Here is a 56,937-nt window from a genome sequence, read left to right as displayed (position 1 = left end):
CAGCTCGACTCCTCGAACCGCTCCGGGAGCATCGGCAGAATCCAGTGGTGGTTGTTGAACCAGCCATGGTCGTCGTGCCAGGCCCGCGCTTCCTTCGGCGAGTCGGGGGTGTGCGAGGCCCACTTGAAACTCGTTGCGCTCCCCTGCCCCTGGTGGCAGATCGTGCAGCCGAACGGCTGCATCGGATGGGGGCTGGTCGAGCCGACGAACAGGTCGAGACGCGGATGGCTCGCATACGGCTGCGGCACGCCGCGGCGCACGGTCAGCGTCACGGGTTTGCCCCAGACCGGTGACTCGAGAAGCGCCGCGGCGACCATCCCGTCGCCGAGCATCCGGCCACCGGCGATCGCTTCGATGACGTCGCCGGTCTGCAGCCCGGCCATGGCCGCGGGGGACTCGCGGCGGACGAAATTCACGGTCGCGTCATCGGCTTCAAACAGCCCGCGGTCAGCGAGGCCGAAACCGTAGACGGCCTCGAGCCGGGCTGCGGCATCCCCGCCTCCGCCGGCCGAGTCGGCCGACGACGGAGTCGCCAGCGTGAGCGCGACAGTTTCGGCGTGCGGGTAGGCGGGATCGTGCGACGAACCAGGCGCCGACTTCTCGATCCCCTTGTGGCAGGTCGTGCAGCGGTCGAACCGGGCCACATCGCGGAAATTGTTGTTGAGAGTCAGCTGCGGCAGCCAGATCTGGTCGACGCGCAACGGCCCGTTGAAGGCGTCGAGCACCGGCATCTCGAGAAGCGTCTTGCCGTAGTTGGGCGCCCGTTCCTTGACGGTCTTCGAAAGCTGCTCCAGCTGCGAACGGTGATCGGCCAACGCCTTCGCGGCGGCATCCTCGTCGCGGGTCATCTCGCGGACGAGCGCCTCGAGCTCCTTGCGGTGCGTGTTGGAAGCCTGGCTGGCGAGCGTCGCCGCGCCCACCTCCTCGCGCTTCTTGTCCGCCCGGGCCAGCAAAGAATCGAGCCGTGCTTGCTCGGCGCCGTCGGCGACGGCGAGCTCGTAGTCGGCGCGGTTCTTGTCGAGCTCCGCCTTTCGCAGCTTCAGCTGGCCTGCGGCCTGGTCCTCACGGAAACGGGCCCGCTTGGCGATATCGCGCATCCGAGTGAGCAAGTCGCCACGCAGCGCGAGGCGCTGCCCGGCATCGCTCTGCCGCGCCAGCCCGTCGACGTCGAGTTGGACCCGGTCGGCAGCCTCGCGGTCTTCGTCGACCTCGCGGGCGCGGGCGACGAACCGCTCGACGAGGGTCTGGTCGATCGGGGCCTGGCGCGCCTCGGCAAGGACAGACGCCAGTTTTTCCGACTCGTCGGCATACTCCTGCGATCCCTGCTCGACCACCCGCGCCTGGGCCGACCATGTCTCCAGCGCGCGGAATTCGCGCTGGTACTTCTTCCATGGCCGGTTGTGGTCGGCGACCAGCATCGCCACGGTCGAAGCCAGCAGTCCGAGGGCGGTGAGCCCGAAGACCACGTGCAGAACCTTCAAGTCGCGCCAGGTCTGTTCTGTGGCAGGCATGGTTTGAGGCGCAGGTGCCCAAGGGGTGATTGACGGTCAGCCGGGCGCCAAGCCCGGCGCTGTATCGCCTTTCGGTCGGTCGTAAACCGGGCGCGAAGCAAAAGCCCGGCGCTAAAAATTCAGCGAGAACTCCGGAATGCAAACCAGGTATTTCAGGTTCAACGTCCAGCGGAGAATCATCTTCAGGGGCAACGACAACATCAGCAGCATCAAGTTGGACATCACCATGTAGCGGATGAAACCCATCTGGGCGAAGAACCCGCGGAACACCGTGACAGCCAGCAGCGGCGGGAGGATCACCAGATAGGCCCCCAGCAGGAGCAGTCCCGGAGCCTCGCGGAGGAGGATGTAGCCGATCTGAGCGAGCGTCCCGGAGCCCTGCGGCGCCCGCGGCAGAGGCCGGTCGAGCAGGTTGACCCAGAACATCTGCGGCAGGTCGACGTTATTGAGGACCTCGACCTTGTACGGGCTCCAATACTCGAAGGGCCCGAAGAAGTTCCAATTCGGCCCGCGGAGGAACGTCCCGAGGATGATCAACGTGATCCACAGCTCGAGAAACCCGAACTGGAACGTCAGGTAGCTGAACTTCCGCTCGGCGATCGAGTAGTAGCCGTTGCCTTTCTTGTTGAAGTCGAGATACGGCATCGCCATCAGCCCGAAGATCACCAGGCTCGGCAGCACGACCCCCGCGTACCATGGGTCGAAATAGACGAGCATCTCCTGGAGGCCGAGGAAGTACCACGGCGCCTTCGAGGGATTGGGCGTCTTGACGCTCGAGGCCGGCTCTTCCAGAGGCGCGGGGAGGAAGATCGCCCACACCAACAGGAACGCCGACACGGCGACCATGCAGATCAGTTCGGTGTAGACCAGATCGGGCCACACGAGAACCTTTTCGTCGTCGAGTTTCTCCAACGGCGGCAGGCCCTGGGCGATGCGATCGTCATTGACCACGGCCTGCTTGGTCGCCACCCAGGTGAAGAACGCGAGCAGGAACACCAGCCCGACGATCGGAACGTTGTCGGGCTTCATGACGATCGAGGCGAAGTTCGCGTCGGCCATCGACAGGCCCATCAGCAGCAGCATGCCGTTGAGGATCGTCCATGCCACCATCGGCTTGACGAAGAACCTCCGGAACACGAACAGCACCGTCAGCAGCGCGGTCGTGCCGAGCGTGTAGAGCACCGGCCCGGAAAGCTGGTTGACCAGCGACGTGACCGCACTCGGCAGCTTCGGGACGAGGCGTTCCTCCCCCGACAGCGCGAGGCCGGCGAGGATCATCATCGCCGCCGAGAACACCGTCCACGCCAGCGCCAACGCCGGTTGCTTCGACCGCCGCCACAGCAGGTACGCCGCCACGGCGTTCATCAACGCCAGGCTGGTGTAGTACGACCCGAGGAAGCCGGCGACGTCTTTGAGAAATTGGCCGTTTGAATGCATGACTGTCGGGGTTCACAGCGGTCCGCTGATCCCGCCGTCCTTTCGTACGCGCCAAAAGTGGATCGCCAGCAGCAGCGCCACCGCCAGCGGGATCGCGATGCAGTGCAGGACGTAGAACCGGTTGAGCGTCTCCTCGCCGACGAATCGGGCGCCGAGGAGGCCGAACCGGGCATCGGAGCCGTCGGTGATCATGTCGATCCCGCCGACGGTCAGGAGTTGCTGCCCGGGGCCCTCGTAGCCGAGGAACGGCGTCGCACGGGCCATGTTGGACCCGACGGTGATCGCCCAGATCGCCAGCTGATCCCAGGGGAGCAGGTAACCGGTGAACGACAACAGGAGCGTGAGCAACAGCAGGATCACCCCGATCACCCAGTTGAACTCACGCGGCGGCTTGTAGCTGCCGGTGAGGAATACCCGGTACATGTGGAGCCAGGTGGTGATCACCATCGCGTGCGCCCCCCAGCGATGGAGCTCGCGGAGGATGCCGAGGCTGGTCACGTCGCGGAGGGCGAGGATGTCGTTGTAGGCCCATTCGAGCGTGGGCCGGTAATAGAACATCAGCAGCACGCCGGTGACCGTCTCGACGAGGAACAGGAAGAACGTCACCCCACCCATGCACCATGTGAACGACAGGGCGATCCCCTGCTTCTTGATCGACACCGGGTGGAGGTGGAGGAAAAAGTTGGTGAGCATGACCACGATCCGATTCCGCCGGTCGAGCGGCATCGGGTGGCGGAAGATGCTCTTCCAAATCTGGGAGTTGCGGATCGTCTCGCCGATGGCCATGGATCGGGTGGTCTCGCTGATCGGGTTGAACTGTCACGTGCTGCGGGAATCGGATGTCCGCAGGTCGGGTCACTGCCGCCGGTCGCCGCCACCGGCCCGCCGGTCGTTCCGTGCGGAACGACCGGAAGCGCTCACACCGGAACGTACGACGAAGGGTCGTTCCACTGACCGAGCTCCTCTTGGAAAGCCTTGCTCTTGTCGACCTCCAACTGACCGTCGTCGGCGATCTTGATCGCGTAGCGTTCGAGCGGTCGCGGCGCCGGGCCCTCGAAGTTGACACCGTCCTTGTAGAACCCGCTCCCGTGGCACGGGCACTTGAACTTCTGCTCGGCCTCGAGCCAGTTGGGCGTGCACCCGAGATGGGTGCAGACCGTCTTCAACGCGTAGATCTGCTGCTGGCCACCGACGTCGCTGTTGACGACCCACACGCCGTACTGCGCGACGAACTTCGTCTCCACCTTGCCGGCGGGGAAGCCTTCCTTGAAGCCGACCTTGAAGCTGCTCGGCGGCTCGGCGAGCACGTTGGGGAACAGGAACCGGGCCAGACCGAGCGAAAACAGCCCTCCGGTCACCGCCAGTGAGGTGAACCCGAGGGCCATGAACGAGCCGACCGCCAACGAGAGGAAGCCACGGCGTCCCGTCTCCTCCTCGACCTTGGCCGCCTTCGGCGGACGCGACGGCATCGGCGGCGCGGTCTTCAGCGCGGCCGTGCGTGAGGGCGCGTCGTGGCCGGTCTTGGCAGCTTCCGGCTTCGGACCGTCGCGCCGCGGGCCGGCGGCATCGGCGCGTGCCTGACGACCCGCTTCCGAGAGCGCTGCCTTGACTCCGGCAGGAGCGTCGGCCTTCGATACAGGGCCGGGCTTTGACCCGGCACGGGCTGCGGCGAGGATGCTGGCGGTGTCCCGTGCGGCGGGCTTGGCGGTGACGCTGGGCCCGGTTTTTCCGCCGGCCGGCTTTGCCGCGGGCTTGGCCGCCGCAGCGGGCTTGGGCGCCGGCTTGGCTGCCGGTGCTGCAGCCGCTTCGCCTGGTACCGCTTGGCCTGGTACCGCTTGGCCTGGTACCGCTTGGCCTGGTACCGCTTGGCCTGGTACCGCTTGGCCTGGTGCGCCCTGCTTCGCCCGAGCCATCGCCAGAATGTCGGCGACACTGGGCCGCCCCCCTGCAGCAGCCTTGGCGGCTGGCTTCGGGGCAGGTTTCGCTTTTAACGCTGCGGCTTCGCCTTCCGTCGATAGATCAGCCGTCTCGGCCGCCGGAGAAACCGGTGGCTGTGGCTCCGTCGGGCCGGGACCACCCGGCGTGTCGCCCCCCTTCCCGGCGCGGGCGGCTGCAAGGATCTCCGCCACCGTCATTTTCTTGCGCTCAGCCATCGGGCCCTTCCATTTCCGCCGACGAGTGACGGTCCGCCGCTATCCTCGGCGTCGCATTGGCCTCATCCCCGACCATGCGTCGCGACGACGCTACGCTGACGCGGAGCGACGGCAGTTGCACAAACCCCGACACCTCACCCCAGCCATCGTCGAAAATCGAGAAATCGTCGAGGAAGACATGGGTTCGTGATTTTTTTCACGAACTTATTCACTGTATCGGTCGGGTGGTTTCTGTCAATGTTTTCCCCGGGGATCCTGGCTGTCCGTGGACAAAGCCCTCCGTGGCCTTTGTCCACTCAGGCGACCGCGGGAAACGCCGGGGGTTTCCCGGGTCGCCATCGGCCGCGTCCGGCGGCCGACGACTTTTTTCATGAGCTGCTCGTGCGTGGATGACGCCGGATTGGCACCCACCGGCCCAATCGTCGGGCCGGGAGCCTGTCGCTTGAACCGGTTGCCGGGCCTTCCTCACAATCCCGGCGGTCGCATGAAAGCCAGGCCGCAAGCGCCATCCCGAGCCGATCGACCGCCCGCCACCCCACGGCCGAACCCCTGACGAGGCGATTTTTCGTGGTCCCAGCCCCTCGTCGCGTGCTCATCGTCGGGGCTGGAGCGCGCGAACACGCGCTGGCCTGGAAGCTCGCGACCGAAGGCGTGGAGATCTTCGCGGCCCCCGGCAATGCCGGCACCGGCCAGATCGGCACCAACCTCGACGCCGCCGCCACCGACATCCCGCGGTTGGTCGAACTGGCCCGGGAGCACGCCGTCGACCTGACCGTCGTCGGGCCGGAGGCACCGCTGGTGGCTGGCATCACCGACACCTTCACCGCGGCCAGCCTGCCGATCTTTGGACCGAGCCGCGCGGCGGCGCGGATCGAGGGGAGCAAGCTGTTCTGCAAACAGATCCTCCGCCGCGGCGACGTCCCCACCGGATTGTTCGAAGCTTTCACCGGGCCGGCCCGGGCACGCGAGTGGATCGAGGCCCGCGAGGACATGCCCGTGGTCGTCAAGGCGGACGGCCTGGCCGCGGGGAAGGGAGTGTTCGTGTGCGCCGATCGGGGAGCCGCGCTGGCGGCGATCGACGCGCTCGCGGCCGATCCCGTGCTGTCCCGCGGCGGGATCCTCATCGAGGAGCGGTTCGACGGTGTCGAGGTCAGCGTGATGGCGATCACCGACGGTCGGACGATCGTCACGCTCCCCCCCGTCCAGGACCACAAGGCCGCCTTCGACGGCGACACCGGCCCCAACACCGGCGGGATGGGCGCCTACGCGCCGACTCCGTTCGTCGACGCGGCGCTGCTGGCCGACATCGAGGCGCGGATCCTCGTGCCCACCGTCCATGCCCTGCGGCGCGGGAAGGTGCCGTTCCAGGGGGTGCTGTTCGCCGGGTTGATGCTCACCCCCCAGGGCCCGAAGCTGCTCGAGTTCAACGCCCGGTTCGGCGACCCGGAGTGCCAGACGCTCCTCTGCCTGCTCGAGTCCGGGCTCGGTCCGCTCCTCGCCGCCACGGCTGCACGTCGGCTCGAGGAGGTGGAAACCCCGGTCTGGAAGCGGGCGGCGGCGGTCACGGTGGTGATCGCTTCGGAGGGCTATCCCGCAGCGGTGCAGCGGGGGCTGCCGATCCGCGGCCTCGAGGCCGCCGCAGCGCTGCCGAGCGTGCAGGTGTTCCACGGGGCCACCCGCAGCGACGGCGGCCGCGTGGTCGCCGACGGCGGACGCGCCATCGCGGTGACCGCGACCGGCGATACACTCGCCCGCGCCAAGCTGCAGGCCTACACCGCCGTCCGCGAGATCCGCTGGCAGGGGGCGTGGTGCCGCAAGGACATCGCCGAGAAGGGCCTGCTCGAGGAGCACCGCCGGGCCGCAGCGGCCGACGGGGAAGGCGCATGAAGGTCCGGGCCGGAATCGTCGGACTGGGGAGCCAGTGGGAATCGCGCCACCTGCCGGCGCTCCGGTCCCTCGCCGACCGGTTCGAGGTCCGTGCGGTCTGCGAACAGGTGGCCCATCGCGCCCGACGGGTGGCGGGAGAGTTGGGAGCCGTCGCGGTCGACGGCTTCCGTGTCCTCGCCGCCCGCACCGACATCGACGCCGTCCTGTTTCTCGGCGACCAGTGGTATGGCACCGCCCCCGTCGAGGCGGCCTGCGCAGCGGGGAAGGCGGTGTACGCGGCGATCGGCCTTCCCGTCGATCCGGCGGAAGCGGAGGCGCTGCGCGGGCGGATCGAGCGGTCGGGCGTTGCCTTCATGGCCGAGCTGCCACGGCGTCACGCGCCGGCGACGGTGCGGCTCAAGGAACTGATCGCCACCCGCCTCGGGCCGCCGCGGATGCTGTTCTGCCACCGGCGCGTGCCGTTGTCGGCGATCGCACAGGCCGGTCGCCGTGAGCCGGCGGACGACATCCGCGACCTGATGGAGCTGGTCGACTGGTGCCGGTACGTCGCCGGCCAGGCCCCGACGAGCGTCGTCGCCGTGCGTCACGCCGAGCGGCCGGGTGGCGAGCTCGACGACTACCGGATGATGAGCCTCGACTTCACGCCGTCGGGTTCACCGGGAGACGGGACGATCGCCCAGATCAGCTGCGGCTACTACATGCCGCGCTGCTGGGAGGAGGCGGTCGGATTCCGGCCGCCACCGGCGCTCCAGGTCGTCTGCGAGCAGGGGATCGCGTTCATCGACCTGCCGGCGAGCCTGGTGTGGTTCGACGTCGCCGGCCGGCACCAGGAAGCGCTCGATTCCGACCGGCCGGTCGGAGAGCAGATGCTGCTCCAATTCCACCGTACGGTGACGAGCTTGGTGCGGCGCGTCAGCGGCCTCGACGACGCCCTGGAGGCGATGCGGATCGTGGCCGCGGCGGAAACCAGCGCCCGCGAGGGGCGCCGCGTGTCGATCGGCGAGCCGTTGTGAGAGCCGCGAGGTTCTCACGCACGATGCGGCCGTCGATGCCTCCCGGACCGTGTCAATTGGCGCTGAAGTCGAGTTGTTTGCCGACCGCGAGCCCGAGCGGGTTTCTCAGGAACCGCTCCCGGCAGGCGTCGCACAGATCGAAGCGAAACGCCCGCCGCCCCCCGTCGTCGATGTCGACGTCGCCGGAGTCGGCCGCCAACTCGAGCAACGATTGCACTGCCCCGAGATGATCGAGATCGTGGTCAGTTTCGGCCTGCGCCGTCGGCCCACACGGGTCATCGGCGGCGGGAAACACCTCGATTCGCACCACGTGATGGATGTCGGCTTGCGGGTGGATCGGTCGTCTGCACGCGTCGCAGGAATAGTGGACCATGACGATTCCCTGGCGGTTGAAGATCCCTGGGAGATTCGCTGGATCGGCAACGCGAACGAACCGCTTCGCCGACGGGAGCGGAGCCGGGTGACGGTCCCGACGTCGAAAACACAAAGTCTGCCCGTGAGTCATGGGGAAGGCAAGCCTCAGGGGGCTCCGCGCTTGTGGCAGCGATCACGACGTCAGACTACACTCCTCCTCGGAGGGACCCGTGCGATGCCGCTCAGGTTGGTTCCTGCCTTTTCCGGGGCCATGTCGGTCGTCCGTCGGAAATCATGTCGGCATCACGGAGAGGCGGCCGGCGAGCCGAGGTTGCCGGCGCGATCGGAATCGTGAAAGGAGTCGCGGCTGACCGTTGCGCGCGTGGCGCACGTGTCGCGGCGATCGGGGTGGTGCCATGAACGCGAGCGCCGCGGCCGGTGGATCGGCACGGACGATCCCGGGGATGCTGCACAGCCCACTGGGCCTCAGCGTCCTCGTGCTCAACCGGTCGTTCGTCGCCGTTCACGTCACCAACGTCCGCCGCGCGGTGACGCTGCTGTTCCGACGCCTGGCGGAAGTCGTCCACATCGAGGAGGGGCAGTTCGCTGCTCACTCGCTCGAATCATGGCGCGAACTGTCGGCGATGCAGGCAGCATTGCGGACGGCCGACCAGGATTGGATCCAGGCAGTGGGCTACGAGCTCCAGGCCCCGCGGGTGATCCGCCTGGTGTCGTGCGACCGCGGACCCCGGCCCGGCATCCGCTTCAACCGCCGCAACGTGTTCGCCCGCGATGGGAACCAGTGCCAGTACTGCGGTCGGTCGTTCCCCACCAGCGAACTGTCGCTCGATCATGTCGTGCCCCGCAGCCGGGGCGGCATCACCAGCTGGGAGAACATCGTTTGCGCGTGCGTCGCATGCAACGTGCACAAAGGGGGCCGGACTCCCCACGAGGCGCGGATGCAACTCGTCCGGCAACCCGTCAAGCCGAAGCGCAGCCCGCTGTTGTCACTGAAGCTCGGAAACCCCAAGTACGCCAGTTGGAAGAGCTTCGTCGACAGCGCCTACTGGCTTGTCGACCTGCGGTAGCCGGCTTGTCGACCTGCGGTAGCCGGCTTGTCGACCTGCGGTAGCCGGCTTGTCGACCTGCGGTGGAAAACGTGCCGACGCCTGCTCCCGGTGGATCGTTTGTGTTCAACCATTCCGAGCCGATACCGTCAGCAGAGCGGTTCTTTCTTCTCCGTGATCACCGGGGACTGCGGCGCGAGTTCGGCGTTGAGCGGCTTGAAATCCTTCCACTCAGCCGGAAGGTTGTCCTCGTGGAAAATCGCCTCCACGGGGCACTCCGGTACGCATGCCTCGCAGTCGATGCACTCGTCGGGGTGGATGTAGACCATCTTCTCCCCCTCGTAGAAGCACTCGACCGGGCAGACCACCACGCAATCGGTGTACTTGCAGGCGAAACAGGGCTCGGCGACGACGTGGGTCATGTCCGCGACACTCCGGGCGAGAAAGGCAAAATTCGTTGAATGCGCGGAATCGTAGGTGGGGACTCCCCGCATGTCAACGATTCCAGCCATCGGCTTTTTCGCCCCGTTTCCGTGAGTCGGCTACCGCGCCGTCCGGCGACGAGCGGCGTCTGGGGATCACGGCGAAGTCCCGCTGACTGCTGATCTCGGCTGCAAGCCGCGGAGGCGCACCACCGGTGGGCGGGCTGCACGGTGGCGGAACGCATTGCTACGATTCAATCGGGTTGGCGCACGTACCGGAGCGGTCGGCCAGGGGCGACCGCGGGAGGCCCCATGGATGGAGCAGGCAAGCGCGCGGTTCGGCCGCACGGGGTACCCCGAGGGGAGGCAGTTCCTCCGACCGACGCCGATCTCGTCGCCGCCTGCATCGCCGGCGCCCCCGGAGCCTGGGATGCGTTCGTCGACCGGTTCGGAGGGCTGTTGTTCCACGTCGCCGACCGGACCGCCCGGCAGCGCGGGACGACGCTCGGCGCGGCAGATCGTGACGACGCCGTCGCCGCGGTGCTCCTCGAATTGCTCCGCGGTGACGCCGCCGCACTGCGGGCGTTCGCCGGGCGTTCGAGCCTCGCCACCTACCTCACGGTGATCACCCGGCGGGTGACCATCCGCCATCTGCTGGCCGCCGCCGCCGGCGGCCAGCCCGCCGGTTCCGATCCGTCCCACGATCCGCGCCCCGCCGTCCGCGACCGGGACGAGGTCGAAGCGCTCCTCGGCAGTCTCGACGAGGACGAGGCCCGGCTCGTCCGTCTCCACCATCTCGAAGGGCGCAGCTACGGCGAGATCAGTCGCGCCACCGGGTTGCCGCTCGGCTCGATCGGCCCGGCGCTGTCGAAGGCCCGCGACAAGATGCGTGCCGCCGCCCAACGGTGAGCGACCTCCCCCGCCCCCGTCAGTCGGCCCCGAGCAGGTAGCGCTCGACGAACGCCACCGTCGCCCAGAACTGGAAATCAGCGTTGGCCTTCTTGCGGAATCCGTGCCCCTCGTCGCCGGCGACGAGGTACCACAGCGGCGTGCCGTTGCCACGGACCTGGGCCACGATCTGGTCGGCCTCGCTGAGCGGCACGCGCGGATCGTTGGCGCCCTGGACGACGAACAGCGGGCGTTTGATCCGGCCGGCGTTGGCCAACGGCGCGATCCGCTCGAAGAACGCCGCCATCTCGGGATCACGCTCGTCGCCGTACTCGACGCGCCGCAGGTCGCGCCGGTAGCTCTCGGTGTTTTTGAGGAACGTCCCGAAGTGGGAGATGCCGACGATGTCGAGGCTGCAGCGGATCCGCGCCGCTTCCTCGACGGACACGGCGAGCGTCATGAAGCCACCGTAACTCCCCCCCATCACCATCACCCGGCCGGCGTCGAGGTCGGGCCGGCCGGCGATCCAGTCGAGCAGCGCGGAGATGTCGCGGACGCTCGCCATCCGCTCCCGGCCGTTGTCGAGCTTGAGGAACGTCTTCCCGAAACCGCTCGAGCCACGGACGTTGGGATACACCAGCGCGACCCCGAGCTCGTCGAGGAGAAAGTTGTTGCGGCCGAGGAACACCGGCCGCGACTGCCCCTCCGGCCCCCCGTGGATCACGATCACGACCGGCCGCGGCCCGGCGAACCGCGCCGGCGGCCGGTAGAGGAAGCCGCTGATCTCGCGCCCGTCGAACGATGGCCAGCGGACCGCCTCCGCCTCGGGCAGGGCGGTGGCGACCATCCCGCCGGTCTCGCTCTCGGTCCAGCGGCTCACGGTCCCGGCGACGACGTCCACCGACCAGGCATCGGCCGGGCTCCGCGCCGACTCGACGGTAACGGCGAACTCGCCGCCGGCCGGGCGCCACGTCCCGAGGCGGATCACCCCCGGCGGCAGGCCGTCGATCGACCGGTGTCGGCCGGAGGCCGCATCCCAGAGCCGGAGCCGGCCGGCTCCCGCCTCGTTGACGACGAACGCGACCGCGGCACCGTCGGGCGACGGTTCGAACTCCTCGACGTCCCAGGGAATGTCGTCGACCAGCGTGCGCTGCGCGCCGTCGGCACGGTCGATGCGGACGAGGCGGAGGAACTCGCCGTCGCGGTCCGACGTCGTCAGCACTCCCGTCCCGTCGGCGGTGAACCGGGCCCGTCCATGGGCCACGTCGCCGGCATCGGGCGTGAGCCGGAGGCGCGTGCCGGTGGCGAGGTCGAGGAGGTGGAGATGGGAGCGGTTGATGGACAGGTATTCGCGGAGCAGCAGCGCGCCGTCGTCGGGCGCCCAATCCTCCACCGACCACCCGCCCCCGGGAAGTTCGGCCACGAGCCTATCGCTCGTGCGGTCGCCCGGGTCCATCACCCAGACGTCGCGGTCGGCGCCGTTGCGGCGCGTCGAGGCGTAGGCGAAGCGCTCCCCCGAGCGGCTCCAGACGACGCCGCCGTTCTGCGATCGACCGCCGTCGGTGAGCAGCTCGACGGCACCGGTGGCGAGGTCGAGCCGCTCCAACTGCGTGAACTCGTTACCGCCGGTGTCGCGGGTGAAGACGACGAACCGCCCGCCGCGCGGATCGTAGGTCGCGGCCGCCACCGGCTCGGTGCCGAAGGTGAGCTGCGTCCGCGCCGCACCGGGGGCGTTGACGCGGTGGACCTGCGCCGTGTCGGCGAAGCGCGTCGTGACGAGCATCCGCCGCTCGGTCGGATGCCAATCCTGGAACGCCGCCGTCCGGAACTCGGTGAACCGTCGGGCCCGCGCCGAAATGCGCCGCGGGAGCGGCGGCAGCCCCTCGACGCGGATCGCCTCGGGGGGCGTGATGGTCGGCTCGTCGGCCACGGCCAGCGGCGCGGCGAGCGTGAGGCAGACGAGGGCAGCACGGGCGGCGGGATGGAGCGGACGCACGGGAGCACCTCGGCACGGCTCGGGGCGGCGGAGGCCGGCAGGCGCACGCCACCGGCCCCGAGAGCGTGGCATGCCGACGCCCCGGCGGGAAGGGTGGGGCGGTCAGCGGCCCGGTGGCGGGGCGATGACGACGCCGGGATCGGAGAGATCGACCGGCTGGTACCCGGAGTAGGCGGGCATCTGCCACAGTTGCCCGGGATCGGCGACCGGCAGGTTGGTGGTCACGCTCGACAGCTCGAGCTGGAAGTCGAGCTGCGAAGTCGGCCACGAAACCTCGACCAGATGGGGCAGCGCCGCCCCCGAGGCGGGATCGACCCGGTGCCGGGAGGTGCGGACGCTGGCCAGCCGCTCCCCCTTGGCCGTGAACAGGTGCTGCTCGACGACCAGACCGGTGGTGCCGTCGACGATCGTCGACTTGAGCCGCTCGCCATCGGCTCCGGCGATCCGGGTCCGGACCTCGAGGCGGCCGTCGGCGAGCGCCACCGGCCCCTCGTGGCGGTCCTCGGGGCGGAACGTGACCAGCCCCAACAGCTCCGGCATCCACTCCGCCTCGAGGGGCACGAGGGTCCGGGCCGCCGATCGCTCGAACGCGTCGTGCCGGCAGAACAGCATCACCGGCGGCTCGTGGCGACGGATCCACAGCCAGAACAGGTCGTCGTTGCTGCCGAGATCGAGCTCGCCGCCGGTGACGGCGGTCTGGGCGCGGAGCCGGAAGCGGCGCGGCGGTTCGCAGGCGACCTGCGCCGAGAGCCGCGGCACCCCGGGCACCGAAAGCACCGCTTGCGGGACCATCAGGCTGCGGACGCGCTGGGTGTTGTCGTGGACGGTGGCCATCACCTGCTCGAGCGAGGGCTGCGGGGGCAGCATCCGCGGCAGCGGCATCGTGCCGACCTGATACCCGCGGATCACCTGCGGGCAGGAGGCGCCGGTCGAGGCGACGGCCGCGACCACGAGAAGCAGGGCGGCGACCCGAGACGGCGACGGCCGGCGATCGATGATGGTCACGCGGCGGCCTCCGTCGGCCAGAGCAGGGCGGCCAGCCGCGCCTCGAGCTCGTGGTCGCCGAGCCGGTCGGCGGGTACGGCGACGACACGGTAGGTCGTGTCGCGGCGCCGGCAGGCGAACTCGGCGACGCCGCGCTCCGCAGCCGCCGGCGCGTCGACGCAGCGGAGCACGCGGCGCCGCACCAGCGCCAGCGCCAGGAGGTAACGGAGGGGAGCGTCGTCGTCGCGCGATTCGAGCCCTTCGAGGAGGTCGAGGAGGACGTCGACGGGAGCCACCGGGTCGCGCGTTGGCGCCGGGGAATGGACGCCGCGCCACCACGCCAGGCAGTTCGGCGGGGGCCCGGTCCAGGCGTCGGCTGCGGTGTCGACGCGCTTCAGCGCCGCGCCGTCGCGGACCAGTGCCGAGTAGACGCCCTCACCGGCCACGAACGGCCGGCCGGTCTGCGCGCAGGCGCCGTGGGGGCGTTCGATGCGGATGTCCATGCGCGCCGATCCTGCCGGAGGGGGTGGAGGATATACGCCGCGCGGCGCACCCGGCACAAGTCACGTCGACCGGCTCGCACCGGTCAATCCGGGCAGCCTGGGCAGGATCGGTCAGTGGCCCGGTCGGCGAGGAGGATGTCGGCCACCTCGGCGAGGCCGCCGTCGTCGCTCGAGGCGACGACACGGTCCGCCACCGCGCGGACCGCCTCGGGGGCGGTGCCCATCGCGATCCCGAGGCCGGCACTGCGGATCATCGGCAGGTCGTTGACGTCGTCGCCGACGGCGCAGACCGCCGCCGGTTCGATCCCGAGGTCGGAGGCGATCCGCAGCGTCCCACTCCACTTCGTCACCGCTGCCGGCGCGAACTCGCACATCCAGTCGCGGTACCGTGGGCTGCGGATCACGTGCAGGGAAAGCTGGCCGGGGCAGGCGGCGGAAAGATCGGCCTCGAGCGCGAGCATGGCGTCGTGGGCGCCCATCGCGAAGCCGGCGAAGGCATCGGCCGGTGGCGTGGCGACCAGGTCGCCCTGTTCGCGCCCCAGGTGGCGATTGCGCACGAGATAGGAGTCGATCCCGGTGGGATCGCGGGCATCGGCGGGGGGCAGACGCCGGCAGAGGAAGTCGTGGCCGGCGGCGTAGCTGTCGGTGTAGACGACCGGTTCGAGCCCACGGCCGGCGACCCGCGCGAGCACCCGCTCGAGGACGCCGCGGCCGAACCGGGCGGCGAACAGCGTGGCATGGTCGGCCGGTCGCTTGACGAGCCCCCCGGACGCCGTCACCAGCGGCAGGTCGATCCCCAGTCCGGTCGCCACCGGGAGGACGTCGCGGTACCGGCGCCCCGTGGCGATCGCGACGGCGATCCCGGCGGCCCGGATCCGGCCGACCGCGTCCCGGGCAGCGGCGGGCACCTCGTGGTTGCTGTCGGTGAGCGTGCCGTCGACGTCAAGGACGAGGAGGCGGATCGGGCGCGGCGGGACCGGAGCTTTGGACACGGGCGACGAGGGTCCGGCGGGGATCATGATCGGGTATCGTACTGGACGATGGCTCCGCCCCCCTCCTTCACCGCCGTCGCCCGCGAAGGCGACATTCCCGTCGGCGAGGGCCGCTGCTACGAGGTCGCGGGCCGCCTCGTGGCGGTGTTCTTCGACGGCGCCGCCTACTCGGCGATCGACGACCTGTGCCCCCACATGGGTGCGTCGCTGTCGTCGGGGCCATGCCGCGACGGCGTTGTCACCTGCCCGTGGCATGCCTGGCGGTTCCGCCTCGACGACGGCGCCTGGTGCGACGATCCGCGTCTCCGTGCCGACGTGTTCCCGGTGCGCGTGGTCGACGGCGCCATCGAGGTCGCTGTCGTGCCGCGCGACGGGCCGGCCGCCGACGCGACGTGAAGCGGTGCGTCTGGCGCCGCGGCCGCCGGTCAGTCGCGCACCACCTCCACGAGCACCCGTTCGCCGGGGACGAGGACTCGCGGCTCGGCTGACGTCTCGGCGGCGACGCGCCGTGCCCAGGCGGCGGTGTCCTGGGTGATCGGCGGCCAGGTGCCGTGGTGGCTGGGGAGGACGATCCGCGGCGCGAGCAGCCGCACCGCCTCGATCGAATCCGCCGGCCCCATCGTGAACACGTCGCCGATCGGGAGGATGGCGACGTCGAGCCCCCCTTTCACGGCCGCCCCGATCCGGGCCATGTCGGAAAACAGCGCCGTGTCGCCGGCGAGGTAGACGCTCACCCCCGCCACCTCGAGCACCCATCCGGAGGGACTGCCGCCGTAGCTGCCGTCGGGGAGGCTCGACGAGTGCCAGGCGAGCTCCATCTTCGCCGTGCCTCCCGGCACCGCCGCGCGGCCGCCGAGATTCATCGGCTGGACCGCCGTCACCCCCTGCTTGCCGAGCCACTGGGCGATCTCCCAGTTGCACACCACCGTGGCCCCGGTCCGCTTGGCGATCGGTACCAGGTCGGCGACGTGGTCGAAGTGGCCGTGGGTGACGAGGATCGCCTGGCAGTCGATTGCGGCCGCGGCGACGCTCGCCGTCGGGCACTCGTCGAGAAACGGATCGACGAGGATCACACCGGCCCCGGTGTCGATCAACCAGGTGGCGTGTCCCGTCCAGGTCAGCGTGATGGACATCCGGGCCTCCGGGGTTGGCAGTCCAGGACTCGAGCCGCCGGGACTATAGCCGCCTGGCCGCCCCTCCGCACCGCTCGCCGCGGGAGCCGTCCGCTCCCGTCAACCGGCGCTCGACGGCCGTGGTCAGGATCAGCAGCGCCACGAGCTGGCCGAGCGAGTGCTCGTCGACCCGCGGCAGGCGTACGACGACGCTTCGACCGGGCGCTGCCGGCGGCGGCACCGCCACGGCCGGGCGTGGGGGGGCGCCGGCCACCGGAGTACGGCGCGGCCTTCCCCCGCGCACGAGGATCCGGACGGCGGCGCCCGACGGATCGCCATGGGTGACCAGGGCCGCAGGCACGCCGGCGGTGTGCAGCAGGTGGCCGTACCACTCGGCGAGCGGCCCGAGGGCCGACGCGTCGACGCCGATGCTCCGGGGCGATGCCGGTCCAGCCAGCGCCCGCACGAGCATCGCCACCGGGCTCGTGGCCGTTTCGCCACGGCACAGGGCGACGAGCGCCACCGCCCCGACGAGGAGCCGGACGACGTCGATTCCCGCCAGCGCGCCGGCGAGCAGCCCGGCCGGCGCCAGCGGCGCCCCAGCGCCGGCCGCCGCTCCGCCATCGGCGCCGTCGGCGACCCAGGTCACCCGGTGCTCGACGGCCGGGCCGAGGACTGCGACCGCATCGCGCAGCGCCGCGTCCCCCCCCCGGCCGATCACCACCAGCGCCGCGCGGTCGAGGAGGTCGCGACCGCCACCCGCCGGCGTGGCGGGGCCGCCGAGGAGGTCGACGAGTCCCGCGAGCGCGTCGGGGTCGGGCGCCGGATCGGCCGGGAGGAACGCGAGGCGGGGCCGCCCGCCGCGCTCGCCGCGGCCGAGATGGTCGTGCCAGGGATGGGCGCAGGCCGCGAGCACCAGCCGCAGACCCGCCAGATCGACCGCCGGTCCGATGACGACGATCCGGTCGGCGGCGGCGGCGACCTCGCGCGCCGCGCCGAGCAGCGCGAACAGCCGGCTGTCGCGGCGCGTCGCCGTCGAGCGCGTGATCCCGTAGTCGGCCAGGAGCGTGTCGACCGCCAGCAGCGCCCGCGTCGCTGGGTCGTCGGGCGCATCCACGACCGCGGCGAGCGCGGCGGCGATCCGCTCGGCATGCCCGGCCTCCGCCGCCGCGGCGGGCGACACCCCCTCGATCTCGAGCGGCTCCTCGGGAGGTCGGGGACGGAGCACGCTCATGGAACTGAACCCGTGGACCGGTGGCGACGGCGCCACTATGCCACTGCCGCCCCGCGCCGGCGAGCCGGACGCGGCCCGGGTGCAGATCGGGAGGGCCGCGCCGCTGCTCCGCGCGCTGGGCTTGATCCGCCGCCGCCGATCTCCGGAAACTGCGGTGCCGTCCGCGATCGACCGTTTCCCCCTCCGCCCCCGGGAGTCGCCCCGTGATCGAGCAACAGCTGCTGCGCGAGTTGGCCGAGAAGAACACCACCAAGATCGTGCTGCTGGTCGCCGACGGTCTCGGTGGCCTGCCGCTCGAGCCGGGCGGCCGGACGGAGCTCGAGACCGCCGCCACGCCCAACCTCGATCGGCTCGCGGCGCGGGGCACGAGCGGTTCGAGCGTCCCGGTCCTGCCCGGCATCACCCCCGGCTCCGGGCCCGGCCACCTCGGCCTGTTCGGCTACGACCCGCTCGAGTACCGGATCGGGCGCGGCGCGCTCGAGGCGACGGGCATCGGCTTCGAACTCGGCCCCGCCGACGTCGCCGTCCGCGGCAACTTCTGCACGCTCGACGCGGCCGGGCGGATCACCGATCGCCGCGCCGGCCGGATCCCGTCGGCGGAGAGTTTCGCCGTCGTCGACAAGCTCCAGGCAGTGCGGATCGACGGTGTCGAGACGTTCGTCAAGCCGGTCAAGGAACACCGCTTCGTCGTCGTGTTCCGCGGTCCGGGGCTCGATGGCGGTGTCGCCGACACCGATCCGCAGGCCGTCGGCGTCGAGCCGCTGGCACCGGCGGCGGCCACCCCGGCGGCGGAGCGGACGGCGCGGGTGGCCGCGGAGTTCGTCCGCCAGGCGCGGGCCCTGCTGGCGGGCGAACCGAAGGCCAATGGACTGGTGCTCCGCGGGTTCGCCGGCCGGCCGGCACTGCCGTCGTTTCTCGAGCTGTACGGCCTCCGCGCCGCGGCGATTGCCGTCTACCCGATGTACAAGGGGCTGGCGCGGCTGGCGGGGATGACGCTCGTCGGCGAGGCGACGACGCTCGACGAGCAGCTCGACGCCCTGGCCGGCTGCTGGAACGACCACGACTTCTTCTTCCTCCATTACAAGTACACCGACTCGACCGGCGAGGATGGCGCGTTTGCCGAGAAGGTGCGGCGGATCGAGGATCTCGACGCCGCGATCCCGCGGATCGAATCGCTGCGTCCCGACGTCCTCGTCGTCACCGGCGATCATTCCACCCCGAGCCGGCTGCGGAGCCATTCCTGGCACCCGGTGCCGACGCTCCTGGCGGCCGACACCTGCCGTCCCGACGGGTTGACGAAGTTCGCCGAGCGGGAATGCCTCCGCGGCGGCCTCGGCCAGTTCCCCGCCAAGCATCTGATGCTGTTGGCGATGGCCCACGCCGGCCGTCTCGGCAAGTTCGGGGCATGAGGCGGCGCGGTCGGGTATAAGTCGGTGGGTGGCCGGCTCGGCCCTCCACCCAACGGCACGGCAGCTCCCCATGGCGCGACTCGACGACGAGGACCTGTTCCAGAGCTCGACGATGACCTTCGGCGAGCACCTGGAGGAGCTCCGGGGGTGCCTCGTCCGCGCCAGCCTCGGCCTCGCCGCGGCGGTGGCCCTCGGGTTTTTCGTCGCCCAACCGGTCGTCCATCTCGTCGAGCAACCGCTCAAGCGGGCCCTCGGCAAGTACTACACCACCCAGTCGCTGCGGACCTTCGATCGCTGGCAGCCGCGAGCGCCCGGCAACGCTCCCCTCCCCTACTCCCGCGAGGAGATCGTCGAGGCAGTCGAGCGGCTCGGCCTGTCGTTCGACCTCCGTGAGGTCCACCCCGACCGGCTCGCCGCGGCGCTCGGCACTCCCCCGCGGCCGCCGACCGGGGAGGAAGCCGCCGCGCCGGGGTTTCGTGCCGACGCGCTGGTGCCGATGCTCCTCTGGCAGCCGCTGGCCCGCGACCCGCGCGTGAGCATCACGACGCTCAGCGCCCAGGAGGCGTTCGGGATCTACATCAAGGCGGCGCTGCTGGTGGGCATCGTGTTGGCCAGCCCGTGGATCTTCTACCAGCTGTGGTCGTTCGTCGCCGCGGGCCTGTACCCGCACGAGAAGCGGCTCATCCATCTGTTCCTGCCTGTCAGCACGGGGTTGTTCCTCGCCGGGGTGTCGCTGGCGTTCTTCTTCGTGTTCGACTTCGTCCTCGACTACCTCCTGCAGTTCAACGCCTGGCTCGGGCTCGATCCGGATCCGCGGATCAGCGAGTGGATGAGCTTCGTGCTCATCCTTCCGATCGGCTTCGGGATCGGGTTCCAACTCCCGCTGGTGATGTTCTTCCTGGAACGGATCGGGATCGTCGACGTCGCCGCGTACGTCGCCCAGTGGCGACTGGCAGTGGTGGTGATCTTCGTCGTCTCGGCGATCCTCACCCCGGCCGACCCATACAGCCTGCTGTTCCTCGCCATCCCGCTGTGCCTGCTGTACTTCGGCGGCGTCCTCCTCTGCCGGGCGTTTCCCCGGGGAGACGGCGGCGAGCCGGTCAGCGACTGACGAACGCGAGCCAGTAGAACACGCTGCCGGTGACCGCCGTGAGCACCAGATCGACCGTCGCCAAGCGGGCGAACCGGCGGTGGCGCGGCCCGTGGGTCCCCGGAGATGGCGGCACGGGAAACCTGCGCAGCGCCTCGACGACCACCCACACGAGCAACCCGAGCGTCGAGACGGCGAACACGAGATGAACGGCCAGCGCCGCGAGCACCCCGCCCGGCCAGTGGGGGCTCGGCCGGGCGCGCGGCTTCCAGTCGCTCACCAGGCGAATGTCAATCTCGAACACGACGATCGCCGCGACCAGCACGCCGAAGATCGCCAACTGCATCCGCTTGTGGGCGGCATACCGTCCGCCCCGGACAAGCTGCACGCTCCAGGCCAGCAACGGCAGGATCGCCAGCAGGCCGACGAGGACGACATCCATCCCCAGCGAGGCCCGGGTGCCGAGGAACCCATCGATCCCGGGAAACGGCAGGGCAGCCGGCGGGGGAGGTGGCACGCGGGAGATTCCGGGAGGCGGTTCCGAGCGAGAGTGTAGCAGCCGCGGCAGACGGGCCCGGCGCCCGATTGGTTGGTACGATCCGCCGTCGACGAACGGGCCGAGTGGCGAAACTGGCAGACGCACGGGACTTAAAATCCCGTGGAGAGTGATCTCCGTGCGGGTTCGATCCCCGCCTCGGCCAATCCCCGGGTCGCCGTCGGCCGCATCCGGCTGCCGATCACTTTGTCCGCGGGCTGACGGGAACGCGGGTGGCCCCGGGGAACGCGGTTCGCCTTGATCCCCTGGCGCCGGACCGCTATTTCCCACCCCCCGCCTGGCGCGCTCGCGCGGGCGGATACCGGACGCTCCCATGCCACCCGACCCGCGCTCCCGCATCCTCCGTGCACGCCCCGCCGCCGCCCCGCCGGCAACCCGTTGGCACGAGGCCGCGGTCGTCTGGCTGCCATGGCTGGCAGCACCGCTGTTTTTCGCTCTCCCGATCGGCGGCTGTGGGGTCGGCGAGCGGCTGCGCCGCGCCGCGGCACGGCCGATGCCCACCGCTCCAGCGGCCGGCGCGGGCGTGACGCTCGTGACCTTCGATCGCCCGTGAGCCGACCGCGCCGTCGGCCCCGACGGCGCGGCAGTGGCATCACGGACCGGATGGGACTACCGTGGCGGAGCATCGTCCGTCCCTCCCGGAGCGCGCTTGATGTCACTCCGCTCACGGATCGCCCTGATCGCCGGCCTGCTCCTGTTGGCGTCGATCGTCGTCACCAGCCTGTTGCAGACCTGGGCCGCGCGCCGGGCCGTCCTCGACGAAGTCCGCAGCGGTGGCGACCGTCTCGCCGAGGTGCTCGCCCGGTCCGCGGCGCTCGCCGCCGACGTGCCGCGAGCCGTCGAAGCGGAGATCGGCGAACAGATGCTCACCGAGTCCCGGCTGCTGGCCGAAGTGGTGGCGCTGGGGGTCAAGGCCGGGCTCGCCCCCGGCGAGATCACCGCCCGGCTCCGCGGCATCGCCGCGCAGGGAAACGTCGAGTTTCTCGCCACCGACGAGCACGGCACCGTGATCATCGACACCGACGACAAGGGGGAAGGCTGGACCTTTTCCCCGGACCCGACGGTGCAACCTCAGGCCCACGTCTTCCACCGGCTGCTCGACGGGGGGATCCCGGGGCTGGTGCAGGAATCGCGGCAGCGCGAGATCGACGACAAGATCTTCAAATACGCCGGTGTCGGCGGCGTCGACGGCCCACGGATCATCCAGGTCGGTATCGAGGCGACGTTCTTCGACCGCATCGACCGCAACCTCGGCCTGCGGCGCTTGGTCCACGACCTCGTCGCCGGCGACGTCGTCGAGGTGCGGATCCTCGACGAGCGCCAGATGCCGCTCGTTTCCCGGCGCGTCGACACCGGGGGCATCGTCACCGACGCCGACCGCCCTGTCGACGCCGCCGACTCGGCGCTGATCGCCGCCGGCGCGGCGGCCGGTCGCCCGGAGGGGCGCTTCGACGACGACGGGTTTGTCGTGGCAGCACCCGTCCGCCGCAACGACGGTGCGACCGCGGGGGCGGTCCTGGTGCGGATCGCCACCCGTGCCAGCCGCGAATCGCTCGCCTGGCAGGCGGTCGCGGCGCTGGCCAGCGGCCTGCTCGTCGGGCTGCCGGGCGTGCTCGGCGGCCTGTGGCTGGCGCGGTCGATCGCCGAACCGGTGCGGCGCTCGATGATGGCCGCCGAATCGATCGCCGCCGGCGATCTCACGCTGCCGGTGCCGGAGGGGGGCGACGACGAGGTCGGGCGGTTGCTGGCGGCCTTCGGCGAGATGTCGGACTCGCTCCGCGGCCTCGTCGGCCGGATCCAGGACGCCGGACTGCGGCTGTCGTCGACCGAATCGGACGCCGCGATCGCCCTGGCGCGCCAGGAGCGCTCGATCCACGGCTTCCGTGGATCCGCGGCCGACATCTCGGCGGCGGTCACCGAAATCGCGACCACGGGGGAGCAGCTCCTCAGCACGACCAGCGCCGTCACCGACGTCGCCCGCGAAGCGGCGCGAGTGGCCGACCTGGGGCGCGACGGACTGCTCGGGATGTCGACCTCGATGCAGCACCTCGACGAGGCGATGAACGCCTTCACCCGGAAGCTGGCGACGATCAGCCAGCGGGCCGCGGGCATCACCACCGTCGTCACGACGATCGCCAAGGTCGCCGATCAGACCAATCTCCTCAGCGTCAACGCGACGATCGAAGCCGAGAAGGCCGGCGAAGCGGGGCGCGGGTTCCGGATCGTGGCCCAGGAGATCCGCCGGCTCGCCGACCAGACGGCGCTGGCCACGAAGGACATCGAGCGGATGGTCCGCGACATGCAGGCGGCCGTCGCCAGCGGCACGATGGAAATGGACCGCTTCCGCAACGAGGTCAGCGCCCGGATCACCGAGGTCTCGCAGGTCAGCGAGCAACTCGGGCAGATCATCGAGCCGGTGAAGTCGGTGACCCAGTCGCTCGACACCGTTCACGACGGCATGCGGACGCAGGCCCAGGGAGTTCGCCAGATCCGCGACGCGATGGAAAAACTGCGCGTCGGGGCGGAGGACTCGGCGGCGTCCACCGAGGTCTTCGCCCGATCGCTCGGCGAATTACGGCGGTCGATCGGGGAGATAAACGCCGAGGCATCGCGGTTCCTGATCCGCAAGGCCGACGTGGCCTCGGTTCCGGCGATCGCCGTCGGGAAACCGGGTGGCGTGGCCTCCTGACGAGGCTTCACGGGACCCCGCGCCGGCTCAGCGCCGGCTCGATTCATCCGACCGCGCCGCCTGACGGGCGGCGAGAAAGCGCCGCAATCCCATCACCACTCGCGAGGGGGACTGGGAACCCGACTGGCTGAACAGCGGGGTCTGGCCGTCATCCGTGACGATCACCTCGACCGCCTCGGGGGGGAGTTCGACGCCGCCGAGAAGGTTTTCCATCGACTGGGCCGCTTCCGTCGCCCCACCCGCTTCGGACGTGACGCTGGCGACGACGAAGTGGTTGCTCGCGAGGGCCTCGAACTCGGGGTCGTTGATCAGCGACGCGGTGCTCGTGCGGGCGGCCGAATCACCGGCCCGCGAGACGACCAGGAGAATCGGCCGTTTCGCCCCCCGCGCCCGGACGACCGCCTCGTCGAGCGACTTGCAGACGCCGCTGGAGTCGGTGTGGGCGGCGAAGTGAGCGACCCAATCGGTTGCCGGCTGGCTGGTGTAGCCCACCTGGGACGTGATCTTTTCGCCATCCGGGGCGAGCAGGACGACGCTCGGGAAGGTGTTGACGCCATAACGCTTGCAGAGGAGCGAGCGTTCCCGACGGACGGCCTGGGAAATGCCGGCTTGCGGCAGATCGATCGAGAGCAGGACCACCCGCCCCTCGGCCCAGGCCCGGAACGTCTCGCTGCGGAGGACTTTTTCCTCGAGCGTCGTGCAGTGGGGGCACCAGTCGCTGCCAGTGAACACCGTCAGGACGGGCTTGCCGGTCCGGTCGGCGACCGCCATGGCGTCTTCATACCGGGTGAACCAGCCTTCGGCAGCCTGGATGACCGCCAGGGGGGAGAGGGCGGCGAAGAGCGCCACCGGAAAAATCCGTCGGCGGCCGGCTGGCAAGACGTCGATCCGGGCAGACGCGTACATCGGGCGATCCTCCTTGACCCCGCTTCCCGTTTTTCATCGGGCGAACGCGGTACGATCCACGAGTTCCAACCGGCAAAACCGACAGGGCAGGCTAGACACTCGGCGCCGGCATGTAAATCTTCCCAAAACCCCCAGACATCCCATCCATCCAGGGCTCTCCATCCGGTTGGTTTTTTTTCGACTTACGACTGATCGAACCGTTGGATTCCAGCGGTTTTTCCTTGGCCGGTCTCGCCGTGGGGCGGTGGAAGACAACGCCGCGCCTTTCCGGCGACCACCCTTCCGCACTTCATTCTGCCCGCCGTTGAATGCAGACTCGCGCCCGGTCGATCGACGTCGACCGACACGGAGGACCCGATGACTTCGCGCCCCCCAAGCACGCCTGCACCGATGCGCTGTGGCCGGCATGCGTTCTCCGCCCGCTTGGCCGTCGCCTTGTGGCTCGGCGTGCTCGTCGTCGCTCCCACGGTCGCCATCGCGGCCCCCCCCTGGAAAACGATCGACGTTCCGGCCGCACTCAGGCAGCCCCCGGTGGGGTCCGACGGCTGGATGACACTCCGCTGCGTGGTCCACGTGCCGGAGCAGTGGCGGGGCCGGTCGGTTCGGCTGTTTTTCGAGCCGTTCGACGCGGCTCTCGAATACCGCATCAATGGCCGGTTCGCCGGCCGCAGCGGCAGTTTTCCCCCCGATTACCGCAGCGGCCTGGGCACTGCCGACGAAATCGACTTGACCGCCGACCTGCTCCGCCCGGGTGACAACAACCTGGTCGAGGTGGTCGTCTGCTCCAGGGGGGGCCGCACGGGGTTCAACGTCGCGATTCCCGCCCTGTTGGCCGGCGACGAGGGAATCGGGCTGGGGGGGCCCTGGCAGTACGCCGCCACCGCAGAACCCACCGGAACCATTCCCGACCCTGCAGAACTGTCCGCCTTTGCCACCGTCACCCCGGCCTCCGACCTCAGGGCCCGGCTCCGGCGGCTCGATGACGACGGCCCCCTCCCCAGCCGCGACCAGGCGGGACGGTTTCGCGTGGCGGATGGCCTGCGGGTCGACCCGATCCTCGCCGATCCGCTCATCAGCCAGCCGCTGTCGCTCAAGTGGGATTCCCGCGGCCGGCTCTGGGTCTGCCAGTACATCCAATATCCGGAGCCGGCCGGCCTGACGATGGTCAGCCGCGATGCCTTCCTCCGTTCGGTGTACGACCGGGTCCCGGCCCCCCCACCCCACCATCATCCCGGTCGCGACCGGATCACCGTTCACGAAGACACCGACGGTGACGGGATCCCCGACCACCATCGGGTGTTCGTCGACGGCCTCAGCCTGGCGACGAGCTGCGAGTTCGACCCCGCCGGGGTGTGGGTCCTCAACCCGCCGTACCTGCTCTTCTACCCCGATGCCGACCACGACGACCGCCCCGACGGCGCTCCGGTCGTCCATCTCGAGGGTTTCGGCATCGAGGACAGCCACTCGGTCACCAACAACCTCCGCCGCGGTCCCGACGGTTGGCTGTATGCCGCCCAGGGAAGCACGGTCACCGCCCGGGTTCGCCGTCCCGGCAGCGACGCCCCCCCGGTGGTCTCGACCGGACAGTGCATCTGGCGCTACCACCCCCCCACGGGGCACTACGAGATCTTCGCCGAGGGCGGGGGCAATGCGTTCGGCGTCGAGTTCGACGCCGACGGCCGGCTCCTCTCCGGCCACAATGGCGGCGACACCCGGGGGTTCCACTACATCCAGGGGGGCTACTCACGGAAGGGGTTCGAGAAACACGGCGAGCTCTCCAACCCCTTCGCCTTCGGATTCTTCGAGCCGATCGCCCACCACTCGGCCCCGCGCTTCACCCACGCGTTGGTCGTCGTCGACTCGCCCGCGCTCGGCCCCACCTACGCCGGCGGGCTGTTGGGCGTGGCCCCGCTCCAAGGGCAAGTCGTCCACGCCGCGATCCGCCCCGACCGCTCGTCGCTCGCCACGCAGGACATCGGCATCCCGCTGTCCTGCGGCGATCCTTGGTTCCGTCCGGTCGACATCCAGCTCGGCCCCGACGGCGCCGTCTACGTCGCCGACTTCTACGAGCAGCGGATCGACCACGCCAGCCACTACCAGGGGCGGATCGACCGCGAGCGCGGCCGCGTCTGGCGTGTGGCGGCCCGTGACGATGCCCCCCACGCCCTTCCCGACCTCGCGTCCCTCGCCGACGACGTCCTCGTCGAGCGGCTCGGCGACCCGGTCCGTTGGATCCGCCGCGCCGCGCTCGAGGAATTGGTGGCCCGCGGCGCCGCGGGGCAACGCCCCGAAATCGTCCGTCGGCTCGCGGCCGCTGTCCCTCCATCAACCGGACTCCTCGAACACCTCTGTGCAGCCTGGAGGCTCGCTCCCCCGACCGACGCCGAACGGGCTGCCTGGCTCGGCCACGCCGCCCCCGTGGTGCGCCAGTGGACGATCCGTCTCACCGGCGACGCCGGGAGAGTGTCGCCGGCGACACTCGCCGGGCTGTGCGATCTGGCGACGCGCGAGACCGACGCCGCCGTCCGCAGCCAATTGGCCGCCACCGCCCGCCGGTTGCCGGTGGGCGACTCGCTGCGCGTCGTGCTGGCGATTCTCGCCGCCGACAGTGCCGTCGATGCCGACGACATCCACGTGCCGCTGTCGGTCTGGTGGGCCGTCGAGCGCCTGATCTCCCTCGACCGCGACGCGACGCTCGCCGCACTCGACCACGGCCCCGCGGCGCGGCCACTGTGGGAAACCAGGCTCGGCCGCGGAGTGCTCCAGCAGCGCGTCGCGCGCCGGCTCGCCGCCGGCGCGCGAGGCGACCGGGTGGCGCTGGCCCCGCTGCTCGACGCCGCCTCCGACGGAGACGCCAGGACCCGGCTGCTGGCGGGGATCGACGAGGCCTTCGCGGGGCGCCCCCCCGCCGCCCTCCCCGACGAATTGCTGGCCGCGATCCGCCGCGCCGGTGGCGGCTCTCGCGCCCTGCGGCTGCGCCTCGGCGACGCCGCGACGGTCGCCGAGGCCGTGGCGCGGATCGGCGACGACACCGCACCCGCCACCGAGCGCGCGGCCGACGTCGCGATGCTCGCCGAGACCCGCCCGGCGGCGGCCCGCGCGGCCCTGCTCGATCTGGCCACCGGCAGCGCCGAGCCCGCGCTGCGGGCGACGGCGATCGCGGCCCTCGAGGGATGGGACGATCCCGGGATCGCCGGGCAGCTGCTCGACATCCTGCCCGCGGCGCCGCCGGAGGTGGCGGCAGCCGTGCTCGCGACGCTGGCGTCACGCGCCGGCTGGGCGAACCGGCTCCTCGACACGGTCGAATCGGGGGCGATCGACCGCGCTGCCTTCCCCAAGGCAGCGCTCGACCGCCTCAGGCTCCACCGCGGCGGCGTCGACGCGCGCGCCGCCCGCCTGTTCGGTGCGCCGGGCGACACCGCGCGGATCACCGCGGCGACCACTACCGAGGTCGACCGGCTCGGCGCGATCCTCGCCGCCGGCTCGGGAAGCCCCGTGGAGGGGCGCGACCTGTTCGCCAAGAGCTGCGGCACGTGCCACCGGCTGTTCGGCACGGGGGGCCAGATCGGCCCCGATCTCACCTCCCACGACCGCGGCGATCCACGGGCCTTGCTCGTGCACGTCGTCCAGCCGAGCGCGACGATCCGCGAGGGCTACGAGACGACCGTGATCGTCACCGGCGACGGCCGTGTGCTGTCGGGGTTCGTCGTCGAGGAGGATCCGGGGATCGTCGTCCTCCGCCTCGCCGACGGCCGCACCGAGAGCCTGCCGCGTGAGGTAATCGAGGACCTGCAACGCAGCCCCGAGTCGATCATGCCGACGGGGTTGCTCGCCGACTATTCCCCGCAGCAGGTTCGCGACCTGTTCGCCTACCTCCGCGCCACCCAGCCGGTGCCCGGGCGCTGAGCGCTTCCCGACCGGGCGACCTCACTTCCCGCGCGGCAGCCTGCCACCGGGATCGAGGTGGCGGTCGAGGAATTCGTAGGTCCCCGCACCGTTGATCGCGTGCGGGCCGTCGAACCACTCGATCGCGCAGTCGTCGGCATTCCCGAGCTTCACCCAGAGGCGCCGCGTCTTCGCGTATTCCCACGCCACCCATTCGTCGGGCGCCACACCGTCGTCGTGGCCGCGCTCGACCATGAACGGCCGCGGCCAGATCAGCCACGACAGCTCCGCGTAGTTGGCCAGATGCCCCATGTTCCACTCGAAGATCTCGTACTCGCCGGTGAACACGTAGCTGTAGGGCGCGTGGTCGACCGCGATCTTCCGCACCCATTCGTCGTAGTCGGCCGAGCAGATCGAGAGCCGGTAGCGGGGCTCGAACGGAGGCACGCGCATCGCCGTCTTGCCGCCGTAGGAGAGCCCGTAGAAACCGATCCGCGCCGGATCGACCTCGGGAAGCGTTCCGAGGAAGTCGAGGATCCTCCCGTGCTGCGGAATGATGAACGAGAACAGCGTCAGGCCGAGCGGATTGGACTTGCGCTGCAGCGTGCGGAACCGGTCGCCGCCGCGGTACGGGTTCTGCGGGGCGAACGTCACGTAGCCGCGCCGGGCGAGCTCGGCGGCAAACCCCTTGTAGACCGCATGGGCGTTGCCCGCGCCGGTGATCGTGTCCATCGGTACCCCCTCGAGGCCGTGCTGGCAGACCACCGCCGGCCGGCGCTCGCCCGCCGGGATGCCCTTGGGCACGAGGAGGATCCCCCCGGCGATCACGTCGGGAAAAACGTCGACCGTCACCTCCCAGCCGGTGAACGCCGGGTCGTCGAGCACCTGTCGCGAGCGCACACCGAGCGGCATCGAGGGATCGGCGAGCCGCCCGATCAGCTCGGCACGGATCCGCTCGCGCTGCGGCCCGAGTGCCGCCTCGGCCGCGGCACGGTCCTTCCGCTGCGCCGCGGCGATCACCTCCTGCCAGTCGCGGGCCCGGGCCGCGGCTGACCATTCGAGGAGCCGCTGGGTGTGGCGCGAGATCTCGTCGAGCTGGCGGCGTTGGCGCTGCCGGGCGGCAGCCGCCACCGCGCCGGCGTCGAGCAACGCCGCGGGAGTTGCCAGCGCCGATCCCCCGGCGTCGATCCCCACGCCGGCGAGAAACGCCCGCAGCCCGGCGGGATCACCGGCCGGTCCCGGAGCCACCGGATCACCGACGACGGTGAGGCGACGCTCCGCACCTTGGCGCGCGGCGTAAGCACGCGCCTGGCCGGCCTCGTCGGCGAAATCGCCTGACGGGACCGGCGCGATCGTTCCCGGTGCCGCGCCGCCGCCGCGGCCCGGCGTGGGGGGCACCGGGCCGGCGAACGCGTCGGCGACGGCAGCCTCGATGACCAGCGCCCGCGGCAGCACGAGCGCCGCGGCCTCGGCGTCGGAAGCGGTGGTGAGCAGGCGCCACACGTTGCGATCGATCGGCTCCCGCCAGGTCGTCTCGCGCGGGCCGAACGCCCCGCAGACGAGCGCCGCGTCGATCCGCTCGTCGCACGCCGCCGCCAGCAGCGCGAGCCGTCCCCCCTCCCCCACGCCGCAGACACCGACCGGCGCCGGCTTCCCCGGCGCTGCGGCCGCCTCGATCCGGTCGACGGCGGCGAGGATCTTTTGGATCTCGTAGCCGAGCGGGTGGCGGCCGAGCTCGAACGCGGGGCGATAAGCGTATTCACGATGCGGTTGGTTCGTGAAACGCACGCGCTGGTTCCCGGAGAACTCCGCCGTGCGGTCGAGGATCGCCGGAATGAACACACCGCACCCGGCGGCGACGAGGGCCCTCGGCAACCGGCTCGCCGCACCGGCGGACCCGTCGTCGGCGACGAGCCCGGCGAACGCCTCGGGGGTCCAATCGCAGTCAGGCACCGCGACGACCCAGGCCCGTGGCGGCGCGCCTCCGGGCACGAGGGCGATCCCTTCGGCCTGCACCCCCTCGAGCGCCGGGAACGACACGGCGAGCGCCGTCCACTCGCCGGTCGCGGCGAGTTCGACCCGCGGGCCCGGGGCGTCGTGGAGGAACACCCCCGTGTCGTGCACGCGCTGGTCGACGACGCCGAGGATCGCCCGCAGCCGGGCGCGGGCATCGGCGCGGAAGGCGTCGCGCCCTGCGGCATCGGCGAGCGCCCGCTCCCATGCGGCCCGTCTGGCCCCCTTCTCTGCCACGGTGCGATCGAGGAGAAACCGGTCGATCCCGGCGACCATCACCTCGTCGAGCGGTCCGGGGAGATCGAGCGGCGTGGTGCCGGGCAATGGCGCGCCACGGGCGACACCTGATCCACCACCCACGATCCCCACCAGCAGCGCCAACCACGCCACCGGACGAAACCGCCTCCGACCGATCATGGCATGGCCTCCGGCACCGTGTGGGTCAACCGCGGGCAGCATCGTACTGCCGCGGCTGACCACGCGCTGTCCGTCGCGCCGTGGCCGCCGCCACTGGCGGCGGCCACGGTCGCCCGGAGGTGCGACCGCCGCAGGCCAGGGACACTTCCCGTGTCCCTGGCCTGCGTAAGCCCGCGGGGGCCATGGATGGCGGGCGCGAAAGTCAAAACTGCCAGATCGCGTCACAGCCGCCGTAGAGCTGGCCGTACTCGTTGAAGTTGCGTCCGAAGGGAAGCGGGCCCTTGCCGTGGTCAGGCGAGTACCAGTCGTAGCGCAGCTCCGGCCGCATGATGAAGTTGCGGTTCGGCTTCCAGTTGAGCCCGAAGGTGGCCTGCCAGAAGTTGCCCTGGAATCCGCCGTTCCAGTTGCCCGGACCCTGCGGCACCCCGAACAGGGCGTTGCGGAGCCCCGACACGACACGGTAGCCGTTGTTGTCGCGGAACCACTCGAGCCTGGTGCCGGCCACGAGGGTGTCGCTGATGTTGTAGAACAGGTACTGGTTGATGCCGTACCACTGCGCCAGATTGGCCTGCTGCCCGAGCACCGACGGCACGCCGACGGCGCTGAACTGCCAGCCGTTGTCGTTCTGGAACACGTACGTCACCTTGTCCGACAATTCGTTGACGTAGACCGTGCTGAGGATCGAGCGATTGCCGATCGGCGCGGGTGAGAGCAGCGATGCGGGCTCGTTGCCGCTCGATGTGGTAATCGTCAGCGTCTGGGTCTCGTCGGGATCCTTGAACGACACGCCGCCGAGGAACGCCGCGTTGCTGTTGGCGCCCGGATAGCCCGGGTTGGCGATCCCGACGATGTTGATCGGGTCGCTGTAATTGTCCCAGCCGTTGGTGATACCGGCATAGACCGTCGTCTGGTCGTTGGGCGTCCAGGTGTCGAGGATGCCGGTGTGGGTGAACGGCTCGCCGTACTGCATCGTGTAGGCGTGCGTGTAGAAGAAGTTGCCGATCGCCGGGACGACCTCGTACCCGATGATCGTGTAGAAGTGCCCGAACTTGACGGCGTTGTTGCCGTAGCCGAGCTCACCGTACATCTGCGGCAGGGCGAGGCCGTAATAGCGGTTGCCCCACGACGGCGAGGCCGCGATCGGCTGGTTGAGCAGGTTGGCGTCGAGGCCACGGGCGGTGGTGTAGATGTAGTCGGTGCCGTACAGCAGATCGACGCGCCCACCCCAGTCGAAGCCGCCGTCTTCGAGATCGAGGAGCTTCTCGTTGACGAGGTACAGCTGGTTGACCTGGCCCTGCCAATTGCGGTCGTTGAACGTGATCGGCCCGTTCCAGGGGGCGCCCCAGTTGTTGGCGCCGATCCCGGCGTCGATCCAGCCGTATGTCTTCAGGCCACGGCTCGCGAGCGGCTCGAACTCGAGGTACCGGTTGGGCCCCTCCTCGCCCGCTTCCTGGGCGGCCTCCTGCGGCGGCAGGCCGCGGAGCTCGTAGGCCTCCTCCTGGGGCACGTTGGGGACGACCGGCACGACCCCCTGGCCGGGTGCCACGCCGGCGGCCAGGCCGGCCGAGAGGATGCCCGCCGCGACCAGACGCGGCAGACGGAACACTTGGCATCGCATGGGTAGACAGGCTCCATCCCTGAAGAAGTGAATCCAGGCTCCGCGTCCACTGCGGAACCACGGCAGGACGGCCGTCGGGCCGACCTGCTCGGGCCGTCGCCGAGAACCGGGCCGCCTGGCCCCGGTCCGCCGCCTGTGGCGACTCCCCACTGCAATCGATCGGACGATCACCGGAGGAAAGACCGGCAATCACGGATGCCACGGCAGGGTTTCCCTGACCGGAAGGCGGCGCGCGAACCTGTGCCGGTCACGCCGAGTCAGGCGCGATCAGCGAGCGTCCCTTCGAGCAGCGCCGTCACGAACCGCTCCGGGTCGAACGGTTCGAGGTCGTCGGCCCCCTCCCCCAAACCCACCAGTTTCACAGGGAGCCCGAACTGCTCCGTGACCGGCACGATCACTCCGCCGCGGGCCGACCCGTCGAGCTTGGAGAGGACGATCCCGGTGCAGCCCGCCGCCTCCCGGAACCCCTTGGCCTGCGAGAGTGCGTTCTGCCCGGCGGTGGCGTCGATCACCAGGAGCACCTCGTGCGGCGCGTCAGGGACGAGCTTGGTGACGACGCGGCGGATCTTGGTCAGCTCCTGCATCAGGTGCGACTGCGTCTGGAGCCGGCCGGCAGTGTCGATGATGCAGACATCCGCCGCGCTCTCCAGGGTGCGCGCCACCGCCCGGTGGGCAACGCTCGCCGGATCGCTGCCCGCCGGGCCGCGGACGATTTCGGCGCCGAGCCGCCCGGCCCAGGTCGCGAGCTGCTCGACGGCAGCCGCCCGGAACGTGTCCCCCGCACCGAGCACGACCTTCCGGCCGTCGCGCGTGAAGAGCCGCGTGAGCTTGGCGATCGACGTCGTCTTGCCCGAGCCGTTGACGCCGGTGACGAGGATCACCGTCGGGCCGGTGGCCGCCGTGGCCAGCGGCGCCGCGGTGGCGTGGAGGCGCCCGAGGAGCTGGCGACGGATCGAGTCGACGACCGCGTCGGGATCGACGACCCGCGCCTTCTGCCGCTCACGGACGTCGGCGACGATCGCCGCCGCGGCCGCCGGCCCCATGTCGGTCTTGACCAGCGCCCCGCGCAGCTCCTCGAGAAACTCGTCGTCGACGAGCCGCCCCTCGCGCTTGAAGAGGTCGCGGACGTCGGTGGCGAGGATCTGTTTCGTCTTCGCCAACCCGGCCCGGAGCCGGTCGAGGATCCCTCCCCGCGGCGCGGGCTCTCCCTCCGGCTGCTCCTTGCCACGACCGAACCCGAATATCGCCATCGACGGACTCCGACGGAAGGACCCGGATCACGCCACGGGCAAGGCGGCCGGCGGCGTGCACGGCTCAGGCGGGTGCCGGCGCGCCACTGCGGTCGGCGAGCACGCGCCCCAGGACCCCGGCCACGAACCGGGGCGAATCGACCGACCCGTAACGCCGGGCCAGTTCGATCGCCTCGTCGACCGCCACCGGCCCGGGGATGTCGCTGTGGAGCATTTCATGGACGGCGATGCGGAGGATCGCGCGATCGGTGGCCGCCATCCGCGCCACGCGCCAGCGCTCGGCAGCGGCCTCGAGCGTTCGGTCGATCTCGTCGCGCCGCGCGGTGACGCCGTCGACGAGCCGCTGCGCGAAATCCACCAGCCCGGGGGCGCGGAGCCTGCCACGGAGGAAGCCGGCCACCAGCTCCGGCTCCTGCTCGGGATTGAGGTCGCGCAGGTACAGCGCCTGGAGGGCGACTTCGCGGGCCCGGCGGCGGTTCGGCGACGCCATCTCAGCCCTCCCGGGAATCGAACCGGGCCAGGAGCGCGACCATCTCCACCGCCGCGACGGCCGCCTCGGTGCCCTTGTTGCCCCCGCCATTCCCCGCGCCGGCGCGGGCGAACGCCTGATCGAGGTCGTTGCAGGTCAGGACGCCGAACACGATCGGCACCCCCCGCGCCCGTGCCGCCTCTTCGATGCCACGGGCCACGGCGGATGCGATGTGCTGGTCGTGAGAGGTCTCGCCACGGATGATCGCACCCAGGCAGATGACCGCGGCGAAGCGGCCGGTGGCGGCGAGCCGATCGGCGGCCAGCGGCAGCTCGAACGCCCCCGGCACCCAGGCGACGGTGAGGCGGTCGGGGGCGAGCCCCGCCTTCCCCAACGTGGAGACGGCGCCAGCGAGGAGCCCGTGGGTGACGGCGTCGTTGTAACGCGACACGACGACGGCGATCCGCGCGCCGGCAGGGAGCCGATCGCCTCCCTCGAGGCACGCCGCGCCGGCCGGCAGCACGGGCCGTTCCACCGCCGTCGCCGGCTCCCGACGGGTGGTCATGGGGTCACCTCCGTCGTCGATGCGCGATACGTCACGACTTCAGCCCCTGGAGAAACTCGGCGTTGGACTTCGTCTTCGCCAGCCGGTTGACGAGCAGCTCCATCGCGTCGGTCGGGTTCATCTCGCCGAGAACGCGGCGGAGCACACAGATCCGCCGGTATTCGTCCGGGGCCAGCAACATCTCCTCGCGCCGCGTGCCCGAGCGGGCAATGTCGATCGCCGGCCAGATCCGTTTGTCGACCAGACGACGGTCGAGGACGATCTCCTGGTTGCCAGTGCCCTTGAACTCCTCGAAGATCACCTCGTCCATTCGGCTGCCGGTGTCGACCAGCGCCGTGGCGATGATCGTCAGCGAGCCCCCCTCCTCGACCTTGCGGGCGCTGCCGAAAAACCGCTTCGGCCGCTGGAGGGCGTTGGCGTCGACGCCGCCGGAGAGGATCTTTCCGGAGTTGGGGACCTCCGAGTTCCACGCCCGCGCGAGGCGCGTGATCGAGTCGAGGAAGATCACCACATCGCGACCGTACTCCACGAGGCGTTTGGCCTTCTCGATCACCATCTCCGCGACCTGGATATGGCGGGCGGCGTTCTCGTCGAACGTCGAACTGATCACCTCGCAGGACGGCCCCTCCACCTGCCGCTCCATGTCGGTGACCTCCTCGGGGCGTTCGTCGATGAGGAGCATGAACACGGACGCGTCGGGATAGTTGGCGAGGACCGCCTTGGCCATCTTCTGGAGGAGGATCGTCTTCCCCGCGCGCGGCGGGCTGACGATCAGGCCGCGCTGCCCGAATCCGATCGGCACGATCAGATCGACGACTCGGGTCGCCACCTCGTCGGTGGTCGTCTCCATCACGATCCGACGGTCGGGATGGAGGGGGGTGAGGTCGTCGAAAAACACGCGGGTCGCGAGCTTCGCCGGGTCCTCGCCGTTGATCGCCTCGACCCGGAGGAGGGCGAAGTAGCGCTCGCTCTCCTTCGGCGGCCGGATCTGGCCGGCGACGCTGAGCCCGTTGCGGAGGCCGAACCGGCGGATCTGGCTCGGCGACACGTAAATATCGTCGGGGCAGGAGAGGTAGTGGTAGTCGGGGCTGCGGAGGAAGCCGAAGCCGTCGGGCAGGATCTCGAGCGTCCCCTCTCCGAACATCAGCCCGTTGAGCTTGACGCGCTCCTTCAGGATCCGGAACACGAGCTCGTGCTTGGGGACCCCGGCGACGTCGCCGACCTGCTCGCGCCGGGCCAGGTCGACGAGCTCGGCCATGCTCATCCGCTGCAGCGCGCCGATGTGCGTATCGCCCTTCTTCAGCGCCTCGTAATGCGCCGTGACCGACACCTCGCCGTCGGCGGCCTCCGCCGCACGGACCTCGGCGGCGATCTCCTCGGCCAACGACATCGGCTCGTCGTCGTGCCCGGCGGGCACGTGGTCGGGGTCGGTGGTGGCCACGGGGCACCTCGGAACGGGGCGGCGGGACCCTGATCCCGGAGCGGACGGCGTCCGCAGCCGAAAGGGGAGAGAGGGGATGGAACGCCGGCGTGGGGTGCCGGTGAGGAACGGGGACGAGGAGGGGGGCCGCGCACGCCGGGGAGCGGCGCTGCACCGGGATCACGGCGACGGAGCCGTATCCGGCGACGGGCCATCTCGGCACGGGGGACGTGCAGCCGTGCGGTGCAAGTCCCCCCAGATGCGCTCGACTTGATCCGCAGTATAAGGCAGTTCGCCGGAGGTATCCACGACCCGCGTCCGTTCCAACGGCCAGGGCGCTTCGCCGGCTCGGCGCGCCGACCGCTCCCCGGCCGCATCGCGGGCGGTGATCTGGGAGGAGGTCAGGCCCCTGTCGATCAGCCGCCGCCGGCGGACCGCGCTGTCGCACTCCACGACCACCACCAGATCGCACCGTGCCTCCAGCCCCGAGCCGGCCAGCAGCGGCACGTCGAGGACCACCACCGGGGGCGATCCGGCGTCGCCGCCGCCGAGGGCCGCGGCGAGCGCCGCCGCCATCCGCTTCCGCACCCGCGGATGAACCAGCGCCTCGAGGTCCGCCAGAGCCCGGGCGTGGTCCGGTCCGGGGCCGAACACGCACCGCGCGAGGGCCGCCCGGTGCACGCTGCCGTCGGCGTTGATCACGGCGGGGCCGAACCTCGTCGCCAGCGCTCGCCGGACCTCCGGTTCGTCGAGGACGGCGTGGGCGTGGACGTCGGCGTCGATCACCACGGCACCGTGCCGGGCGAAGATCGCGGCCACGGTCGACTTGCCGGCACCGATCCGGCCCGTCAGGCCCACCACCGCCATCGCCCCCTCCTTCCCCGTCAGCCCTTCTCGCACTCCGCCCAGGTCGAGCCGGAGTGCACCGACACTGCCAGCGGGACCGAGAGCGTCATCGCGCCGCGCATCTCCTCGGCGAGGAGCGCCGACACGCCTGCCACCTCGGCGCCGGGTGTCTCGACGAGCAACTCGTCGTGGATCTGGAGGACGAGCCGCGCCTCGAGCCGCTCCGTCTCGAGCCGGCGGACGACGCGGAGCATCGCCACCTTGATGAGGTCGGCGGCCGAGCCCTGGACGACGGTGTTGACCGCCGTCCGCTCGGGAAGCGTCAGGCTCGGCGCGCCGCTGGCCGTCCGCCGTCGGCTCCGCTCCCGGACGCCGGCGATGGCGCGGTGGCGGCCGAGGATCGTCGCCACCCGCCCCTCGGCGCGGCAGCGGTCGAGGACGTCGTCGATGAACGTCGCCGCGCCGGCGAACGTGCAGAAGTAGGCAGCGATGAACGTCGCGGCGTCGGCCTGGGAAATCCCCAACGACTTGGCGAGGCCGAACGGGCTTTGGCCGTAGAGGATCCCGAAATTCACCGCCTTGGCCGCACGGCGCTGCTCGGCGGTCACCGCGCCGGGGGCGACGCCGAACACCGCGGCGGCGGTCCGTGCGTGGATGTCGTCGCCCGACGCGAAGGCCTCACGCATCGCCGCGTCGGCGGAGAGGTGGGCGAGGATCCGCAGCTCGATCTGCGAATAGTCGGCGGCCACGAACCGCCGCCCCGGCACACGGGGGAGGAAAGCGGCGCGGATCTGCTGACCCTCGACGGTCCGAACCGGGATGTTCTGCAGGTTGGGGTCGCTCGATGACAACCGCCCGGTGGCGGCGATCGTCTGGTTGAACGACGTGTGCACGCAGCCGGTCGCCGGGTCGACCAGGTGCGGCAGGGCGTCGACGTAGGTGCTTTTCAGCTTGGCGAAGCGGCGGTGCTCGAGGAGCAATCGGGGCAGCGGATGGAGCGGGGCCAGTTCCTCGAGGACCTCGGCATCGGTGCTGGCTCCGGTCTTGGTGCGCTTCACCACCGGGAGGTGAAGCTCGTCGAACAGGACCGCGCGGACCTGGAGCGGCGAGGCGATCGCGAACGACCGGCCGGCGGCGGCATGGATCTGTCGCTCCAGGTCGGCGAGCGTGGCGGTGTAGCGTTGCGAGAGCTTGTCGAGCGCCGCGGTGTCGATCCGCACGCCGTGGAGCTCCATCGCCGCGAGGACCGCCGCCAGCGGGAGCTCGACGTCGTCGTGGAGCCGACGCACCTCCGCCTCGTCGAGCCGCGCCGCCAACCGTGGGGCGAGCGTCCGCACCGCCCGGCAGGCCGCCAGCGCCGCCTCCGCAGTGGTCGGCTGCTCGGCACCGGCCGCCACCCCCGCCTCGGCGTCCGGCTCGGCGCCCGGTTCCTCGACGCCGGCGGACACCCGCGCGAGCCACTCGAGCGGGAAGTCACGGCGCCCTGCGTGGAGCAGGTAGCCGGCGAGCATCGTGTCGAAGCGGACCCCCGCCAGCCGCAGCCCGACCGCGTCGAGGGCCACCGTCAGCCGCTTCGCATCGTGGGCCTGCTTGGCGACGGCGGGATCGGCGAGCAGGTCGGCCAGGGCCCCGCGCCCGGGCCCCGTGCCGGCCAGCAGCGGCCCGTCGATCCAGGCGACAACGCCCGCCGCGCCCGCGACGGCGACCGCCAGTCCCAGCGGTGCCGCCATCCGGCCAGCCCCTAGAGGCAGCGCCGCGGCCAGCGCCAGGTCGCCCCCGCGCCGCAACCGCGGCACGAGCGCGGCCAGCGCCGCATCGCCGCCGGGGATCTCGGCCGCGACGGCGTCATCGCCGGCATCGCCGTCGGCGGCGAACAGCTCCCCCTGCCGGTCGCGCCGGAGGGCGGCCGAACCCGCCCGCGGCGCAGGGCGCTGCTCGCGCGGCGTCTGGGCCCGGAGGCTGGCGAGCAACCGGCGGAAGCCGAGCGACTCGAAGAACTCGCCGAGCCGGGCCGAGTCGGGTGGGTGCGCGCGGGCGTCGTCCCAGGGGATCTCCACGGGCACGTCGGCATGGAGGCGGATCAGCTCGCGCGCGGCCCGGGCCGTGTCGCCGTGGGTCCGCAGGCTCTCCTGCTTCTTCGCTCCCTTGACCTCGCCGTGCCGCGCCAGGAGCGTGTCGAGATCGCCGAACGTGGAGAGCAGTTCGGTCGCCGCCTTCGGACCGATCAGCGGGACGCCGGGAACGTTGTCGGCGGTGTCGCCGACAAGCGACAGCCAGTCGACCACCTGATCGGGACGCACGCCCCACTCCGCCTGCAACTCCGCGGGCCCCATCAACGTGTCGGTGCGGAGGTTGAGGAGGCGGACCCGGTCGGAGAGCAGCTGCCGCGCGTCCTTGTCCGACGTGGCGAGGACGACGCTGCCGCCGCGCGCGGTGACCCGGGCGGCGAGGGTGGCGAGGATGTCGTCGGCCTCGAAGCCGGGAACCTCGAGGCAGGGAATACCCATCGTCGCGCACAGCTGCCGGACCAACGCGATCTGGGGAACGAGATCGGCCGGCATCTCGGCGCGTGTCCCCTTGTAGTCGGCATGCTTCTCGTGGCGAAACGTCGGCCCGGGGGCGTCGAGTGCGCAGAGCAAATAGTCGGGCTGTCGCTTGCGGAGGATCCCGAGCAGGTCCTCGGCGAAGCCGTGGACGGCGTTGACCGGCATCCCGGAGGGGCTGGTCATCTCCGGCACCGCGTGGAACCGCTGGTAGACGCGCGACAGCGTGTCGACCACCCACACCGTGCGGCCGGTCAGATCGGGGTCGGTGGTGGCGGCGGTGACGGCCATGCCCGCGATGATAGCCGCCGTGCGCCCCTCTGCGCCGGCGCGGCGGGTGTGGTACAACCCCGCGCCACACTAGGAGCCATGCCTCATGCCACCGACCGTCTGCCGCTACGGCATCATGGGAACCGCGGGGATCGCCCGGAAGAACTGGCTGGCGATCCGCAACGCCGGCAACTCGCGCCTCGTCGCCGTCGCCAGTCGCGACCGCGACCGCTCCCGGGCATTCATCGCCGGCTGCCAGGCCGACGTGCCGCTCGACCCCGCCCCCCGCGCCCTGGGGTCCTACGAGGAGCTGCTCGCCTGCGAGGACGTCGACGCGATCTACATCCCGCTCCCGACCGGACTGCGCTGGCAGTGGGCGGTCGAGGCCGCGAAGGCGGGCAAGCACGTCGTCTGCGAGAAGCCGTGTGCGGCGAGCGTCGCGGAGCTCGAGAGCATCATCGCCGCCTGTGCCGCCGCCGACGTCCAATTCATGGACGGGGTGATGTGGATGCACAGCAAGCGCCTCGAGCCGCTGCGCGCGATCCTCGACGATCCGACGACCGTCGGCGAGATCCGCCGGATCGTCAGCCAATTCACCTTCAACGCCCCGGACGATTTCGCGGCGGCCAACATCCGCATGGACGCCGAACTGGAGCCGCTCGGCTGCCTTGGCGACCTCGGCTGGTACACGATCGGGATGATCCTCTGGGTGATGCACCACCGTCTCCCCACCCGGGTCACCGGGCGGATGCTCCGGTCGGGGAGCGCGGCCCGTGGCGGGGCGCCGGTGCCGGTGGAGTTCTCCGGCGAACTGCTGTTCGACGACAACGCCGGGGTGTCGGCGTCGTTTTTCACGTCGTTCCGGATGGCCAACCAGCAGCTCGTGTCGGTCGGCGGGTCGCGGGGAAGCGTCCGGCTCGACGACTTCGTCCTTCCGCACGTCGGCAACGAGCTGGAGTTCACCGTCTCGCAGCCGGCGTTCGTGAACGACGTCTGCCGCTTCGACATGGAGCGCCACGACCGCCGGGTCGCGGTCGCCGAGTACGCCAGCTCCCACCCCGCGGCGCAGGAGACGAACCTGTTCCGCACCTTCTCGAGCCTCGTCCTCGGCGGCATCCCCGACCCCCGCTGGCCGGCGATGTCACTGGCGATCCAGCGGGTGATGATGGCCTGCGTCGAATCGGCGGAGCGCGGCGGCGCGGAGGTCAGGCTCGCCGACTGAAAAGTTACGCCCGGACTCAGTCGGGCGTCGCCGGGGGCTCGTACTCGAAGTCCTTCCACTTCATCGCCCGGCGGAAGGGCTCGATGCGGAGGACGACCTCGCCGTTGTGGAACAGCCGCACGGTGCCGTTGGTCTCGCTGACCGCGACCGCCACCGAGCGCGTGCGCCGCGTGATCGCCGCCGCCGCCCAGTGGCGGGCGCCGAGCCCCTTGGCGACCGAGACGTTCTCCGCGGACGCGTCGATGTAGCGCGCCGCCGCCTCGACCGTGCCGTCGGGGCCGACGACGAAGGCGCCGTCGAGCTGGGCGATCTCCTTGAGCCCCTCACGGACGCGCGGATCGGAGAGGTTGCGCTCCCCGCGCGCGTAGCCGCGGACGGGATCGAAGCCGGTGGCATGGCTGGTCTGGAGCACCTTGCGCGTGTCGCCGACCACGAACAGCGTGCCGACCGGCTTCCCCTCGCGCCCCTCGCGGCCGATCTCGACGGCCAGGTCGACGACGAGCTTGAGCGTCTCCAGGGGCACCTTGGTCTCGAGGTTCCGCAGGTCACGGCTGGTGAGCTGGCCGAGGTGCTCCTCGAGCTTGAGGACGCTCACCGAATCGATCGTGCCCGCCTCGAAGCCGCTGTAGATCGCCACCACCTGGGCCTGCGGCGGGATCAACTCGGCGGCGACACATTCGAGCAACGCCTGCGCGAGCCGCTCCTGGACGGGCAGGCCGGCGACGTCGAGGAGGACCTTCGCCAGCCCCCCCTCGGCCGCACCGGCGAGATGGGCTTCGTTGTCCGCGGCGACGAGGATCGCCGTCCCGGAGGCGATGTCGCGCATCTCCTGCCAGTCGAGCCGCTCCTCGGCGAGCACGAGAACCGCGTCGGATCCCGACGAGGCGCAGAGGCGCACCGCCTGCTCGAGGAACTGCTCCCATTGGGGAGTGCGGGCTGCGGGCACCATGGCGCGGCCTTCCCGCGGCTGCCGCTCCATGCGGAACCGCTGGGGAAGCCTACGGAGCATGCCGCCGCCGTTCAAGCGACGCTCAGCGGACGCTCAGCGGACGGTCGGCCGGCGGGCGGGGTCGGCCGCGGTGGCAGCCGGCTCGGTCGCCTTCATCGCGCCGTGGTAGGCGGCGATGCCCCCGGGCAGGACCGTGCCCCACGCCCGCTCCTGGTAGATCGTCAGCGCGTGGAGGGCGTGGCCGAGCGGTCCGATCTTCCAGTCCCGGGACGGTTCGCGCAGGAGGGCGGTGGCGAGAAACTCGGTGGCGGCCACGATCCGCGGTTCGTAGAGCCGCTCCTGGTCGACCGAACCGACGAGCCACTCGAGGATGTGGCCGGTCGTCTGCACCTTGCGATCGATGTCGTCCTCGCGGTCGGCCGGGTACTTGAACCACTCGGTGCTGAACGACCCGTCGCGGTTCTGCAGTTTGCCGAGCGTGAAGTCCTGGTAGTCGCGGACGAACCGGTCGGCGCGGCGGTAGTGGCCGTCGAGCGTGCCGGCGGCGCGCAGCCGTCGCTGGCAGGCGTACGACAGGCCGAACAGCCGGTGCGTGCCACCGCAGGGGGCGCCGCGGATCGGCTGCTCGATCTCCTCGGCGACGAGCCGTTCGAGCGACCACTCGCTGCCGTCGCGCGCCACCCATGTCGCATCGCTGGGGAGGTAGTGGGCCAGCCCGATGAGCGTGAAGGTGAGCTCCGTGCCCGACCGACACGCCTGCTGCTCCTCGGCGACCAGGTCGGCGACGGTGAACGAGCGCGTCTGGAGGTTGATCGGCGAATTGAGGGCGACGCGACACTGGGCGAGGATCGCGAGGTACTGCGCGGCGTGCCCCTGGACGCCGATGCCGCGCATCGCCACGAGGCGCTCACCGTCGGTGCCGAGCATCACCTGGCCGCGGCATCTGCCCCCCATGTTCATCCAGCCGATGGCGTTGACCAGATCGCCCCCGGGGCCACCGACCCGGACCTTCGTCGGGATCCCGAAGGCGATGAAGCCGTGCATCACCTCCCATGGCGTGTGGACCGCGGTGTTGAGCGGGCGGCGTTGGTAGGTGGCGAGCGTCTCGGCGATCCGGCCACGGAGCCGTGCCATCCGCTGCGTGGCCGGAGGCGCGGCGGCGGTGCCGGCGGGGTTGAAGCGCGGGGCGGCGGCGGACGACGAGCCCGGGGGAGTTGGAGGCCGCGCCGCGGGCGCGAAGGGCTTGGCGACGACCGTCGGACGGGCAGCGGCGGCGTCGGGATCGACGGCGGCGATCGCCACCCGCAGCGCCGACTCCTGGAGACCCGTCAGCAGCGTCCGCGCCTCGTCCCAGGTGGTCGGCAGCGGCGGTACCGGAGGGGGCGGCGGGGGCTGCGACGGGCGCGAGGCGGCAGGGCTGACATCGGCCGGGAGGGGCGGCGGGGTCGGAGCGGGAATGAAGCGCTGCGGGGGCGTGTCTTCCGGCTTTCGGGCAAACGCCTCGAACAGCCGGCGGCCGGCTCCGCGACTGCCGGGGGGCGCGGCCCAGGCGCTGGTGATCACCACCAGGGCCATTGCCAGCGCCACGAACAGCCAGTGTCGGCGGAGCGACCGCTGGAGACGACAACCGACCGCGGCGAAAACCGGGTGGCGAGGGAAACGACGGCAGCGCGACACGAGTGTCTCGGGGTTTCCGGCCACGTGGCCCAGGGACGGATGATTCGGTGCTGGCGATATCGGCCCGCCGCTGTCATGGATCGTTGTCAGGAAGCCGGTTCTCGACTCAGCTTCGCCAGCTTGCCAACCGCGCACAGACGGCTCGGCAGGCGATTCCGGTCGCGGTCAGTCGTCCGCAAGCACTGCCCCTGCGGGCTCGAGGGAATCAACTGAAGAGCCGTCGCCGCCGTCCCGGCGTCGGCTCAGGCTTGCGGTCGCCAGGCGAAGCCTGGCTCCCTCGGCAATGCCTCCGCTCGCTCGCAGACGACTTCGCTTCGCCATCCATGGCTCCGCTCGTCGCCTGAACGCCGGCTCCCGGGGCATGGGCAGCCCCTCCACGCCGGTCGTTGTTCACCCAGCGCGCCCCCGCCGCCGCCACTGGCGGCGGCCACGGTCGCCCGGAGGTGCGACCGCCGCAGGCGAGGGAACCCTTGGCGTTCCCTCCGCCTGCGTAAGCCCGCGGGGGCCATGGATGGCCCCGCGGGCGCGATATTCAGAAAAGCACGCGCAGCCGTTCGGCGAGTGTGACCTCGGATCGCTGGGCTTCCGGGTCGGTGGCCCACTCGCGCCAGGCGTTCACGTCGTTGCCGAGGTCGCGGCCGCTGACCTGCTTGAGGGCGGCGACGGCCCGGTACTGGACGGCAGGATCGGGATTCTCGAGGGCCTCGGCAAGCGTCGGGATCGCCCCCTTGTCCTTCAGTTCACCGAGCATCCGCAGCGCGCGGAGCCGGACGTCGAGATCGGTGTCGGCGCGGTAGCGGGCGGTGAGCAGCGCCACCGCATCAGGCCCGCCGCGCTCCCGCCAGGTGTCGCAGGCCTGGCTCCGCACCCGCGGCTCGGGGTCCTGCAGCGCCCCGCGGCAGATGGCCGCCGCCGCCGGGGTGTCGAACGAACCGGCGGTCGCCACGATCTCGCAGCGGACGCGCGGGTCGTGCTCCTCGAGGATCCGCCGTGCCAGCGACTCGGTGAAGGCGATCTGCCGTTCCGCCCCGGCGGCCTGGGCCTGTTTCGCGTCGGCATGGAGCGTCTCGATCCGCTGCTTGGCGGTCGTGCCGTATTTCTCGGCGAGACGGCGTTCCTTCTCGCGGTCGCGCCAGGGCCACGACGGCCCCCCCGAGCGGTTGCCGGAGCAGCCGACCGCGGAAGCGAAAACGGCCACGAAACCGAGCACCAGCGCCCACCGGCGCGCGGCGGGGGGGGCGCGGGGGACGGTGCGGTCGGTTGGCGGTGGAGTCGTCATGGGCGAACAATGACACCGATGGAACACGATGGCGCGGGAGCCGGTCGCACCCGCACTTCGGCAGCGGGAGCGACCATGCCCGACCGTGAAGCGCGGGAACCCTACAGTGGACCGGTGCGTGGAACCAGATCAGTCCCCCTCCTGCCCACCCCGACCGATCCGCCGCGTCAGCGGGGGGCACCTTGGTCAGGCTGAGCGGTCCGGCGACTTGGGGAACCTTCGCCGGCTGGTGCGGCTGGTGATGGCCGTGGTCGCCGCTGGATGCGCGACCGCCTGCCATGCGGAGGATGGCGCGCCGGCGTCGGGAGAACCGGTCGTCGCCGTGACACGGCGGTTCACGGTCAGCGGCACGGCGGGATCGCGGGTCGTCGAAGGGCTCGTCGTCCGTGAGGCGCTCGACGGGGGCGCACTCGTCGAGTCGGCCGATGGTCGCCTCGAGTTGCTCGACCCGGTGACGATCGTCGCCCGCGAGGATCTCGCGGCCGAACCTCCCCTGGCGGCCCGCGACGTCGCCCGGCGCGTTCTCGCCGAGTTGCCGGCAGGGTTCGACGTCGTGATCACGAAGCACTACGTCGTCTGCTACGACACCTCGCGCGGGTACGCGCAGTGGTGTGCCGGCCTGTTCGAGCGGCTCCACGAGGCGTTCGTCAACTTCTGGCGCCACGCCGGGCTCGACCTGCCCGGTACCGAGCGTCCGCTGGTGGTCGTGGTGTTCGCCGACCGCGAGCGCTACGAGGCGTTCGCCGCCGGCGATCTCGGCGCCGCCGCCGACCGCGTCGTGGGCTACTACAACCTGCTCTCCAACCGCGTCACGACCTACGACCTCACCGGCCGCGACGGTCCGGGGGGGCGTGGGGGCAGCCCCGGCCGCGCGGGGCTCGAGATCCTCGCCAGCCCCGAGGCCGGCGGCCTGGTGAGCACGCTCGTCCACGAGGCCACCCACCAGATGGCCTTCAACGCCGGTCTCCACCGCCGGCTGGCGCCGGTCCCGCTGTGGGTCAGCGAGGGGATCGCCACCTACTTCGAAACCCCCGACCTCGCCTCGGGGCGCGGCTGGCGCGGCATCGGTGGCGTCAACCGCCCGCGCGCCGACCGGATCGTCGCCGCCGGGCGCGCGCCGCGGCTCGGGGCGCTGATCGCCGACGACGCGCCGTTTCGCGACCCCGACACGGCGCTCGACGCCTACGCCGCCAGCTGGGCGCTGACGGCGATGCTCGTGCAGACGCGCAAGGCGGAATTCGTGCGCTATATCGGGATCCTCGCCGCGAAACCACCGCTGGCCGACGACTCCCCCGGGCAACGGCGCGCCGACTTCGAGGCCGCCTTCGGAGCCACTCCCGAGGCGCTCGAGGAACCGCTCGCGAGATTCGCCGCCCGCTGGCGGTGAGCGGCGGCGCGGTCGCCGGAGGGCTGGTACAGTGCCGCTGTCGGCCGGCGGCGGCCGAAAAACCCGAGGAGCCACCCCATGCCCCCCCTGCCCCGCTCATCGTCGCGTCGCCGGTTCATCCACGTCGGTGGCGGCATCGTCTCGGGTGCCACGGTCGGCCCGCTCGCTGCCGGCGCGGCTCCCGCCGCGGCCGCGCCCCGCGGGGGATGGTTTCCCACCGGCGATGCCACGCTCCGAGTCGGGCTCGTGGGGTGCGGTGGCCGCGGGATCGGCGCGACCGTTCTCGCGCTGGATGCCGACCCGTCGGTGAGGATCGTGGCCGTCGGGGACCTGTTTGCCGACCAGGCGGCCGCGGCGGTCGAGGCCGTCGGCCGCGCGACGGCGGACCGGCCCGGGGGCCCTCACCCCGCTCCCCTGCGGTTCGTCGGCGCCGAGGCCTGCGCCGGCGTGCTCGCCGCCGGTGCCGATCTGGTGATTCTCGCCACTCCTCCCGCCGGGCGGCCGGGCGAACTCGAAGCCGCGGTGGCGGCCGGTTGCCATGTCTTCTGCGAAGCCCCGCTGGCGATCGATGCCGGCGGCTGCCTCCGCGCGGCCCGCGCCCTGGCAGTGGCGCGGCACCGCCGGCTGGCGGTCGGCTCCGGGCTCGCCTTCCGCCACGACGACGCGACGGCGGCGGTGATCGGCCAGATCCGGGCCGGAGCGATCGGCCGGCCGCGCGCGCTGCTCATGGCGACGGAGGCCGGCCTGCCGTGGCGGGTGCCGCACCGGCCGGGAATGAGCGGCGCCGAATGGCGGCAGCGCAACTGGATTTCGTTCGCCGATCTCGGCGGCGGGCCGCTCCTCGAGCGGCAGGTGCACGCGATCGACAAGGCGCTGTGGGCCCTCGGCGATGCAGTCCCCGTTTCCGCGACCGGCCGCGTCCTTCCTGGGCGCCGCGACCGCCGGTCGATCGGCGACGTCACCGACGGCTTGTCGATCCGCTACCACTTCGCCTCGGGAGTCGGGCTCCATGTCCTCTGCCTCCGGAACGGAACCGGGGAAGGCCTCGCCGAGGAGACCGTCCACGGCAGCGGCGGCACGGCCGACCTGCGGGCCGGCGTCGTCACCCGGCACCCGTCCCGCGGAGCGACGCTGTCGTTCGGCCCGTGCGGCAGCGACGGCAGCCGCTACCGGGCGTCGATCGGCACGCTCGTCGGGGCGATCCGGTCCGGTGTGCCGCTCCACGAGGGGCCCGGGCTCGTCCGGGCCACGGCGGTCGCGCTCCTGGGGCGCACCGCTGCCCACGCGGGGACCACGGTCGGATGGGCCGACGCCGGCCTCCCGGCGGACGGCACGAACCGCCCGTTCGACACAGCCGTCACGATCAGTCAGGCTGTAAACATCACCTGACGCGGCCGACGATGGACCTCCCGGTGGTTCCCCGGCCCGGCGGGTCGGGAACCGGCCCGGCCACCCCGTGCGGGAGGCGCCGGCCTGCAGGGACGCATGGCAACGGGGGATCCGTCCGAGATGGCCGCCAACCGCAATTCGGTCTCGCAGTCGCTGACGATCGCGCTGATCACGTTCGTGATGCTCACGTTCGTGCTCGCGATCACCTCCTACCTCCTCTACCGCCGCGGCACCGACGCCTCCAACGCCGCACAGACGGCGCAGGCCGACGCCGCGAAGGCACAGACCGAGATGCGCAAGGCGGTCGACGACCGCTCGAAACTGCTGCAGATCCTCGGCTACCCGGACGACAAGGCGGTGGCCGACATCGAGACCGAGACCACCGAGGCGTTCGAGAAGCGCTTCGGCGACTACCGCGACGACGCCAAGGCCTACACGCGCCTCACCGACTGGCTGATGACCGCGGTGAAGAGCAAGGACGAGGCGCTCAAGAACCTCAACGCCGAGAAGGCGTCGATGGAGCAGGGCAAGGACAAGGCCCTCACCGACTCGCGGAACCGGCAGGACGAGCTCGAGCGGCTTCTCGCCAAGCAGCAGGCCGACGCCGAGGCGGAGCGGAAAGCGTTCAACGACAACCGCGCCGAGTACGAGCAGCTCGTCAAGCGCCTCGAGGACGACCTCAAAAAGGCCAACGCCGCCGCCGACCGCTTCAACCTCGTCGTCGAGGAGATCGCCAAAGCCCGCGACTACCTCGCGCCGGAGCGGCAGACGCGATTCCAGGCCCAGCCGCCCGAGGAGCGGATGACGACGGTGTTCGAGGAGCTGCGCGACCGGGAGCGGTCGCTGGCCCGGCAGAACGAGGTCCTCGCCGACCTCCGCGTCGCCGACCGGGCCCTCCAGGACCAGGTCCTCGCCGCGACGCCGAAAGACGACCGGATCGACGGCTTCGACGGCCGGATCGTCTCCGTCAACGAGTTCGACCGCTCGGTGCTGATCGACGTCGGTTCGACGGCTTCGCTGCCCCGGGGGCTGGTGATGAACGTCTTCGATCCCTCCGATCCGCAGCCCCCGATCGGATCCCGCAAAGGGGTGATCGAGGTGATCGACATCGAGGGACCGTCGCTCGCCCGGGCGCGGATCCGCAAGCAGGCGACGCGCGATCCGCTCCTCGCCGGTGACGGCATCGCCACCAGCCTGTGGGCGCCGGGGCGGGCCCTGGAGACGGTGTTCGTCGGCTTCATGCAGGTCGACGCCGACGCCGGCCAGGATCAGGACACGCTCACGCGGCTTGTGCAACGCAACGGCGGCACCGTCGAGCCTGTGGTGAGCCCGGCCACCGACATGGTGGTCGACGGCGGCCTGCCGCGGATCGCGGCGGCGGGGCTCGACAAGGCCTCGGGGTGGCGCGCGGCCGACGAGAAGCGGCGCGAAAAGCAGCTCGCCGAAGCCCGGCGGCTGGGGATCAGGGTCGTCGGCCTCGATCGGTTCCTCGACATGATGGGCCTCGACCGCGAGTCGTTCGACGCCACGAGCCTCGCCGGCCCCGGCGGCCGCTGATCGCGCCGTCGCGTCGCCGCCGCCACGCCCACCGGGCCGCGTCTGGAATCCCGGCGGCACCGCGTGTCATACTCCGGCCGCGGGGGCGGCGACGGTCGATCCCCCCGCGATCCTTCCGCGCGGAGGCGTGTGCCGTGGTGACAGCCCGTCGTCGATTGGTCTGGTTGGTCGCGCTTCTCGCCTACGGCCCGGTCGCAGGCCACGGCTCCGTGGCGGGCGCCGCCGAAGCCGACGGCTTCGTGCCGATCTTCAACGGCACGTCGCTCGACGGCTGGGAGGGCAAGGGGGAGTTTTGGTCGGTCGCCGACGGCGCGATCGTCGGCCAGACGACCGCCGAGAAGCCGACCAAGGGCAACACGTTCCTGATCTGGAGGCAGGGAACGCTCGACGATTTCGAGCTCCGGCTCCGGTACCGGCTCACCGGTGGCAACAGCGGCATCCAGTACCGCAGCAAGGATCTCGGCGACTCGGTCGTCGGCGGCTACCAGGGAGACATCGAGGCCGGTACGAACTATTCCGGCATCCTCTACGAGGAACGTGGCCGGGGGATCCTCGCCGAGCGCGGCCAGCGCGTCACGATCGCCGCCGACGGCACGAAGAAAACCGAGTCGATCGGCTCCAAGGAGGAGCTCCAGAAGGTCATCAAGCAGGGGGACTGGAACGACTACCGGATCGTCGCCCAGGGCGCGAAGCTCTCCCACTTCATCAACGACACGCTGATGTCGGAGACGATCGACGAGCAGACCGACAAACGCGCGACCGAGGGGATCCTCGCCCTCCAGCTCCATGCGGGGCCGCCGATGAAGGTCGAGTTCAAGGACATCCACCTCAAGCGCACGCGGCTCGCCGACGGCCGCAAGAAGATCGTCCTGGTCGCCGGCCGCGCCAGCCATGGCCCCGGGGAGCACGAGTTCCGCGCCGGCACCCGGCTCCTCGAGAAGTGCCTCGATGCCTCGGGGCAGCGGCTGGTGACGGTGACCCACACCGACGGCTGGCCGACCGACCCGACCGCGTTCGACAACGCCGACGCGATCTTGTTCTTCGCCGACGGCGGCGGTGGCCATCCGGTGCTGCAGAGCAACCACCTCGGTCAGATCGACGCCCTGGCGAAGCGCGGCGTCGGGGTCGCCTGCCTCCACTATGCCGTCGAGGTGCCCAAGGAGAAGGGGGGCCCGGAGTTCCTCAACTGGATGGGGGGCTACTTCGAACCCCACTGGTCGGTCAATCCGCACTGGACGCTGGCGGCGACCGAATTGGCCAAGGACCATCCGATCACCCGCGGCGTCAAGCCGTTCACGACCAACGACGAGTGGTACTACCACATGCGCTTCAAGGAACCGGCCGACGGGCTCGTGCCGATCCTCTCCGCCGTGCCCCCTGACGCGACGCGGGAGCGCCCCGACGGGCCCCACAGCAACAACCCCGTCGTCCGCGCCGGCAAAGGATCGCGCGAGGTCCTCGCCTGGGCCTACGACCGCCCCGGCGGTGGCCGTGGGTTCGGCTGCACCGGTGCCCACTTCCACCGCAACTGGGCCGACGACGACTTCCGCCGCCTGATGCTCAACGCGCTGGTGTGGACGGCCGGCCTCGACGTGCCGCTCGACGGCGTGCCGAGCACGGTGTCGGCCGACGACCTGGCCGCGCATCTCGACGACAAGGCGCCGCGCAAGTAGCGCCGCGCCGGGCGGGAATCGGATCGGATCGGCGTCACCGGGCGCCCCCACGCGGAGCACGACGATGCCACGGCTGACGGTCGAGGGGGTGGGCACGTTCACGGTGCCGGAGGGGAAGCGGCTGGTCAACGCGCTGGAGGACGAGTGCGCGATCGACCAGCTTCACGCCTGCGGCGGCATCGCCCGCTGCACCACCTGCCGGGTGACGTTCACGGCGGGTGAACCGGCCCGGATGACGAAGGCGGAACGCGACGTGCTCGCCGCCAAGGGGCTCGCCGGCACGCCGGGCCTGAGGCTTTCCTGCCAGATCACCTGCGACGGCGACCTGACCGTGCAGGCGACCAGCCGGCTGGCCGGCTCGGGACGGACCGATGCCGGCAGGCGCAGCGCCGACGCCGTCGAGCCGCCGCCGGATTGGACCTGAGCCGCCCGGTCGCTCAGCCGGCGCCGAACAGCTTCAGGACCACCGTCGCCAGGTCGGTCGCCGCCAACGGTTCCGCGCCGACGACCCCCGGCTGCGAGCAGACGACGATCGTCTCGTGGGGCGCTGCGGGATCGACCGCGCCGTGCGAGCCGGCGAGCAGCCGGGTGTCGAGAGGGATCGCGAACGGCAGTCCCGGCGGCGGAGGCGACGAGCGGTCGACGAACAGCTCGAGCGGGTCGTACCCCGGCTTGCGGTGGATGTCGATCGAGCGGGCAAACGACGGCGCCCGCGCGTCGTCGGACCACCAGGGATAGGCGAGCCAGGCGTCGAGCGACGATTCGAGGACGACGTCGCCGCACCGGCTGGCCAGCGCCGGCACCGGTGTCGCCGACAGCCCGGCCTCGACGAGCCCGCGGCCGGTGATCACGCGGCCGATCCCCGGCCGCCCGGAAAACAGCTCGCCGATCCGGCCGACCAGCGCGTCGCGTTTCTCGCGCGGCAGCCCGAGCTGGAGGTAGACGTGGCCGATCTGGTGGTCGGCGAGGCACCAGGCGGCGCTGCGCTCGAAGTCGATCAACTCCCCATGGGGAGTCGCCGCGACGGCCAGCAGACCCGCCTCGCGGAGGATGCGATTGGGGCAGACGGCCCGGCTCACCGGACGGATCCGGTACTCGCCGGCGACGAGCACCGTGGGGGGCGTCGGATCGACCAGGGCGGCGAACCCCTCGACGAGCCGGGCGATCTCGGCGTCGAGCTCGGCGCAGGCCGCCAGCGCCGGCGGGCTGTCGGGACCGGAACGCTGCGCGGCGTAGTCGAGGTGGGGCAGGTAGACGACCGCGAGATGGGGCGGCGCCCCGGCGGCGGCACGGAGGAAGGAATCGACGATCCACCGCGTCGAGTCGATGCCGGCCAGCGGCCCCCAGAAGCGGTGGAGCGGAAAGTCGCCGAGCGTTTCGCGGAGCGACGCGTAGAGATCGGCGGGATTGGTGTGGCACCACATCGTCTCGGTGCCGTCGGCGTTGTGGCGCGGCGCCGGCAGGCAGACGAGGTCGGCCGTGGCGTGCTTGCTCTGGAGGAGGAACCAGGCGGCGGTCCGGACTCCGGGGCGCGCCTGCGCGAGCCGGTCCCAGATCCGCGGCGATCGGTGGACAGAATCGGGGCTGATCCACATCTCGAGATGGCGCCGGCTCCGGTCCCACAGACCGTTGGCGACGATTCCGTGCCCGACCGGTCCGACCCCGGTGGTCAGCGTCGCCTGCACCGGGCAGGTGACGGCCGGAAAACCGGGGGCGAGCGGCGCGATCGAGCCCGAGGCGCCGAGCGTTGCCAGCGCCGGCATCCGCGGCAGGTCCTCGGGGCGGAGGCCGGGTACGGAGAGGACGAGGACGTGGGGGGCGGCGGACATGGCGACGGGCTGGCCTCCGGGGGAGCAACGCAGTCTACGCGCTGCCGGTGCCGCTCACGACCACGGGGCGAGAAATGCCGCCGTGCGCCGGGCCTCCTCGACCCAGCGGTGGCGCTGGCGCGGCAACTCGACGTGCAATCCCCCGCCATAGCCGCCGGCCGCGAGGCAGCCGAACAGCGCCGTGAAGTCGACCGTTCCCGAGCCGAGCGGGAGATGCTCGTGGATGCACGGCAGCGAATCGTCGACGTGGACGGTGGCGACGCGCCCGACCCACGGGGCGACCCGGTCGGCCGTCGGCCATTCCCCGAGGCATTCCAGATGCCCGGTGTCGAGGCACAGGCGCAGCCCCGCGGGGCTGCCGAGCCGGTCGAGCAATTCGCCGTAGCGGTCGAGCGTGTCGACGAACATCCCCGGCTCCGGTTCGAAGGCGAAGGCGACCCCGCGCCTGGCGGCATGGTCGAGGACGCCGCCGAGCGCCGCGACGAGGCGATCCCAGACGACCGCCCCGGGGGCGGCGTCGCGGACGACGCCGGCCCAACCCGACACGCAACCGGCGCCGAGCGCCGCGGCGACGTCGATCGCACGGTGGAGGAAGTCGACGCGCCGCGCGCGGGCGGCCGGGTCGGCCGAAACGAGCGTCGGCTCGTGCTTGACCGTGGGGTCGAGGAGATGGCGGGCTCCGGTCTCGACGACGCAGGCCATCCCCGCCGCGCGGAGCACGCCGCGCCAGCGCTCGACCTCGGCCGCCAGGTCATCCGCGAACGGATCGAGGCAGCCATGGTCGAGCGTGATCGCCAGCGACCGGTAGCCGAGGTCACGGAGCATCGGCACGGCCGCGAGCGCGGGGATGTCGCCGATCGAGTTGGTGCCGTAGCCGGGAACCATGGCGCGTCAACTGGGGGGCACCAGGGCACGGCCGACGAGGAACGGCACCAGCAGCATCAGCACCGCGATCCCCCACGATTCGCCACACGTCGTCATCGCGACGATCGCGTCGATCGTGATGATCGCCATGATGCAATTGCCGACGGTCGCCTGGACGCGACCGGGCGACGGATCGATCAATGGCAGCACGTTGCGCACGCTGAGCAGCGTGATCAGCACCGCCCACACGGCGGCCCAGTTCCCCGGCGCGCGGGCCGCGAGGAATGGCGCGGCCTCCCCGGAACGGACCGTCCACACCGATTGGGCAGCGACGAGCGCCAGCCCCGCCGCCATCGCCACCGCGCCTGCCAGCAGCGTGGGGGCCCGGCTGCGTCCCGCCTCGTCGCGGGCGTAGAGGGTGATGCCGCCGACGTACAGCCCCATCCCCGCCGGGATCAGCCACTGGGAGGCCTCCGTCGGCCCGCCGGCCACGGTCATGCCGACGAGCCAGGCGAGCGACCGGCACAGTCCCATCGCCGTCGGCCCCCACGGCGTCGCCTTCGCGTGGCGGTCGTAGAGCCAAACCGCCGCGGTCAGCGTTGCGGTGACCAGGACCACGGCGGGATGACCGGTGACCCAGGCGGTGGCGGCACCGAGGAGGCCGCCCAGCGCGAGCAATCCCTGCCCGACCAGCGCCGCGGTGCCGACCGCGATCCGCCCCGACGGGAGCGGCCGCTCGGGGCGCTCACGGCGATCCAGATCGACGTCGCAGACGTCGTTGAGGACCATCCCGGCGGCGTACAGGCACAGCCCGGCCCCGATCGCCATCCAGGCGGCCACGGGCGGCCACCCGAGCTCCCTCGGGCGGGCGACGACGAGCCAGCCGGCGAGCACGTCGGCGACGGCCGTGGCGTGGTTGGGCAGGCGCAGCAGCCGGATCCAGGCCAGGAGCGTGCCCATGCTAGCGGTTCTCCCCGCCGTCCCGTGCCACGCGCCACAGGGTGAGCTCCTCGGCGGCCCACCGGGGCCGCAGCGGCAGTCGGTCGAGCTCGCTGTACACCATCGCCGCCGGGTTGACGCCCCCCTCCTCCATCCGGCGCACGTGCCGGGCCACCGGCGGCCACCTTCCGACCGCCGGAAGAAGGCCGAGCCAGATCGCCGCCACCGCCAGCGCCGCCGTGGCCAGCCGCAGGGTTCCGCCGAGCCGTGGCGTCATGGCCCCGCCCCCTGACGGAACAGCCAGCCGAACGTCAGCGTCGCCATCGAAAGCGAGAGGGCGAGATTGAGCCCCTGCCCGAGGACGTAGAGGAGGAGCGGCCGGCCGCTGACCAACACCGGCGCCAACTCGCGGAACACCGTCTGCAACCCCATGCAGACGAAGCCCACGCAGAACAGCCATCCGCGCAGCGGGCCGGTGAACCCGGCGATCGCCCCGTCGACGAGCAGCGCCGTCTCCGGCGACGTGGTGAACAGCGCGGAGCAGAGGATCGACGTCCCGACGAATCCGAGGATGAACTTCGGGAACCGCAGCCAGGCCTCGGCGGCCAGCGACCGCTCCACCGGTGCCGTCCCGCGCTCGACCCAGCCCGACCAGTAGACGGCGACGGCGAAGGCGATCAGGCCGATCATCGAGTTCTGGATCATCTTCACCGTCGTCGCCACCTCGGCGGGGCGCTTGTCGCCGAGGTCGCGGCCGAGGATCTCGCCGGCGGCGGCGACGGCGCCGGTGGCGTCGATCGTCCCCCCCAGCCAGGCGCCGCCGACGATCGGGTCGATCCCCGCCAGACGGATGAACGGTGGCATCGCCACCATCATCACGGCGGTGAACGCCAGCGACAGGCCGATCGCCAGCGACAGCTCCTCCTTCTTGGCGCGGCAGGCGGCCCCGGTGGCGATCGCCGCCGACACGCCGCACACCGACATGTCGGCGGAGATCACCATGCACAGCGACCGCGACGGGATCCGCAGGGCGTGGACGCCGAACAGGTAGGTGGCCACCAGCACGATCGGCGTCACGACCCAGCTGGTGAGCAGGCCGGGAAGGCCGAGCTCGAGGAGCCGGCTGCACAGCACCTCGGCGCCGAACAGGACCAGGCCCGTCTTGATCAGGTATTCCCCCTGCAGCGCCGGCGCGAGCCACGCCGGCACGCCGACGGTGTTGCCGATGACGAGCCCCACCACCAGTGCCCAGAGCGGATACTCGAGGTTGTAGTAATGGATCACCTTCTGCGCGGCCAGCAGGTAGGCCAGTGCTCCGAGGAGCCCCAGCACCGCCGCACCGGGAATCACGCGCGCCACGGTGTGCCCGCGGAGCACCGCCCCGGCGGCGCTCACCGCCACCACCCATCCCAGGCCGAGGAGGATCGCGGCGCCGACCGGCTTCCCCTTGCGATCGGCGAGCGCCTCGGCCGGGGATGCGTTCCAGGTTTGGGGCTTGTTGATCGTGCTCGCTAGCGCGCTCGGCCAGCCTTTGGGGTATCGCTCCCGGCTTCCCGCGTCGGCCGTCGGCCGAAACGCCCAGCCGACCGCCAGCGCCAGGCCGACGAGTGCCGCGCCGACGAGGATCGCGGCCGAATCCTCGTGCCAGCCGCGGCGACCGGGCGGCGGGGAAACGGCGGAAACGGTGGCGCTCATCGGGGTGGCACTCGGCGGGGCAGAGACCAGAGGGTACACAAGTCCGTGGCCGCCGTGCGACCGCGCGGAACCCGGCGGAGGGAGGATCGCATGGAACCGACCGGGCAGTCCGAACGCCCCCCGCTGCCGCGCATCGCCATGGTGCTGCTCGCACTCCTGCTTCCCGGGCCGCGCGCGACCGCGGACGAGGCGCTGCGGCTCCCGGTCGTCCGCGACACCTGGCTGTCGGCCTATCCAACCGAGGTCGAGGGAAACAACGGCGCCGCCCCGAAGCTCAAACTCAAGGGGGTCCAGGAGGTGACGCTCCTCGACGTCGACCCGGCGCGGCTCGTCGGCAAGCGCGTCGTCGCGGCGACGCTCCACCTCCACCTCCAGACGCCGACGCCGCTGTCGCGCGTCACGGTGTCGACGGTCGTCGACGAGTGGGCCGAGGGCACCGGCACCGGCTACGCGCGCGCCGACGGGGCGGCCTCGTTCGCCTGGGCGCGGACGGGCACGGCCCGGTGGGGGGGCGACGGGCCCGACGTGACGGCCGTGTCGCTGGGCCGGCGCGGCAGCGTGTGGGGGTTCGGCGACGCCACGCCCCCCGATGCCGACGGGTGGCAGGTGATCCCGGTGGCGCCGGCCGTGATCGAGGCCCGCGCCGCGGGTCGCGGCCGGGGCTTTCTCGTCGTCGACGACGTGGGGAGCGAATACGAGCGCGACGGCGAGCGCTTCGTCGCGCGACCGTTCCCGAACCGGTTCTTCACCAGCCGCGACGGCCCGCGCGACCGGCAGCCGTTTTTCACCGTCGTGGTCGCTGCCGGCCCCCCGGGCGCGCTCCCCGCGCCTGTCACGCCGCCGGGGCCCGTGGCCGCCGCGCCGCTCCCCGCCCCGGCACCCGCCCCGGCCGGGCCGAGGCCGGCGCTCGCGATCCGCGACGAATACGGCGTGGCGCTTGAAGCGTTCGACCTCGCCGCCGCGCGCGGCGAGACGATC

The 56,937-nt window shown here is 71.5% G+C and carries 47 protein-coding genes, 1 tRNA gene and 1 pseudogene (1 of these 49 only partly in view); 20 read left to right on the top strand and 29 right to left on the bottom strand.

From position 1 onward, the window contains the following. The 4 genes from FJ309_06090 to FJ309_06075 all read right to left on the bottom strand — a co-directional run. On the bottom strand, positions 1 to 1,511 hold the start of the coding sequence (locus FJ309_06090) for a hypothetical protein (protein MBM3954171.1). 3,022 nt of this gene lie to the left of the window's left edge; 1,511 of the gene's 4,533 nt are visible here — the first part of the coding sequence; it begins with the start codon at positions 1,509 to 1,511; the stop codon falls past the left edge of the window. Between the two features lie 111 nt (positions 1,512 to 1,622). Beyond that, entirely contained in the window at positions 1,623 to 2,948 is a 1,326-nt protein-coding gene (locus FJ309_06085; protein ID MBM3954170.1) for a hypothetical protein, read from the bottom strand. Positions 2,949 to 2,960: 12 nt separating this feature from the next. Then, a complete protein-coding gene (locus FJ309_06080) occupies positions 2,961 to 3,734 on the bottom strand; it encodes a DUF4405 domain-containing protein (protein MBM3954169.1) in 774 nt (257 codons plus the stop codon). 131 nt (positions 3,735 to 3,865) lie between these two features. Beyond that, positions 3,866 to 4,417 carry a ubiquinol-cytochrome c reductase iron-sulfur subunit gene (locus tag FJ309_06075; GenBank protein MBM3954168.1) on the bottom strand — a complete coding sequence of 184 codons (552 nt, stop codon included), beginning with the start codon at positions 4,415 to 4,417 and terminating at the stop codon, positions 3,866 to 3,868. Between the two features lie 1,272 nt (positions 4,418 to 5,689). Here FJ309_06075 and purD point away from each other — a divergent pair. Both purD and FJ309_06065 read left to right on the top strand, forming a co-directional pair. Beyond that, positions 5,690 to 6,988, top strand: a complete 1,299-nt coding sequence (purD, locus tag FJ309_06070; protein ID MBM3954167.1) for a phosphoribosylamine--glycine ligase — start codon at positions 5,690 to 5,692, stop codon at positions 6,986 to 6,988. After that, on the top strand, positions 6,985 to 8,001 hold the full coding sequence (locus FJ309_06065) for a Gfo/Idh/MocA family oxidoreductase (GenBank protein ID MBM3954166.1): 1,017 nt from the start codon (positions 6,985 to 6,987) through the stop codon (positions 7,999 to 8,001). The genes purD and FJ309_06065 overlap by 4 nt, the downstream gene beginning before the upstream one ends. A 52-nt stretch (positions 8,002 to 8,053) precedes the next feature. Here FJ309_06065 and FJ309_06060 read toward each other — a convergent pair whose 3' ends face one another. Further along, positions 8,054 to 8,374 carry a hypothetical protein gene (locus tag FJ309_06060; GenBank protein MBM3954165.1) on the bottom strand — a complete coding sequence of 107 codons (321 nt, stop codon included), beginning with the start codon at positions 8,372 to 8,374 and terminating at the stop codon, positions 8,054 to 8,056. A 445-nt stretch (positions 8,375 to 8,819) separates the two neighbouring features. Between FJ309_06060 and FJ309_06055 the strand changes: the two genes are divergently transcribed. Continuing rightward, positions 8,820 to 9,443, top strand: coding sequence for an HNH endonuclease (locus FJ309_06055; GenBank protein ID MBM3954164.1), 624 nt, complete (start codon positions 8,820 to 8,822; stop codon positions 9,441 to 9,443). Between the two features lie 128 nt (positions 9,444 to 9,571). Here the strand turns inward: FJ309_06055 and FJ309_06050 are convergent, their stop codons facing one another. After that, on the bottom strand, positions 9,572 to 9,844 hold the full coding sequence (locus FJ309_06050; protein MBM3954163.1) for a ferredoxin family protein: 273 nt from the start codon (positions 9,842 to 9,844) through the stop codon (positions 9,572 to 9,574). Between the two features lie 312 nt (positions 9,845 to 10,156). Here FJ309_06050 and FJ309_06045 point away from each other — a divergent pair, with 312 nt between their 5' ends. Further along, entirely contained in the window at positions 10,157 to 10,753 is a 597-nt protein-coding gene (locus tag FJ309_06045) for an RNA polymerase sigma factor (protein MBM3954162.1), read from the top strand. 19 nt (positions 10,754 to 10,772) lie between these two features. On the opposite strand, the gene FJ309_06040 is transcribed toward FJ309_06045, so the two are convergent. The 4 genes from FJ309_06040 to FJ309_06025 all read right to left on the bottom strand — a co-directional run bounded on the left by FJ309_06040 (position 10,773) and on the right by FJ309_06025 (position 15,234). Next, positions 10,773 to 12,800, bottom strand: a complete 2,028-nt coding sequence (locus tag FJ309_06040) for a S9 family peptidase (protein ID MBM3954161.1) — start codon at positions 12,798 to 12,800, stop codon at positions 10,773 to 10,775. A gap of 30 nt (positions 12,801 to 12,830) precedes the next feature. Continuing rightward, positions 12,831 to 13,733 (bottom strand): hypothetical protein, encoded by a 903-nt coding sequence (locus FJ309_06035; GenBank protein MBM3954160.1) that lies wholly within the window; start codon positions 13,731 to 13,733, stop codon positions 12,831 to 12,833. After that, positions 13,730 to 14,215, bottom strand: coding sequence for a hypothetical protein (locus FJ309_06030; protein ID MBM3954159.1), 486 nt, complete (start codon positions 14,213 to 14,215; stop codon positions 13,730 to 13,732). Before FJ309_06030 ends, FJ309_06035 begins: the two co-directional genes overlap by 4 nt. 83 nt (positions 14,216 to 14,298) lie before the next feature. Next, positions 14,299 to 15,234 (bottom strand): HAD-IIB family hydrolase, encoded by a 936-nt coding sequence (locus tag FJ309_06025; GenBank protein MBM3954158.1) that lies wholly within the window; start codon positions 15,232 to 15,234, stop codon positions 14,299 to 14,301. Between the two features lie 21 nt (positions 15,235 to 15,255). Between FJ309_06025 and FJ309_06020 the strand changes: the two genes are divergently transcribed. After that, positions 15,256 to 15,603: a Rieske (2Fe-2S) protein gene (locus tag FJ309_06020; protein ID MBM3954157.1), complete on the top strand. Its 348-nt coding sequence runs from the start codon at positions 15,256 to 15,258 to the stop codon at positions 15,601 to 15,603. A gap of 29 nt (positions 15,604 to 15,632) precedes the next feature. Here FJ309_06020 and FJ309_06015 read toward each other — a convergent pair whose 3' ends face one another. Beyond that, the gene (locus tag FJ309_06015; GenBank protein MBM3954156.1) at positions 15,633 to 16,340 is read right to left on the bottom strand and encodes a metal-dependent hydrolase; all 708 of its coding nucleotides are present in this window, start codon (positions 16,338 to 16,340) and stop codon (positions 15,633 to 15,635) included. Here FJ309_06015 and FJ309_06010 point away from each other — a divergent pair. The 4 genes from FJ309_06010 (at position 16,311) to tatC (ending at position 20,073) form a co-directional block, all read left to right on the top strand. Continuing rightward, complete coding sequence (locus FJ309_06010) at positions 16,311 to 16,664, top strand: hypothetical protein (GenBank protein ID MBM3954155.1); 354 nt, start codon at positions 16,311 to 16,313, stop codon at positions 16,662 to 16,664. The genes FJ309_06015 and FJ309_06010 overlap by 30 nt on opposite strands. Before the next feature lie 83 nt (positions 16,665 to 16,747). Further along, the gene (locus FJ309_06005; protein ID MBM3954154.1) at positions 16,748 to 17,374 is read left to right on the top strand and encodes a hypothetical protein; all 627 of its coding nucleotides are present in this window, start codon (positions 16,748 to 16,750) and stop codon (positions 17,372 to 17,374) included. A gap of 382 nt (positions 17,375 to 17,756) precedes the next feature. Further along, entirely contained in the window at positions 17,757 to 18,962 is a 1,206-nt protein-coding gene (locus FJ309_06000; protein MBM3954153.1) for a 2,3-bisphosphoglycerate-independent phosphoglycerate mutase, read from the top strand. Between the two features lie 70 nt (positions 18,963 to 19,032). Then, positions 19,033 to 20,073 carry a twin-arginine translocase subunit TatC gene (gene tatC, locus FJ309_05995; protein MBM3954152.1) on the top strand — a complete coding sequence of 347 codons (1,041 nt, stop codon included), beginning with the start codon at positions 19,033 to 19,035 and terminating at the stop codon, positions 20,071 to 20,073. On the opposite strand, the gene FJ309_05990 is transcribed toward tatC, so the two are convergent. After that, positions 20,063 to 20,569, bottom strand: coding sequence for a DUF420 domain-containing protein (locus FJ309_05990; GenBank protein ID MBM3954151.1), 507 nt, complete (start codon positions 20,567 to 20,569; stop codon positions 20,063 to 20,065). The genes tatC and FJ309_05990 overlap by 11 nt on opposite strands. 98 nt (positions 20,570 to 20,667) lie before the next feature. Between FJ309_05990 and FJ309_05985 the strand changes: the two genes are divergently transcribed. The 3 genes from FJ309_05985 to FJ309_05975 all read left to right on the top strand — a co-directional run bounded on the left by FJ309_05985 (position 20,668) and on the right by FJ309_05975 (position 23,297). Then, a tRNA-Leu gene (locus FJ309_05985) sits at positions 20,668 to 20,753 on the top strand. A 168-nt stretch (positions 20,754 to 20,921) separates the two neighbouring features. Further along, positions 20,922 to 21,161: a hypothetical protein gene (locus FJ309_05980; protein MBM3954150.1), complete on the top strand. Its 240-nt coding sequence runs from the start codon at positions 20,922 to 20,924 to the stop codon at positions 21,159 to 21,161. Positions 21,162 to 21,260: 99 nt separating this feature from the next. After that, on the top strand, positions 21,261 to 23,297 hold the full coding sequence (locus FJ309_05975) for a methyl-accepting chemotaxis protein (GenBank protein MBM3954149.1): 2,037 nt from the start codon (positions 21,261 to 21,263) through the stop codon (positions 23,295 to 23,297). A 27-nt stretch (positions 23,298 to 23,324) separates the two neighbouring features. On the opposite strand, the gene FJ309_05970 is transcribed toward FJ309_05975, so the two are convergent. Next, on the bottom strand, positions 23,325 to 24,203 hold the full coding sequence (locus tag FJ309_05970; protein MBM3954148.1) for a thioredoxin family protein: 879 nt from the start codon (positions 24,201 to 24,203) through the stop codon (positions 23,325 to 23,327). A gap of 357 nt (positions 24,204 to 24,560) precedes the next feature. Here FJ309_05970 and FJ309_05965 point away from each other — a divergent pair, with 357 nt between their 5' ends. Continuing rightward, positions 24,561 to 28,109 (top strand): c-type cytochrome, encoded by a 3,549-nt coding sequence (locus FJ309_05965; GenBank protein ID MBM3954147.1) that lies wholly within the window; start codon positions 24,561 to 24,563, stop codon positions 28,107 to 28,109. 21 nt (positions 28,110 to 28,130) lie between these two features. Here the strand turns inward: FJ309_05965 and FJ309_05960 are convergent, their stop codons facing one another. From FJ309_05960 to polA, 8 genes are all read right to left on the bottom strand, one after another. Next, a complete protein-coding gene (locus tag FJ309_05960; GenBank protein MBM3954146.1) occupies positions 28,131 to 30,518 on the bottom strand; it encodes a hypothetical protein in 2,388 nt (795 codons plus the stop codon). Positions 30,519 to 30,720: 202 nt separating this feature from the next. Beyond that, a complete protein-coding gene (locus FJ309_05955) occupies positions 30,721 to 32,136 on the bottom strand; it encodes a porin (GenBank protein MBM3954145.1) in 1,416 nt (471 codons plus the stop codon). Positions 32,137 to 32,393: 257 nt separating this feature from the next. Further along, positions 32,394 to 33,386: a signal recognition particle-docking protein FtsY gene (ftsY, locus tag FJ309_05950; GenBank protein ID MBM3954144.1), complete on the bottom strand. Its 993-nt coding sequence runs from the start codon at positions 33,384 to 33,386 to the stop codon at positions 32,394 to 32,396. 64 nt (positions 33,387 to 33,450) lie between these two features. Then, entirely contained in the window at positions 33,451 to 33,876 is a 426-nt protein-coding gene (nusB, locus tag FJ309_05945) for a transcription antitermination factor NusB (protein MBM3954143.1), read from the bottom strand. Between the two features lies 1 nt (position 33,877). After that, the gene (locus tag FJ309_05940; protein MBM3954142.1) at positions 33,878 to 34,420 is read right to left on the bottom strand and encodes a 6,7-dimethyl-8-ribityllumazine synthase; all 543 of its coding nucleotides are present in this window, start codon (positions 34,418 to 34,420) and stop codon (positions 33,878 to 33,880) included. A 31-nt stretch (positions 34,421 to 34,451) separates the two neighbouring features. Further along, a complete protein-coding gene (rho, locus tag FJ309_05935; GenBank protein ID MBM3954141.1) occupies positions 34,452 to 35,810 on the bottom strand; it encodes a transcription termination factor Rho in 1,359 nt (452 codons plus the stop codon). 210 nt (positions 35,811 to 36,020) lie between these two features. Beyond that, positions 36,021 to 36,707 carry a dephospho-CoA kinase gene (gene coaE / locus FJ309_05930; GenBank protein ID MBM3954140.1) on the bottom strand — a complete coding sequence of 229 codons (687 nt, stop codon included), beginning with the start codon at positions 36,705 to 36,707 and terminating at the stop codon, positions 36,021 to 36,023. Positions 36,708 to 36,724: 17 nt separating this feature from the next. Continuing rightward, positions 36,725 to 39,520 carry a DNA polymerase I gene (gene polA, locus FJ309_05925; GenBank protein ID MBM3954139.1) on the bottom strand — a complete coding sequence of 932 codons (2,796 nt, stop codon included), beginning with the start codon at positions 39,518 to 39,520 and terminating at the stop codon, positions 36,725 to 36,727. An 85-nt stretch (positions 39,521 to 39,605) separates the two neighbouring features. Here polA and FJ309_05920 point away from each other — a divergent pair, with 85 nt between their 5' ends. Next, on the top strand, positions 39,606 to 40,721 hold the full coding sequence (locus tag FJ309_05920; protein MBM3954138.1) for a Gfo/Idh/MocA family oxidoreductase: 1,116 nt from the start codon (positions 39,606 to 39,608) through the stop codon (positions 40,719 to 40,721). A 16-nt stretch (positions 40,722 to 40,737) separates the two neighbouring features. On the opposite strand, the gene FJ309_05915 is transcribed toward FJ309_05920, so the two are convergent. The 3 genes from FJ309_05915 to FJ309_05905 all read right to left on the bottom strand — a co-directional run bounded on the left by FJ309_05915 (position 40,738) and on the right by FJ309_05905 (position 44,626). After that, positions 40,738 to 41,670, bottom strand: a complete 933-nt coding sequence (locus tag FJ309_05915) for a hypothetical protein (GenBank protein MBM3954137.1) — start codon at positions 41,668 to 41,670, stop codon at positions 40,738 to 40,740. Positions 41,671 to 41,763: 93 nt separating this feature from the next. Further along, a complete protein-coding gene (locus FJ309_05910; protein ID MBM3954136.1) occupies positions 41,764 to 43,257 on the bottom strand; it encodes a hypothetical protein in 1,494 nt (497 codons plus the stop codon). 622 nt (positions 43,258 to 43,879) lie between these two features. Next, on the bottom strand, positions 43,880 to 44,626 hold the full coding sequence (locus tag FJ309_05905) for a hypothetical protein (protein MBM3954135.1): 747 nt from the start codon (positions 44,624 to 44,626) through the stop codon (positions 43,880 to 43,882). 28 nt (positions 44,627 to 44,654) lie between these two features. Between FJ309_05905 and FJ309_05900 the strand changes: the two genes are divergently transcribed. The 5 genes from FJ309_05900 (at position 44,655) to FJ309_05880 (ending at position 51,056) form a co-directional block, all read left to right on the top strand. Next, positions 44,655 to 46,013 carry a DUF1570 domain-containing protein gene (locus FJ309_05900; protein MBM3954134.1) on the top strand — a complete coding sequence of 453 codons (1,359 nt, stop codon included), beginning with the start codon at positions 44,655 to 44,657 and terminating at the stop codon, positions 46,011 to 46,013. A gap of 78 nt (positions 46,014 to 46,091) precedes the next feature. Continuing rightward, positions 46,092 to 47,402 (top strand): Gfo/Idh/MocA family oxidoreductase, encoded by a 1,311-nt coding sequence (locus FJ309_05895; GenBank protein ID MBM3954133.1) that lies wholly within the window; start codon positions 46,092 to 46,094, stop codon positions 47,400 to 47,402. Between the two features lie 120 nt (positions 47,403 to 47,522). Then, on the top strand, positions 47,523 to 48,959 hold the full coding sequence (locus FJ309_05890) for a hypothetical protein (protein ID MBM3954132.1): 1,437 nt from the start codon (positions 47,523 to 47,525) through the stop codon (positions 48,957 to 48,959). A gap of 137 nt (positions 48,960 to 49,096) precedes the next feature. Beyond that, positions 49,097 to 50,632, top strand: coding sequence for a DUF1080 domain-containing protein (locus FJ309_05885; protein ID MBM3954131.1), 1,536 nt, complete (start codon positions 49,097 to 49,099; stop codon positions 50,630 to 50,632). Positions 50,633 to 50,696: 64 nt separating this feature from the next. Beyond that, positions 50,697 to 51,056, top strand: a complete 360-nt coding sequence (locus FJ309_05880; GenBank protein MBM3954130.1) for a (2Fe-2S)-binding protein — start codon at positions 50,697 to 50,699, stop codon at positions 51,054 to 51,056. 13 nt (positions 51,057 to 51,069) lie between these two features. Here FJ309_05880 and FJ309_05875 read toward each other — a convergent pair whose 3' ends face one another. Genes FJ309_05875 through FJ309_05855 form a run of 5 tightly spaced genes read right to left on the bottom strand, consistent with a single transcriptional unit; the run spans position 51,070 to position 55,959 of the window. Continuing rightward, positions 51,070 to 52,461 (bottom strand): alkaline phosphatase family protein, encoded by a 1,392-nt coding sequence (locus FJ309_05875; GenBank protein MBM3954129.1) that lies wholly within the window; start codon positions 52,459 to 52,461, stop codon positions 51,070 to 51,072. A 54-nt stretch (positions 52,462 to 52,515) separates the two neighbouring features. Beyond that, on the bottom strand, positions 52,516 to 53,346 hold the full coding sequence (locus FJ309_05870) for a sugar phosphate isomerase/epimerase (GenBank protein MBM3954128.1): 831 nt from the start codon (positions 53,344 to 53,346) through the stop codon (positions 52,516 to 52,518). Positions 53,347 to 53,352: 6 nt separating this feature from the next. Beyond that, the gene (locus tag FJ309_05865; GenBank protein ID MBM3954127.1) at positions 53,353 to 54,285 is read right to left on the bottom strand and encodes a hypothetical protein; all 933 of its coding nucleotides are present in this window, start codon (positions 54,283 to 54,285) and stop codon (positions 53,353 to 53,355) included. A gap of 1 nt (position 54,286) precedes the next feature. Further along, positions 54,287 to 54,541: a hypothetical protein gene (locus FJ309_05860; GenBank protein ID MBM3954126.1), complete on the bottom strand. Its 255-nt coding sequence runs from the start codon at positions 54,539 to 54,541 to the stop codon at positions 54,287 to 54,289. Next, complete coding sequence (locus FJ309_05855; GenBank protein ID MBM3954125.1) at positions 54,538 to 55,959, bottom strand: putative sulfate exporter family transporter; 1,422 nt, start codon at positions 55,957 to 55,959, stop codon at positions 54,538 to 54,540. The genes FJ309_05860 and FJ309_05855 overlap by 4 nt, the downstream gene beginning before the upstream one ends. 822 nt (positions 55,960 to 56,781) lie before the next feature. Between FJ309_05855 and FJ309_05850 the strand changes: the two are divergent. Continuing rightward, positions 56,782 to 56,865: pseudogene (locus tag FJ309_05850) on the top strand (acetyl-CoA carboxylase biotin carboxyl carrier protein subunit). Positions 56,866 to 56,937: the final 72 nt, after the last annotated feature.

It is taken from the genome of Planctomycetota bacterium (assembly GCA_016872555.1).
Lineage (GTDB): Bacteria > Planctomycetota > Planctomycetia > Pirellulales > UBA1268 > F1-20-MAGs016.
Note: the sequence above shows the minus strand (reverse complement) of the source record. Positions and strands in the feature narration are given on the sequence as shown.

What these genes read in the sequence shown, in the direction of transcription:
- FJ309_06085 (MBM3954170.1), bottom strand. Translation starts at nt 2,948, where the DNA reads ATGCATTCAAACGGCCAATTTCTCAAAGACGTCGCCGGCTTCCTCGGG.
- FJ309_06080 (MBM3954169.1), bottom strand. Translation starts at nt 3,734, where the DNA reads ATGGCCATCGGCGAGACGATCCGCAACTCCCAGATTTGGAAGAGCATC.
- FJ309_06075 (MBM3954168.1), bottom strand. Translation starts at nt 4,417, where the DNA reads ATGCCGTCGCGTCCGCCGAAGGCGGCCAAGGTCGAGGAGGAGACGGGA.
- FJ309_06065 (MBM3954166.1), top strand. Translation starts at nt 6,985, where the DNA reads ATGAAGGTCCGGGCCGGAATCGTCGGACTGGGGAGCCAGTGGGAATCG.
- FJ309_06060 (MBM3954165.1), bottom strand. Translation starts at nt 8,374, where the DNA reads ATGGTCCACTATTCCTGCGACGCGTGCAGACGACCGATCCACCCGCAA.
- FJ309_06055 (MBM3954164.1), top strand. Translation starts at nt 8,820, where the DNA reads ATGCTGCACAGCCCACTGGGCCTCAGCGTCCTCGTGCTCAACCGGTCG.
- FJ309_06050 (MBM3954163.1), bottom strand. Translation starts at nt 9,844, where the DNA reads ATGACCCACGTCGTCGCCGAGCCCTGTTTCGCCTGCAAGTACACCGAT.
- FJ309_06045 (MBM3954162.1), top strand. Translation starts at nt 10,157, where the DNA reads ATGGATGGAGCAGGCAAGCGCGCGGTTCGGCCGCACGGGGTACCCCGA.
- FJ309_06040 (MBM3954161.1), bottom strand. Translation starts at nt 12,800, where the DNA reads ATGCCACGCTCTCGGGGCCGGTGGCGTGCGCCTGCCGGCCTCCGCCGC.
- FJ309_06030 (MBM3954159.1), bottom strand. Translation starts at nt 14,215, where the DNA reads ATGGACATCCGCATCGAACGCCCCCACGGCGCCTGCGCGCAGACCGGC.
- FJ309_06025 (MBM3954158.1), bottom strand. Translation starts at nt 15,234, where the DNA reads ATGATCCCCGCCGGACCCTCGTCGCCCGTGTCCAAAGCTCCGGTCCCG.
- FJ309_06020 (MBM3954157.1), top strand. Translation starts at nt 15,256, where the DNA reads ATGGCTCCGCCCCCCTCCTTCACCGCCGTCGCCCGCGAAGGCGACATT.
- FJ309_06015 (MBM3954156.1), bottom strand. Translation starts at nt 16,340, where the DNA reads ATGTCCATCACGCTGACCTGGACGGGACACGCCACCTGGTTGATCGAC.
- FJ309_06005 (MBM3954154.1), top strand. Translation starts at nt 16,748, where the DNA reads ATGCTCCGGGGCGATGCCGGTCCAGCCAGCGCCCGCACGAGCATCGCC.
- tatC (MBM3954152.1), top strand. Translation starts at nt 19,033, where the DNA reads ATGGCGCGACTCGACGACGAGGACCTGTTCCAGAGCTCGACGATGACC.
- FJ309_05980 (MBM3954150.1), top strand. Translation starts at nt 20,922, where the DNA reads ATGCCACCCGACCCGCGCTCCCGCATCCTCCGTGCACGCCCCGCCGCC.
- FJ309_05975 (MBM3954149.1), top strand. Translation starts at nt 21,261, where the DNA reads ATGTCACTCCGCTCACGGATCGCCCTGATCGCCGGCCTGCTCCTGTTG.
- FJ309_05970 (MBM3954148.1), bottom strand. Translation starts at nt 24,203, where the DNA reads ATGTACGCGTCTGCCCGGATCGACGTCTTGCCAGCCGGCCGCCGACGG.
- FJ309_05965 (MBM3954147.1), top strand. Translation starts at nt 24,561, where the DNA reads ATGACTTCGCGCCCCCCAAGCACGCCTGCACCGATGCGCTGTGGCCGG.
- FJ309_05960 (MBM3954146.1), bottom strand. Translation starts at nt 30,518, where the DNA reads ATGATCGGTCGGAGGCGGTTTCGTCCGGTGGCGTGGTTGGCGCTGCTG.
- FJ309_05955 (MBM3954145.1), bottom strand. Translation starts at nt 32,136, where the DNA reads ATGCGATGCCAAGTGTTCCGTCTGCCGCGTCTGGTCGCGGCGGGCATC.
- ftsY (MBM3954144.1), bottom strand. Translation starts at nt 33,386, where the DNA reads ATGGCGATATTCGGGTTCGGTCGTGGCAAGGAGCAGCCGGAGGGAGAG.
- nusB (MBM3954143.1), bottom strand. Translation starts at nt 33,876, where the DNA reads ATGGCGTCGCCGAACCGCCGCCGGGCCCGCGAAGTCGCCCTCCAGGCG.
- FJ309_05940 (MBM3954142.1), bottom strand. Translation starts at nt 34,420, where the DNA reads ATGACCACCCGTCGGGAGCCGGCGACGGCGGTGGAACGGCCCGTGCTG.
- rho (MBM3954141.1), bottom strand. Translation starts at nt 35,810, where the DNA reads ATGTCGTTGGCCGAGGAGATCGCCGCCGAGGTCCGTGCGGCGGAGGCC.
- coaE (MBM3954140.1), bottom strand. Translation starts at nt 36,707, where the DNA reads ATGGCGGTGGTGGGCCTGACGGGCCGGATCGGTGCCGGCAAGTCGACC.
- polA (MBM3954139.1), bottom strand. Translation starts at nt 39,520, where the DNA reads ATGGCCGTCACCGCCGCCACCACCGACCCCGATCTGACCGGCCGCACG.
- FJ309_05920 (MBM3954138.1), top strand. Translation starts at nt 39,606, where the DNA reads ATGCCACCGACCGTCTGCCGCTACGGCATCATGGGAACCGCGGGGATC.
- FJ309_05915 (MBM3954137.1), bottom strand. Translation starts at nt 41,670, where the DNA reads ATGGTGCCCGCAGCCCGCACTCCCCAATGGGAGCAGTTCCTCGAGCAG.
- FJ309_05905 (MBM3954135.1), bottom strand. Translation starts at nt 44,626, where the DNA reads ATGACGACTCCACCGCCAACCGACCGCACCGTCCCCCGCGCCCCCCCC.
- FJ309_05900 (MBM3954134.1), top strand. Translation starts at nt 44,655, where the DNA reads ATGGCGCGGGAGCCGGTCGCACCCGCACTTCGGCAGCGGGAGCGACCA.
- FJ309_05895 (MBM3954133.1), top strand. Translation starts at nt 46,092, where the DNA reads ATGCCCCCCCTGCCCCGCTCATCGTCGCGTCGCCGGTTCATCCACGTC.
- FJ309_05890 (MBM3954132.1), top strand. Translation starts at nt 47,523, where the DNA reads ATGGCCGCCAACCGCAATTCGGTCTCGCAGTCGCTGACGATCGCGCTG.
- FJ309_05880 (MBM3954130.1), top strand. Translation starts at nt 50,697, where the DNA reads ATGCCACGGCTGACGGTCGAGGGGGTGGGCACGTTCACGGTGCCGGAG.
- FJ309_05875 (MBM3954129.1), bottom strand. Translation starts at nt 52,461, where the DNA reads ATGTCCGCCGCCCCCCACGTCCTCGTCCTCTCCGTACCCGGCCTCCGC.
- FJ309_05870 (MBM3954128.1), bottom strand. Translation starts at nt 53,346, where the DNA reads ATGGTTCCCGGCTACGGCACCAACTCGATCGGCGACATCCCCGCGCTC.
- FJ309_05865 (MBM3954127.1), bottom strand. Translation starts at nt 54,285, where the DNA reads ATGGGCACGCTCCTGGCCTGGATCCGGCTGCTGCGCCTGCCCAACCAC.
- FJ309_05860 (MBM3954126.1), bottom strand. Translation starts at nt 54,541, where the DNA reads ATGACGCCACGGCTCGGCGGAACCCTGCGGCTGGCCACGGCGGCGCTG.
- FJ309_05855 (MBM3954125.1), bottom strand. Translation starts at nt 55,959, where the DNA reads ATGAGCGCCACCGTTTCCGCCGTTTCCCCGCCGCCCGGTCGCCGCGGC.